The organism is Acinetobacter sp. UBA2581 (genome assembly GCF_002339435.1).
GTDB lineage: Bacteria > Pseudomonadota > Gammaproteobacteria > Pseudomonadales > Moraxellaceae > Acinetobacter > Acinetobacter variabilis.
Window position 1 is genome coordinate 1 of sequence record NZ_DDLD01000082.1, and the last position, 56362, is coordinate 56362.

Below are 56362 nucleotides of genomic sequence, written 5' to 3' on the forward strand. Positions count from 1 at the left end.
TATTTCAGGACGGGACAATTGTATCAATTAAAGAAGGTAAATCATTCTTATCTTTTTTTATAATTTCCATTTTTACTGCTTTGGATCCCTCACCGAGCGCATCAGTTACTCTCTTAATAAATGATGCCAGCGCCTTCTCTTCCAAGTTAGTAAATTCATGGCTTTGGGTGGGAGGGACGGGATTTCCCTCTTTATCTTTTTGGTGGATTTGATGAATGATAATTCTATCAACCGATAAATTTAATAATTGCATTACAATATACCCCTCTATAAACCACTATTTAAAACCCAAACAAGCAAGGTTATTTATCTTAATCGCCAAAACGGGCGACCCAAGCCGCATAAGCGGCTTTTAGTTTTTTACGGCTTAACTAAAGCGGACTCTAGGCGACCAATAAAATCAATCTCATTGAGTTGCTCATTAGTAATAAATTCATCTGGATAGCGAATCTTGTCAGGATTATCACTTGCGAGTCGCACAGTTGTTCCACCTGCATAACTTATAAAGATTCTTTTCATTCTTAACTCGTAGTTATGCTTAAAGACATACACTGACCCACTTTTAAGCATGCCTGGATCTTTATCAGCTACATCAATGAAAAGAGGGCTGTCAGGTGCTACGGTTGGCCACATACTATATTCGTCAGAATAAATTACACGTAGATTTTCTGGCTTAGCCTGTATACCCAAAATCCTTAACAGCGACGGATCAATATCTAAATATTCACTTGGATCTTCTAGAAAATTTTCTACACCACTTCCACAAGAGGCTTTTACATCCCTGTACACCGGTATTCTCACATTATTTCTTTTGCTTCCTTCAGCACCACGGAATTCAATGGGCGCAATTTGGATTCCGCTTTTATTTGAAATATCACTTAAAGGCATGGTGATAGCATTTGCCTGATCCAAAAAACCCTTAGGCTTACCAAAAGCCTCTTCTATTTTGGTTGCAGTCTCATCGCCAATATTTTTAGTCGGGTTTTTCCCGATGTATTGGCTAACCAAATTATAAGAAAGCCCCACCTTTTCAGCAAAATCAGTACGACTCAACCCAGACTCCTTCATTAAGTCTCGAGCGTTCTTAAGCCGTATTTCATGAATTTGCATCAAACCAGACATACCAAACCCCATTATTTAATCCATTACTAAATTTACCTGTTAGGTAGAAAAAATAAATACCCTGACAGGTTGAATAAGTTTTACCTAAAAGGTATATTTAATATTAATTTACCTATAAGGTGTATTTTTATGCAAAACCTATATGATTACTGGAAATCCTTAAGCGAGGATGAGAAGCATATTTTTTGTTCTCGTGTAGGGGTGTCTTACGGCTATATGGAATCACATTTGATTCATGGTCGTAAAAAACCCCGCATGGAAACTATCCAAGCAATTGTTGATGCTAGCAATAACAAGCTATCCCACAAAAATCTTTTTGACTTCTTCCTAAAGAAGACCCCAATAGCTGCTTAAACCAATTATCAATCAGTAATCGTTTTAAAGAAACGTGAACAAAAACAGGGATTCACATGATTCTAAAGAAAGAAACAAGAATAGCGATTCATCAGATGATTAATCAGTCCGAAGGATTTGATCCAAAGGATATTGCTCAAGTCACTGGTGATGCTCACAAGACGATTTGCAACTATGGCAATCCAAATATGGAGAACCATGATCCAAGTCTAAAGAAGTTTGAGGCGATCATGCTTTTGACCCAAAACCCGGTAGTTCTGAAAGTTTGGGCGCACATGCTAGGTTTTGTTCTTATGCCAGCAGGTGGCGAAGGCACACATCGTCAGATGACTATCGTAGAGGCATTGCTTCAAATGAATTCTGAAACTGGAAAAGCCAATCAAAAGGTTTATGAGGTTTTGGAAGATGGCATGGTGACTCCGCAAGAGTATGCGGAAGCGAGTGAAATTCTTAATCGCATTATTGAAAACGCTAAAGCAGCGGATATGGCTTTAAGCAAGCAAATGCATAAATTCACACAAAAAGAAAAAGCCTGATTTCTGAGATCAGGCTTATTCAATTCATTAATGATTGGAACCAATGAATATGAAATCAAATCTAGCACATGAACCACCAATACCTCAAGGGCAAGTAGTTCATTTCCCAAAAAATGAGCGCAAAGCTATGTCGAATAAAGAAGAGCGCTACACCAAAATGCCTAACACGTTAATTGACGGCCAGATCATGGCCCAGTTAAACGACAAGGCATTCAAGTGTTTAATGTTTGTCATGCGCCAGACTATAGGATTTGACCGCGCATCACACCCAATTGCTATTACTCAATTTCAAAAATATTGCGGTATCAAAAAACGCGATACAGTTATGGCATGTATTCGTGATCTGGAAGAGCTGGGTTTAATCAAAGTTGAGAGAACAACAGGTTGCCTAAACGAATATCAATTTACTCCTGACCAGTACCGCGAAAGGGGACTAGTACCGAATGATGGTAGTACCCTTAAAGGTGATGGGACTAGTATCACCAAACGGGACGGGACTAGTACCGCGAAAGGTGATGGGACCAGTACCGTTGAACGGGGCACTATTAAAGAAACACTTAAAGAAACATTTAAAGAAAACTTTAAAGAGAAAAACGCGCAAGAAAATTCAGTTGATCAGGTATTGAATCTCTGGACACCAGATTTACATTCTCTGAATTCCTGGTTACAACGATCAGGTGAAACTCCGATGACTCAAGAGCTGGTGAATCAGATTTTGCTTGAAGTGAATGCTCACTACGAACCACGTTTGAACGCAGGCTTGATTACAGACACCCAGATGTATTCAAACTTTGTGAAGTGGATCAAACGTAAATACACTCAAAAAACATATCAATCCTCTGAAAAACAAAATTCTAATCTGGATGTGAACACTGCCTGGAACAATCAACCGGTAAAGCAACATGCACCAGTGAATTCACCAGTACATATCCCGGAGGACTTCGTATGAACGCAATGTCGATGCTGAATCAGGGATTGAAACAAACACAAGAGATCTGCTCGAAACACAAAACCCCTATGGTACAAGCTGGGCCATTCCAGAAGTGCCCACAATGCGCCGTAGAGTTCCTGGAAGAACAAAAGCGAAATGCACAGGCCGAAATTGATCGTACCGTACGTGAAAAACACTTTGCTGGTGCAATGCTTCCAGAACGTCATGCTGAGTCAGGTTTTAAGAATTATATCGTTCAGCATGCTGGTCAACAGAATGCATTGAATCTGGTTGTTTCCTTTGCCAAAAACATGATCAGTGGCCACAAAAATAACTTTGTGATGGTAGGACCTACTGGTACAGGAAAAACTCATCTCAGCTGCGCAACAGCTCGGACATTGCTCAACAAGGGCAAATATGCACGTTACATCACCAGTGAGGACATGGCACAGAGAATCATGAATGCCTGGGAGCAGCCGGACGCTACAGAGAAGTCTGTGATTTATGACTTCACTCAGTATGACCTGTTAATCCTGGATGAGTATGGGCTGCATGACCGTGATAAGCGTAGAGAGCTGGTGCACAAGGTTTTGTATGCACGCTATGACCGCATGAAGCCGACCATGCTGATTTCGAACCTGACATTGGCTGAGCTTCAAAAGGATTTAGGTGATCGTCTTTGGTCTCGATTTCAGCAAGGTGGTTTAACCGTAATAGAGTGCAATTGGGCGGATCAGCGTGTAGGAGGTGGGGTATGAACATACCAAGCATCCAGCGTTTCGAAGAAATTAAAGACATCCTAGTGTATGTGGCCTTTTCTAAACATGAGGTCACGTCAGCTGAGCTTGAAGAGCATGTATGTGACAAAACTAGATCTTCTTTAAATCAAAAATTGCGCGGTCTGGTTCAGGCGGGCTACTTGGCCTTTAGATGTAATCACTGCACCAGGTTGTATGTGGCTACAGAAAAGACCAAACAGCTATTTGGAGTGCGTGCTGTGGAGGATGCATGACCAGCTACTCAATCGCTGAGTACAAAAAAATGGTGAAAGCTATTAAATCGAAAGGGCGCTCCACACGCACCAAGGTCAAAGGCGAAAAAGTACCGAATGAGTTTGAAGCGAAGCTGGCCAGAGAATTAAAGACATTAAAAATTAAGTTTGAGCAGGAATTTTATTTTCATCCTGAACGTAAGTGGAGAGCAGATTTTCACTTAATTGATAAAAAAATTTTGGTTGAAGTCGAAGGCGGGATCTGGAGCGGAGGGAGGCACACAAGGGGTAAAGGTTACCTTGGGGACATGGAAAAATATAACGCCGCAACAATGATGGGTTTTCAAGTAATACGGTTTAGTACAGATCAAGTGAAGTCAGGTCACGCGATCCAGCAGATAGAGAAGATGGTAGGGGAAATACGATGAATGCAGCAATTAAAGCGGAAATAATGGATTGGGGTAAGTTCACTATTGAGGAATGGCTTAAACAATACGGCGCTTATGTACAGGTCAGCCGAATGAAGTCAGGTCATGAACCGGATGGATTGCATGTGAATCAGATCTACTGGTTAATCTGTGAAAATAACAAAGGGGTGCAGTCTCGTAAGGATCAGGTGATTTGCTATATTAGTGACTACGAGGCTGATCAGGTACGTAAACTGATCGTTGATTTCAATAAGACTTCGACTGTTTGTGAGTCTGGTAAGCGTGCGGTTAAATTATTTATTGAGCGCAATGTACGCGGTTTATCAGATCGTAAGATGGAAGAAGAATTCAAATTGGGTCGAAATGTTCTGCGAAATATGATCTATGCAGGTAAGTTTTATCTAGCTGGGCACGATAAACGATTGAGAATCGAATAGTATTTGACTGGCATGCCAAGATATGGCATATTTCTGTTATAGTGACCGAAGTGTACGTTGATGCACTAAGTTGATTTAAAAGCTCGCCAAATGGTGGGCTTTATTTATATGGGGTTCCGATGAATGAGTTAGTTTCGGCTGCAGCAACGATCCAAGGGGCGCAAATACAAGCAAATTATGCTTTGTGGGCTGCAGTTATTAGTGCATTTATTGGGGCGATAGGAATTGTATTTGCTGCTTGGTATGCCTGGCAGACTGGAATTAAATTAAATCAGCATAATAATATTCTTGAAGCTAAGCGCGAGGTTTATTTGGATGCAATTGCCAAGTACCAGCATTTAGTAAATGATCTTCAGCTTGTAAATATTGTGCCAGAACAATTTTTTGAAATTTTATTAAATAATAATAGAGATTTTTTTATTGCCATCAATAAAGTCAAATTAATTTGTGATCATATAAACAAAGGCATGGTAGAAGCATTTGCTCTGAAGGTCGGGAAGGGAATTCATTCTTTGATGCCTCTTATTAATGAATTTCTTGTTAAGAAAAATGAGCTAAACAATTTTATTAAAAGCAATTCAGAATTCGCTCAAAAAGTGATTGATTCTGATAATCTTGAAAGGGATGAGCTAGAGAAGTTTGATGCAAAATCCAGTGCTTACAGAGAGTTAAAAGCGGAGTTTTTGGTTAAAAAAGATAGCTTGGAACAAGCTGTTCTGGAATTAACAGTCAATCTTGGAGAGGAAAGTGAGAACTTTTCTGCCGCACTTAGGTGTGAATTAAAGATCTCTGATAATCCAGTTTAATAAAATACTGAAAATTCATAATAAAAAGTAAAACACCAAGGTATGACATTTAGATACTGCTCTTATTTAATCGTGAAGATACCGCCACCAAATGGCGGGCTCTTTTAATGCTTAGAATTTATTACCTGAAAAGAAAATTAACTTAAGTTAAACATTTGAAAACAGTTTCTTAATATTCTCTATACTTTCTGATCGAAGCCTTGGTGTTATATTTTCTTTGCGATAAGAAGAAGACGTAATACGAAGAAAGTGACTACAGCACTGGCCCACTTATTTTGACGAGTAAGTGGGCTTTTTATTGTCTGTAAAAAGGCGACCTAAGCCTACTGGAGTGCTGACCAGTGGAACATGCCATCGAGTAAACTTCCTTCGGGAATCTAGACTAGGGAGTAGCGCCCCGACCTAAAGAGGATTGAAAGCAAGTAAAGCAGACCGTGCATGTTAGGTGCGTGTGATTATGAGTAGCGGTAGATCAGTTGCCGAGCTGGTTAATATTGAAATCTAAGGCAGGGTGTGGCAAATCGCCACATCCTTTTAATGCCCTGAGAAATATTAGTGTAATCATACCAAATTAAAATGCTTGATTAACCAGGAAGGAATCTTGCTTAGTTCGACAAAGTTAATGACATTATTTCAGCAATGAATGTTATAAATTTATGTTTTATAAGTGAAAATAACTGACATTTCTTGCGACATGATTGCTTGATTGTCCAGGAGTAAAATTATGCTTAGATTACTGATGTGTTTATTCGGCTTCCACGGTGCGACTAAGATTGACTACACAATTGATGATGAAGAAATCAAGGTGTGTCGGAATTGTTTGAAAGAAGTTGAACAATAAAAACCCCATTAAGAAATGGGGTTTGGATAAGAATATATTGCCTATGTTTTATTAAAAATTAAAAGGATCATATTTAGTATCCTTGATTGCTAGGATCACTAAAACCGCTGACAAAGCTAGAAGCCCTAAAATTTCTAAAAAGAACATGTCATGTGAAGTTGTAGCCAACGCTAAACAAGCCAAAGACATACATATAAAAGCGCCTAGTACGGAATATAGAAAAGGGAGTTTCATGATTAGATATATATTCAAAAAATAAAGCGTGATCAAATTAACATAAAATTTAAGTTGTTATTAACGTAAATTATACACAAACAATACGCTTTAATCGAAACCTTAAATAGCCGAACGTATTACGGCAAACAAAGCCCCTCGCATTCTAGATGTTGAGGGGTTTTTCTTTTCTTATTGGTGGTACCTATGACAGACAAAGTACAAGCTAAACAAGACTTAGAATTTTGCAGTGCTGAGCTGTCTAAGTATCAGAACCTCAGTCGATCTGGTCTGACACGTAATGAGCTGCTGGTAATTGATGGCATCATGATTAAGCTGAAAGAACGGATTAAGAATTTACGTGTGACGCTATATGCATGATTGAGAAAAACTTATTAAACATAACTCTGGGGTTATTGTTTTAAATAAAACTCTAGGGTTATAATTGCTCCATAACGTTAATATGGGGGTTGAATGAAAAGTCTGGATTTAATCAAGATGATTGAAGCAGACGGTTGGTATCAAGTTAGATGTAAGGGTGATCATCATCATTTTAAACATCCTACTAAGAAGAGGTTGGTTACGATTCCTCATCCTAAAAAGGATTTACCACCTGGCACTGTGAATAGCATTCTGAAGCAAGCGGGTCTCAAGTGACCCGCAGCAATTCCAGATAAATTTAACCTTTTTTTGGGAGTGGGCAAATGTTATATCCAATCGCAGTAGAGAGAGGCTCGGATACAGAAGCCTTCGGTGTGATTGTCCCTGATATTCAAGGGTGTTTCTCTGCAGGAGATACTTTTGAAGAAGCACTTGAAAATGTTAAAGAGGCAATCGCTGAACATTTAGAGATTTTAGCTGAAGATGGTGATGATATTCCTTTAGCATCAGAAGCAGCTAAGTTCTTTGATAATGAAGAATATCAAGGTATGGTTTGGGCAGTCGTTGATATCGATGTAAGTCGTTATCTAGGTAAAGCTGAAAAAGTAAATGTCACTTTACCAAGTCGCTTGATTCATTTAATTGACGATCGCGTGAAGAAAGATGCACGTTTTAAATCACGCTCAGCATTTTTGGCTGCGAGTGCAGAAAGAATGCTTCATGCATAATCAAGTAACACATAAAAAACTCGCCAAATGGCGGGTTTTTTATTGCCTAGTGATTTTGATACACAAATAGATTTATCTCAAAATAACCCAAATCGGAGAATCAAAATGCCAGCTTTTGCCTAAAACAGCTTTTTAGCTACGCTTAGACCCCGCGAAAGAGGGTACAACCCATGCAGTTCATCGAGCATGAATAGGATATGCAGGAAAGTGACAATCAGATTTGGGCGTGATGCCCCACCGACAAGTGATGACGAAACCGAAAATTGATTAGTAGTGTGCCTATTCACTGGCAATCAAAGTAGGGAGTAGCTATGGACCACAGCATAGGATTTCTGTGGTGGTAACTAGATCATATAAATATTTCAATATTGTGAGTCCTGTTTAACAAGTAACCAATATCAACACAAAGCCAACCAATACACACCATTCAGCAATGCTTCTTATACTTTCGCCGCACCATAAAAGTGCTACTTTAAACGTTCTCCAGAAGTGTTAAAGAGCTAAATAAAACTATAGTGAAGTACGAGAGCTTACCCGCTTAACTACCCCAGGTTAAGCGGGATATTTTTTATTTAATATTTATTGTATTTTTATTAGACCCAATATATATTTAGCGCCTTAGAAATATGCATTTATCGCTGTAGGTTCTTAATTTCTGCCTCCTGTCCTAGGGAGGTATTTTTTTGTCTGGAGAAAAACATGCTCCGATTATTACTCTGCTTATTTGGTCTTCATGGTGCGACTGAAATTAACGATGGTAAGAAAGAATGCCAGGATTGTGAAAGAAGTTAAATAATTAGCCATGTTGGCGCTAAAGCTCTGCTACATACTAGATATTGGCGGGGTTTTTATTTTTCAAAAATATAAAAAATAGAATCCCGTATATCTTCCCCAAAAGACATACGGGATTGAAAAAAAACCTATGAAACCACCAAGTAGAGTCATAGGCTTGCTGTAAAATTTTTATCAAGAGTTTTTTGTTGTGAAACAATCATAACTGTTAATAAAAACTAGTCAAATAAGCTATTGTTTATTAAAAATAAATCATACCTTTTTAGTGCGAATTTAAGTTGCTAAAATGTAAAAGAATATTAAAAAATATATCAATTAAGCTTATTCATTAATTTGTCTAGTATTAGATAATCCCATAATAAAAGTAGGGAATTATGGAAATTAATACATATAAAGCTCTTGTCTGTAAAAAGCCGATTAAAACAAAACCTCGCAACAGACCATTACCTAAGCCTAGTGAGAAATACTTAGAAGCATTCGATCGACTGAAAGAGATTCTTGATCGGATGGAAATCAAATATGAAGAATATTTTCATTTTAAAACCACTAAACATTGGCGTTTCGATTTGCACCTGGTTGGTTATCTCACATTGATTGAAATAGCGGGTGGTCCGTGGTCTGGTGGCCGTAAGGGTAAGCTGGCTACTAAAGCATGGAGCATTGATCGTTATGACCATGCTGAAGAAATGGGGTATCGGTACATTCGCTTTAAAGTATCTGATATCTCATCATCCAATAGGGCTATACAGTGGCTTAGAAATTTAAAGGCATCTTATGGAACAGTTCAGACCATTCCCACCCACGGATCTGATTGACCAGGCTGAGGAAGAGGAAGCTATTCGCTTGGCACCTGCACCAGAGCTTAAAGAATGGGTTGTGAAGAATTGGCTTACTTTAGGTGGTGAATTGCACAACCCAGATCATGATCATATTGCTGAACTACTTCACGACAATGATGAGTTCCTTGCATTTGCCTGGGCTTCATCTGCCGCTCTAGCGAAAAAACGTATGGTATTAGGCCAGTGTGAAAAGGTCATGTTTAACGTGGGTGGCTGGAAGAAAGCGCGCCAGGAACAACAGATGCGGGACTGGTTTGGCTTCGTACCTCAATATCTGATTACCGTTGACGCTACTTATTGTGAACAAGCTACAGATCGAGACTTCTGCCGGTTGATTGAGCATGAGCTTTATCACATCGGTGTAGAGCGTGATGAAGATGGCGAAATCATTTATAGCGATGTAACTGGGCTGCCTAAGCACTACTTAGCTGGCCATGACGTGGAAGTGTTCTTTGGTGAGACTAAACGATGGGGAGCTGATGATTCAGTGAAACGTCTCGTTGAAATTGCCAAGAATGCGCCGTTTGTATCTGAAACAAGTATTGCTGCGTGTTGTGGGAACTGTGTCATCGGTTAATTTTTTTTGCCTACTTTGCATGACGTAGCATGACAAAAGGGGGATTTATGGCAGCACTTAAAGAGCCTGTAAAAATATTTATTGTTCAAGCTCTTGCATGCCGTGATACCCCTCAAGAAGTTGCGGAGTTGGTCAAGCAAGAGTTCAACATCGAAATCGATCGTCGTCAGTGTGAAAACTATGACCCGACTAAATATGCGGGTCGCAATCTCGGGAAAAAACTTGCAGATCTATTCAACCAGACTCGTAAGAAATTTGATGAAGGTTTGATAGATATTCCAATTGCTAGTAAGTATTACCGGCTTAAGCAATATCAGAAGCAACTTGAAAAAACCAAGAATGCAAAATTAGCACTTAAGATTCTTGAACAGGCTGCTAAGGATGTAGGTGGTCAATTCACTAACAGACAAGAAATTACGGGTAAGGACGGTGAAGCATTACAGACTACAGTTGTCCATGCTACTCAAGAACAGGTTGAAGCTGCAGTGAAGAAGGCCCAAGAGGAATATTAAATGGATCTGCAAACACAGGTTGAAAAAAAGCTGTGTGAAGATGAGCATTTATATTTCACCCGGCGATTCTTTAAGCCCCGTATGGGTTTTAAATTCACGGTGAATTGGCACCATGTTTATATCTCATGGATTATTGATCAGGTAATTGCGGGTGAGATAGCAAACGTCGTCATTAATGTTCCACCAGGTGCTGGTAAGACTGAATTGACAACCAATCTAATACCACGTGGACTGGCTTTAAATGCACGTTCTCGATTTCTGTATTTATCTTTTTCTCAATCACTGGTTGAGGGCGTATCAGATACGGCACGCGACATTGTGAAGTCGAAAGACTATCGACTGATGTGGGATTTAACGGTTTCCAATAGTACTGACTCCAAAAAGGAATGGAAGATTACAGTTGAGGACTACGATGTAGGTCATGTCTATGTGGCCTCTATGGGTGGACAGGTAACAGGTCGACGTGCAGGGACACTGGCTGATGATGGCTTTACAGGTTGTATCATCATTGATGACCCATTAAAGCCAGAAGATGCTTTCAGTAAGATCAAACGAGATGCCGCCAATCGCAAGTTACTTAATACGGTGAACTCACGTAAGGCCAAGTCTGATACACCCATCATCATGATCATGCAGCGCCTGCATACTGAGGATCCAACCAATTTCGTCATGACAGGCAATCTACCTGGTGAATGGACTCAAATATCTATTCCGGCATTAATTGATGATAAGTACATTGCAACCTTGCCAAAGCATATTCAAAAGCTGGTACCGCGAGATGCAGAGCGTGATGAGCAGGGTCGCCAAAGTTACTGGCCAAAGAAAGAATCGCTTCAATCCTTATTACAACTTGAAAAGGGTGGCAAGGATAAAGAAGGTGCCACGGTATCCCGTTATACATTCTCTAGTCAGTACATGCAGCAGCCTAAGAAACTTGGTGGTGACTTAATCAAGTCTGAATGGTTTGGATTCTATAAAGATATTCCAGAACTTCAGTGGCGTGCTGTCCTTGTCGATACTGCTCAAAAGACCAAAGAGCACAATGACTATTCCGTATTCCTGCTTGTAGGCATGGGCATAGATGGAAAGTTGTACTTGCTAGATCTCTTGCGCGGTAAATGGGAAGCACCAGAACTGAATCGTCAGGCTAAAGCCTTTCTGGATAAGCACAAGGAATACACCTGGCATACCAAACCTATCCGCTACATGAAAGTAGAAGATAAGGCATCTGGTACTCAGTTGATCCAAACACTCGGCACTTACTCCGGTGTCGCTGTGATTCCAGTCCAGCGTAATACAGACAAGCTATCCCGTTTCATGGATGTGCAGGTCCATCTCGAAGCAAACTATAAGGATAAACCGGAAGATCGTTTTGTGATGGTACCTAAAGATGCACATTGGGTCGGTGAATTCTTTGAAGAGTGTGAAGCATTCAATGCGGCATTTACCCATGATCATGATGACCAAGTAGATACGCTGATTGATGCGATTGAAGATGCAGTAATTGCGATTAATTACAGCCCTCCGGCTGCATAAGGTTGAGTTATGTCTAAGAAAAGGAAAAAACCTGAGAATGCAAAACCTGAAGCTGGTGCACTGTATTCTCATGAAGCTGAACAGGCTTTAATCAGTTATCTGACCAAAATGCCAGACGGCGATGAAGTGCTGCGAAAAGCTGGCGTCACCCGTCCACGTTTAAAAGTCATGATGTATGACGATGAGATTTATCAGGCCATTGAAAAACGCCAGGATAAACTTGAGAGCGCATCATGGCGTGTAGAGCCGATGGATCGACCAGAGTCAAAAATCATTATGGAGCATTTGCGGGAGTGGTGGTCTGAGATTCTACTGGGTGCACAGAATGCTCGTTGGTACGGATATTCTGTATTAGAGGCAATCTATACCAAGCCTGAGGAACCGAGCCTACATATTGATGGCAATACCATTACACCGTTTATTGGTTTTAAGTGGATTGGTGAAAAGCCAATGCAATGGTATGAGCCTAAGAATGATGGTCGTCTGATGCTGCTGGCCAACTACAACACGACTCGACAGGATCAGGAAGTAGACCAGCGCTTCAAACACTTTTTGACACGTTGTAAATCTACTTATGAGAATCCATTAGGTGAGGCTCTTTTAAGTCGACTGTACTGGGTCTGGTTCTTCAAAACGTCTGGCTTTAAGTTCTGGGCCAAGTTTGTTGAAAAGTTTGGCTTACCAATGCTGGTTGGTAAAACTGCCGGCAAGACGACAGATATGCGTGATGCACTACTTAGAGCGCATGCCAGTTCGGTGATTGCTTTAAGTGGTACAGATTCGGTAGAAATCCAAACAGCCAATACCAATGGCAACGCATCACAGACATTCGAAACTTTTGACAAGAACCTTGAGCGCCGTATTCAAAAGGTGATTCTGGGTCAGACTTTAACCAGTGGTACCGATGGCGCAGGTTCGCGAGCTTTAGGTGATGTGCATCTTGAAGTGCAAAACTCAAAGTATAAAGCCGATGTCCGGATGATCATGCCAACGATACAAGCCATTATTAACGCGCTATGTGATATCAATGGCTGGGAACGCCACCGGGTCATCATTGGTGAAGAGAAATCACTGGAAGAGCCTAAAGCGGATCGTGATGTGAAGTTAAAGAATGCCGGTGCAGTCTTAACGCCACAATACTTTAAGCGTGAGTACGGGCTTGAAGATGGTGATGTGATTGAACAGCCTCAAACTAGCTTCAATCAATTTACTGCATTGCCTAAGACGGCGTTTAACTTCAAGGCACAAGCAAACAAGTTATCACCAGAACAACAGGAAGTTGAAGAACTAACTGATGGCCAAGATGAATTGCAGCTATTAAAACCGGATCAGGTCAAGGAATTGATATTCAAGTCTGATAGTCCAGAAAGCTTGGCTTATAACTTGATGCAATTGATACCTGATGCAACTCAGACGCAGTTCACGGCCAATCTGGACCAAGCTTTGTATGCTGCGGATGTGTTGGGATATGTGGCTGCAAGTGAGGGCAAGTGATGGAAGATATTCAGGCGTTATATGATGAGTTTGAAGAGTTTTGCACCAAATATTGTGGACTCACTTTCGATGAATTCTCAATATATCAGCGTAAGAAATTAGGCCATTACTTTGATGTTCGTGATGAGTATTTCAAGCTTTGGCTGAATGCAAAGCGTGTTTACGGCAAGGATACCACCAATGCAACCAGTTACCTTCCTTGAGGCGCTTCGGTATGCTCACAGTAAAAAGATTGTGCTACCTGATGAGTTTTACTCAATGGATCTAAAGACCCGGCAGTTGGCAACCACGGTTAGCTTCCTATCAAGTCTTGAGCAGATTGAAACAGTCATTAAGGCGGTGAATAAATCGATTGCCGACGGCGGTACTTTTAAAGATTTTCAGAAGCTCATTGAAGAATCTGAAATCATTCTGCCAAAGCATTACCTGGACAATGTATTCCGTACCAATATCCAGAGCGCTTATGGTCATGGCCGGTGGCAACAACAGCAACGGAATAAGGCTAAACAACCATATCTAATGTACTCAGCGATCAATGATAGCCGGGTGCGTCCGAGTCATTTGGCTTTGAACCGGATTGTTCGTCCGATTGATGATCCGTTCTGGCTGACGCATTATCCACCATTGGGATTTCGTTGCCGGTGCACCGTGATTGCCTTAACCGAGAAGCAGGCACTGAAATACGGCATTACACCTGATGATCAGTTGCCTGAAATTGCCGAGGCTTTGGACTGGAGTTCTCACCCATTGCAGTTTGGTGAGCTTGAGTCGCTGGTAGATAAAAAGATCAGCACTTCAAGTCTGGATAAAGAATATCTCCTCGAGCAGAAAGAGGTCATTAAGGCTGAATGGACGGCGAGTAAAAAGCTCACCAGCCTATTTACTCCGATGGATGATAAGACTCGGGACTTATTCGATACTGTGGCCAATACAGTAATACCACTTGATCCAAGCATTCGACCAAGTGCGATTCGCACCTTCTTGGACTATGTGCAGGGAAATGATGCCGCACTGACTGGCTATTTAAACTCTGCTACAGGCTCACTAGCTGATGATGTACTTAAGCGCTGGCTGAGTACTGATCTGGCAGCTATTCAAGCTGTGGCGAGCAATGCGGCTTCAACCGTGGTGGGTGCTGCGACACTTAATCAAGTAGCGGCTTATCAGGTTGGGCAGACAGCTCAGCTTAATGCGCCGTTGCTGATGGCTGATACAGCTTCAGATATCGTGATTAAGATTGAGAATGCTAAAGGCTTGGGTGTTGATCTGGATATGTTGAATGCTGGTAACGGCGTTTTAATACCGATGGGATTGTCATTTGAGGTTGTTTCGATTGAAGCGGTTGAAGGGCAGATGGTTTATACGATCAGACCACTAGTTAATTAATCTTTTAATTAACTAATCTGCTATAGGACAATGTTTAAGCTACATTTTTTATACAACGAATGGAATATTTAAATATTGGATTAGGGGCAAAGTAGACTTATAAAATCTGTACAGCTTAGTCACTTGGTTGGGATATGGTTTGTTTTGCAATTGAGATCGAAATACCTGCAGATAAGTGCCCTAAAATAAGAGGCCGAAAGCGTTTAATAAGAGAAGGAAAGGCAAGGGTTCTTTTGTCAAATAATACTTCTACAAGGAGAGCGCTTACGGGATTTACAAGGTATGGGGTATCTAGCGGAAGGAATGCAATAGTCTTAACTCCATATGAGTTCAAAGATCGTGAGAACCAGATAACAAACTTTCTAAATAAGAGGTTTGATAGTGAATGGAAACTTAAGCTGATACCTATAAAGAATACTTGAACTATTTACCCACCTCGGTGGGTTTATTTGTAGCTATTTTACGCCGTCCGAAAGGGCGGTTTTTTTATGGAGCATGAAAAATGCCAAAAGAAGAGGAACATAAGCCGAATCAGTATTGCTTCCAGGTCGGTAACTTAAATGTCGATCAAGCTGAAGAAGGCAAGAAGAAGCGTACTTTCTCCGGTGTTGCATACAGTGGTGAAGTTATTACCGACCATTGGTATTGGGATCGAATCATCTTTGATCTGGATTCTATGCAAATTAAAGGTCGAATTCCTGCGTTACTGGATCACTCAACTCGGCAACGTGCTGGAGCCATTAATAGCCATAGCATTGATCACCAGAACGGTCTAACAGTTTCAGGTGACCTAATGAGTAATGAGTTCGGTACTCAGGTTGCCCAGGACTCTGACGATGGCTTTCCATGGCAGATGTCAGTGCGCATTGAACCCTCTGCAGTCGAAGAAATCCAAGCAGGTGCATCAGTCACTGTAAATGGAAAAGTGCATCAAGGGCCTATCACGGTTTTCCGTGGTGGTCGTATTCGTGAAGTGTCTTTCTGTGCTTTGGGTGCGGATGACAACACAAACGCCGTGGCAGCGAGTCACTCTCCAAAACAATTTAATCAACCAGAGGACACAGACGTGACCGAATTAGAAAAAGCACAACAGGCCAAAGAGCAGGCAGAGCGTGAGCGTGATGAAGCACTGGCTGAACTTAAGCAATTCAAAGCGCAAAAACGTGCTGATGAAATTGCAGCTTTAGAAACTGAGCTGAAAACACAGTTCAGTGCTGAAGATAAAACAGCTTATACCAATATGGATGATTCAGTTTTTGCCTTTACTGCCAAACAGCTTCGCCAATTTTCTGCAGGTAGCCAACAGCCGCCAGCTACACCACAGACCCAACAAACACCAAGTGTAAATCCGGCATTTGCTCACCTGTTCACTCATCAAGCCAATCCGGGGCAGGGTAACCAGTCTACTAACACTGACACTCACAAATTCACTTCTGGTGCACAAGCATTCGCAGAACAAAACAAGGGGAAATAATTCATGAGCCAGGTTATTCCAAAAATTACGGTTCAGTCTAAAAAGCTGGTCCTAGACAATGAAAAGTTACGACGTGCCAATGCCAAAGTAACTACCGCTACAGCCTATAAAAAAGGCGACTTACTTACACTTTCAGATGCGAATGTACTCACACACGCTACTGATGAAAAAACATGGGATGTGATTTGTGGCCAAGACGTTACGGCTGCAGAAGCCACAATCAAGGCCGCTGATGGAATCGAAATTCCGGTCTACTACGGCGGGGTTTTCAGTATTGAAGCTGTATCGCTTAATGGGACTTTGCTTGCTGCTGAAGAATATGATGCAGCGCGTGCACAGGCAACTAAAAACAAAATCGAACTTTCTAAGGTGTAAACAACATGCCACAGTCTTTTAATATTGAAGGTGCTCCACTTGAACTTCTTGATGTGGGTGAGCTGGCACTGATCCACTCGAATTACCGTCCAATGGACACATGGCTTTTAGATAAGCTTTTCCCTAATCGCCCGTTATTCACGCGTGATGATGTGCCACTGGCTGAATTATCAGCTGAACATGATCTGGCACCACTGGTATCACCGCAACAGCCTGGTAAGCCATTTGATACTACTCAATCTGGTGAAGTACGCCACGTTAAACCGGCTTACTACAAGCCAAAGAATCAGGTCACTCCGGCAGAAACTTTTGAAATTGCCTTGCTTGAGCGTTTACGTACTGCAGGTATCATCTCAACTGGTAACCAGCGACTATCTGAGCAAGAGCAAATGATCATTGCTCAAATCTCAGTGATGAAGCGCAACCATGATGCGATTGATAACTCAGTCATGATGATGGCTATCGATTTACTGAAAAATGGTAAATACACGCTTCACTCAGATGATTATGAGCTCAACCTGGTGGATTACCGTCGTGATGCGTCTTTGACATATACGCCGTTGGTCAAATGGAATGAAGCGGGTGCCAAGCCAGTAACGGATATTCGCACCATGCTTGAACGTCAATTGGCTGCTGATGGTGGTGAAGCTAAGCTGTCTGTTATGTCTGGCTTGGTTTGGGCGGCTCTCTGGAACAATGAAGAATTCAAAAAAGAATTCATCACGCCATATGCGGGTATTTCTGTTCCAGTGAATCCAAGCTTTGGTGTAAAAGAATCAGCAACCTTCAAAGGAACCTTTGATGGAATCGAATTCTGGGTATATGACGCAACTTACCGTAACAAAGGTCAAGTGAAGCGCTTTATTCCTAAAGATTACTTCTCACTAATCTCTGATACCAATGGTTCGGTAGCTCACTGTAAGATCAAGAACATGCTGGCCAACGGCGTTGCTCAGCAGTACTTTGACCGTCAATGGTACTGTGAAGATCCAAGCGGCATCATGCTGATGACCGAATCTGCTCCACTGGTTGTGCCGTCTAATAAGAACGGTGTCGTTGGTGGTACTGGCTTTATCACTCTATAAGGAGCAAGACATGCCGAAGTACACAGCAAAACAATCCATCGGGCATTTTATGCCAGGTGATGAAATCAAAGGGCTTGAAGCTAAACAACTTCAGGCCCTTTTAGCATCTGGGGCTATTGAAGAATATCAAGAGCCGGAAGAGCCAGAAGCAGACAATACCGCTGCTCGTCTGGCTGAACTGGAAAAGGCCAATGCTGAGCTAACAGCAGCCAATGAAGCCTTAACCAAAGCCAATCAGACGGCAACTGCCGACAAGACTAAAGCCGAGCAAGAAATTGCTGAGCTTAAAGCCAAGGTGGCTGAACTTGAAAAGGCGAAGCCTGCTGCAAAACCTAAAGCAGACTCAAAACCTGCTGACGAAACCAAGTAGGTGATCTATGTATGCGACTGAAGCAGATTTGGTCGCACGATTTGGTGATGAGATTGAAAATCTGAAAGCGATGCTTCCTTCTCAGTCTTCAATAACTGATGCAATTCAGGATGCAACAGAGGAGATTAACGGTCATATCGGTGGTCGTTATCCTTTGCCACTTCCCAATGTGCCTAGTAACTTAAAGCGTATGGCGTGTGACATCGCACGCTATCGTCTTTACTTCCAGCAACCCATCGAAGAGGCCCGGAAGCGTTATGAGGATGCAATTGCATTCTTAAAACGTGTGGCTGATAACAAAGCACATTTGCAGATTCAGTTACCAGAAACAAACCAGATCGTGGATGACCAACCTAAAGGACGACCTTCAACAGCACCAGTCGGTACTTCATATACCGGTGGTGTATTTGGAGATTCTATCCTGGACCAGATGCCCAGTATGAAGTGAGGTGTTTATGGCTTTTGCAATAACCATTCAGGCAGATAGTTCACCGATTGAAGCAATACTTAATCAATTAGGTAACTTTGAATCATTAAAGAACCAGCTGTTTGATGAGATTGGTGCTGGACTTGTGGATAGTGTGCAGCATCGATTCTTAACGGGTACTGATGTTGATGGTAATCCATGGAAGATTTCATGGCGTGCCAGCATGCAAGGCAGGGATGGTGTCGGGGTCGGTGAAACGCTTCGAAACACTGGCCGCCTGATGAATTCCTACACACACAATGTTCTTTCAAATGGTGTTGAGGTGGGTACAGATGTTGCCTATGCCCCTCATCTGCATTACGGCGCAACAATCCTACCTAAGAATGGCCAATACATTACTTTTGCAGTGGGTGGTCAATATCGGAAAGTTAAGCAATCCATTATTCCACCTCGGACTCAGCTTGGTATTGATGCTGAAGATGAAGTCATGGTTTTAGACATTGTCGGGAGTTTTATCGATGAGCACCTTCTTCGCGGTACGTGATGAGATCGCAAACAAGCTGAAGGAAATTCCAGAACTTCTAAAGATCTATACGCCGTTGAATTCAGTTATGGTCACCGAGATGTCACAAGTCACGCCATCTGCGCATGTCAATTTTGTCCGTATTGACAAGAAAGCCAGCGCAGGTCGTGGAAGTATCAATCAGATCGGTCAGCAATGGGCGGTTACGGTTGCATGTCGTAATGCTCAATCTCAAATGACTGATGGCCGAGTGGTGAGTGATGAAGCTGGGTTGTTAACCGAGAAGGTCATTCAATTACTTTCCGGCTGGCAGCCTCAGGCATCACGAACGGCACTAGAAATGATTTCGGTTCGGGATGGGTATAGTCCAGGCTTTGCATACATCACGATTATTTTTGAATCACAAAAATTCATTTAGGAGCCAGTCATGGCAAAACAATACAAAGCATTGCAGCCTGTAGGTCGCTTTCAAAAGGGTGATGTGGTCGGTGGGCTGAGTGATGCACAAATCAAAAAATTACTAGCAGATGGTGCAATTCAGGAACTACCTGAACCTAAAGCTGCTCCAGCCAAGAAAACTACAGGGGATGAAAAGTAATGGCTAAAGAATATATTTCGCTGCAAGGTAAGTTTTACCTGTCAGAACTTGTGAATGGTGTTGCTAGTGCAATGCGCCATTTGGGCAACGTGCCAGACTTTGAGTTAGAAATTGGTGCTGATGTTGTTGAGCATAAAGAATCAACATCTGGTCAGCGTACTACTGACTTCACCATGATCAACGCAACATCAGTGAATTTTACGGGAACGCTGGAAGAAACTGATCCAGAAAACCTTCAATACATCCTGTCTGGTATGAATCACGCCGTAGCGACCACTACAGCGACAGATGTATCACTGGGTACTGTGGTGGCTGGTAAAGAAATCAAACTGGATGGTTATAACCTGAAAACGGTTTCATTCAAGGATTCAACCACTGGCACAGCTAAGACTGTTGATCCAGAGAATTACACACTGGATGCTGTATTTGGTACTGTGGTTTTCCATGATGTATCAGATCTGACTATGCCGATCTTAGCCACTTACACCACTGGAGCAGTGACTAACACCACTCTGGCATCCGACTTTGAAAAAGAGTATGAGCTTTTCTTCAAGGGCATCAATACAGCGAATGGTAAACATATGGCTGTACGTTTATGGCGTACCAAGAAGTCACCAGAAACCACTTTCCCACTGATTCATGAAGAACTTGGTCAGTATGAAATCTCTGGTCAGGCTTTATCTGATGTAACGAAGCAAGCAGATCCAGCATTAGGCTTATATGGCCATATCGTAACGATTCCGGCAGCGACAACACCGTAACCTCATGCAGGCACAAAGAACTCCACGGCGTATTAGCGTCTTTTTTGTGCCTGTTTAACTTTAAATGAAAATATCGTCTCATAAGATTTTTAAGGTCATATTGCTTATCTTTAGACGACGCAAGAAACAATAAAACGATAAAAAATGATTATCGACGATGACAAATCATGATTGACGATGATGTCATTATTATATTATAGTTTAGTCATACCCCTTGGTTGTACGCAGTCTGCCATTTAGACCCCGCTGAACCCGAGGGGTTTTGTGTATCTAGGGGATAAGAATGTCAACGACTGCAATTTTAGTAGATGGGGCTTTTTTTCTAAAGCGCTATAAAAGTATTTATACCAAACCAGAAGACCAAACGCCTGAGGCAGCCGCAAGAAATTTATACACTATGTGTCTTTCTCATCTTACTGAAGGCAGAAGAGATGCAAGAAAATCTGGTCGAGATGGTGAGCAAAAGGGTTTCACTAGAGAGCATCAGCTTTATAGAATTTTTTATTATGATTGTGAACCTTTAACCAAAAAACATCATTATCCAATATCTAAGAAGCCAGTCGATTTTGCAAAGTCTGAAACAGCTACCTTTAGATATGCATTTTTTGAGTGCTTAAAAGAACAAAGAAAGGTAGCACTACGCATGGGACATCTGTCTGACATTAGTGGATGGATTATTAAACCTAGAGTCATGAAAGAACTTTTAGCCGGAAGAAAGGAATACGCTAGCCTAATAGATGAAGACTTTATGCTTGAGGTTACTCAGAAAACTGTAGATATGAAAATAGGTCTCGATGTAGCAAGCTTAACCTATAAAAAATTTGTAGATCAGATTATTTTAGTGTCTGGGGATTCAGATTTTTTGCCAGCTGCTAAGCTGGCTAGAAGAGAGGGAGTGGATTTTATTCTAGATCCAATGCATAAACCAATCCCTCCGGATCTTTCAGAGCATATTGATGGCAAACGATCAACCTGTCCTAGGCCTAAACACCCTAACAGACAACCTAAATTAGCTATTGCTGAATGATCAGAACCGCTCTCCAGAGTGGTTTTTTTAATGCTTCATCGTTTTGTAATATTTTGTTAGTTTAATTAGCGCTCAATAGGGCTATAAAAGATATTCAGTTCACGTTGAGAATAAAACTGCTATGACTAAAATAGAAATATTTGTCTCCATCCTAGCCGTAATAATTATTTCTACTTTTATTTATCTTGTATGTCAGTAAGTTAGTAAGCTAAGAACCGCCTTTAGGGCGGTTTTTTGATAAGTGGAAGTTCCACTTGGCTATATAGGGTCAATTTTAAAAAGACTTAAAATAGTAAAACATAACTTTACAAATCCACTCTCCCTAGGCTTTAGATAAGATTGAAAATTAATGTAAAGTGCTGCCCTTAATACATGGGGATATTATGAAAAATTTAAGCTTATTCTTTTTTATTGTGATTTTAGTTGGGTGTGGACACAAGGAATCTAACGGTCAGCATCTTGATTTAGAAACAAGCAAAAAGGAACAGCTTGAATTTGCAAAAGAAGCTACAAAAAAATTCATTCCCAACCCTGATTCGGCAAAGTTCCGCAATCAAATAGGAGAGTGTGGAGAGGTAAGCTATAAAGAAGCAGATAGTGATTATGTTCCCTTCCAGCGTTTTATTGTGCTTTCAAAGGATATAGTACTTGTAGAAAATCAGACGGATCAAAAGCAATTTGAGTTGTCATGGAAGAATGGTTGTACGCCAAGCTGGAAGTAATTAAAAAGCCCTTTAATTAAGGGCTTTCTTTTATTCACCAGATGATTCAGATTTTTGATCTTTTTCATTTCCATACTCTAAAGCAACCTGTTGTGCTTCAGCTGCGGCAGTGGCTTCTATTGGAATCGAGTCAGCTGCGATAGCCACGGTACCAGTAAATCCCATTAAAGCTAAGATTAGAATTTTCGAATACTTTTTCAATTGAATTTCCTCTACGTTTCTAAGACTTAATTTCAGTGTAGAGAATGATTTAAATCACGGATGTATCAGCTATGTCGGGATATGTAAGATATTCAGGTCTAAAGTTATAGGTTTCTAGGTTTGCGTAAGAATGCTTTTCGGTTGAAACTTTTTGTTGAGTTGCTTAACGAAATGTTTGAATGCTTCAGTAGGTAGCTACACTCTAAAGAAACTTCCCTAACTTCTAAATCTTTGTAACATCCAATAATTTTTTTGTAATCTTTATGTTATTAATTGTATGCTTTGCTTATCATATGAATGATGAAAAGTGGAGCTCCGAAAATGCTGACCAAAGCCGAAATCGTTGTTGTCGTTCTAATGATAGTAGCCTTAATTCTCATCGTTTATGAGATGGGGCAAGGTCGTAATTGGGCTTTATAGAATTCAGCCTTTATTAAAGTTAAAAGAAAAGCACCTCCGGGTGCTTTTTTAATGCCTAAAATTATCTCGAGACCCCATCATGAATGATTTTTTCTTAGCAACAAATCGCAGCATCCGGATTAATGATATCGAAGTCCGCCAGATCCAGATAAAAGACTTTGACACCTGGGCAATGCATGCTGAAGTATTGAAGAATTTCATCAAAGACCAAAATCATTCAGATGAAACTTTGACGGCGCTATTTAAAGCTCACGGTGTGCAAGTCGTTGCAACCATGGCATGCGTCACCGATCTGGACAATGAATCACTGGTAGAACTGGCTGCTGATGAGAAGAGTTTTAAGGAGTTGCTAAAAGCGGTACTTCTGATCAACCAGGCTTACTTCAAATATGAAAGACCTAAACGCGGCATCAAAAAGAAAGATGACTCTACCTGGTTTGATTCATTCCAGTTTCTGGTATCAATGGGCCATCAGCATAGTGAAATCATGGAAATGACCTACGGTGCATTCCAGGGCTATGTTAAGGCAGCAAACAAGATGTACAAACAGGGAATCTTTAACTCTGCTATTGCTGCACGTGTAGCCCAATCTGACAAAAAAGGCTTTGAATCATTCAAGAAAGAAATGGTTTCTGATTGATCATGTATCACCCTAAAGTTATGATGTGGAAATAATAATTTAGGGGGTGAAATGTGAAATATTTATTATTAGCTTTGTGTTTAGTGTCGGGGTTTACTTTTGCTGAAAAGACAACTACCAGTATTCGTACTCCATCTGGTGATCTGGTAAAAATTGGTGATAGTCATCAATCTCTAAAAGACAAATTAGAAGTCAGAGGTCCAAGACACTATGTGCTTGATGATGGCAAACTATATTGTGCAGCTACTGAGTATGTAAAAGAAGTGGATTTGCAGGAATACACCATCATTTTATGTCGAGATAGAATTGTGAAAATTCTTTGGCGTAATCTATGATAATTAGTGAAAATATTAAAATAAGAAGCATGGTGGGAGTATGAAGTATTTAATATGTGTTCTTCTGTTTTCTTTAACTCAAGGACTATTAGCCGGTGAAATCTACACTTGCACAGTAAATGGAAAAACAGTTTATCAAGGAAAGCCGTGTACTGGTAAAGATATAGATAATAAGGTTAAACAATCTCAGAACAAGATCAAAGCAAGACAAGAGGCTAATGCTAAAGATAAAGCTGAGCAAGCCGCTAAAAAAGAGCCGCGTGTAGGGATGACTAAAGCTGAAGCTGAGAAGTCCACATGGGGTTATCCAGATAAAATTAATACAACCACCACTGCAAATAATGTATTTGAGCAGTGGGTGTATAGAACACCATATTCGGGTTCTAAGTATCTGCATTTTACAAACGGAAGAATATCTTCAATTTCTAACTAAACCACCTTCGGGTGGTTTTTTAATATCTAAATTTTCCCGCTGATGCGGGTTTTTTATTGCCTGAAATTCAGAGGTCGACATGTCTGGTAAGAATTTAACTTTCAAATTGGTAATGGATGCCGACACCAAGGGATTTGTAAGCAATGTAAAGCTTTCTGAAGACACGGCAAAATCTGTTTTTAATGCGATCAAACAAGAGTCAGAGAAGTTAAAACAAGCGACAAATGATGCTTCCAAGGAAATGGGAAATATCATCCCAAAAGGAACGAGTGAGTTAGCAGATAAGCTATCACAGTCTTTAAATGCTGCCACAGGCATGATCAAGGATGCTGGAGACAATGCAAAATCTACAGCAGGTAATTTTACTGATTTTGGTAATAAAGCAGAGAAAGCATTAAGTCAACTTAAGAGCGATCTAACTCAGGCTAAGCAGAACCTTGAGGCATTTTCAAAAACTAGTGCTTCACCAGCTGAAATTGAGAAAGCCCAAGCAGAAGTTGATCAGCTAGAAAAAGAAGTTCTACAGGCAGATCAGGCTTTTAATGGCTTTCAGGCAGAAGTAAATAAAGCTAACTCAAGCTTAAAGGATACAGATAGTGCAGCCCAAACAGCACAGAAAGGTATCGATGGCGCAAAGTTTGCTGTAAATACACTTGCTGGAGCTATGGCTGCACTCGGTATTGGTTTAGGTATTCGTGAATTGGCCGAGGCTGCTGACTCCTATACCAACCTATCAGTACGAATTCAGATTGCTACCAGAGAAGGTGGTAACTTCCAACAAGCAATGGCTGGCGTTCACCAGGTAGCACTTGCCACAAACTCCAGCTTACAAGCTACAGGGGATTTATTTACCCGACTGAACGCAGTCGGCAAAGAAATGGGAATGACCCAGCAACAAGCGTTGGATCTGACCAAAACTGTAACTCAAGCCATTCAGATCGGTGGAGGTAGTGCACAAGCAAGTGAAGCCGCTGTTACTCAGTTTATCCAGGCGATGCAGGGGGGTGTTCTTCGAGGTGAAGAATTCAACTCTATCATGGAGAACGGTTATGGCTTGGCTGAAGCTTTAGCTAAGGGTTTAGGTGTCACTACTGGTGAACTCCGCAAAATGGCTGAGAATGGTGAACTCTCAGCAGAGCGTGTAGTTAAAGCCATTGGTAGCCAAGCCAAATCAGTTCAAGAAACTTATGATCAGTTTCCGCTCACCATTGGGAATGCGCTACAGAGAATTTCAACATCTTGGGAAATATTAATTGGCAAGATGGACCAGTCCAATGGTGCATCTGCAACTGTAGCAGACTGGCTGGTAACGATTGCTGATAATCTAAATATTATTGAGGTCTTACTCAATGATATGGGTGATGGTGTCGTATGGGTGGGCGATCAACTCAATAGAATCGATCCACAAACAATTGAGGCGCTTAAACAAGCATTATTGTCTGCCTACGAATCACTTAAAGAATTAGGCTCCACTGTTGGTGATGCCTTTGAAATCACTCTTGATGTACTTAATGGCACACTTGATGCAATTTTTAGATTCAATAACGGTGTAAGTGAAACAGAAAGCAAAACCAATGGACTAACTAAAGCGCTACAGGGAGTAAATGTTGCCATTGGTTTTATAGGCGATGGTTTTAATGCTATTGGTATTGTAGCTAACCTTCTAACAGGTGTTTTCTTTGATGTTTCAGCAGCCTTCTATAACCTGAAAGCTGCATTTACATGGGGCGATGCTAAGACTAAAGCTATTGCCGATATGGAGGCCATGGCGGCTAAAGCACAGGAGTATTACAACAAGGCTTCAGATGGTGCTATAGAGTTTAAATCCCGCGGCGTTGAGGCGATCCAAGCGATTAGACAAACCCAAGAAGAAAAGAATACACAATCTCTGGCAGATGCAAAGGCCACAATGGATCAACTGCTGGCAGAGCAGCAGCGTGAAGTTGAGGGAAAAAAGGCAACAGAAGAAGAGAAGCTGAAAGCGGTTCGGACCTATGCGGAAGCTGCTGTTGCTGCCAATAAAGGCGTAATAGATGGCACGATGCAAGCCGATCTAATGGCAAAAGGATATATCGTCACTGTAGATCAGGCTGGCAAAATATCAGTTGAGGCATGGAGTAAGGCCAAAGAAGGTGCAGAGGGTGCAGCAAATGCATCTGATAAAGCTCGAAAGGCTGCAACAGCCTTAGGCATGGATCTGGATGTTTCCTTAAATCGTGTCTCTGAAAAGTTCGCCGAAAATGGCAAAAATGTTACTACCTTTGCAGCCGGTCTTGAGGAACTTGGGGTTAAGGGCAAGCAAGCTGGTAATGTTACCTATGAAGCTTGGTTGACGTGGCTGCAAACGGCCAAAAGCCAGGCTGAGATTGATTATGCAAAAGCGAAACTTGAGGAGTTTGGGGGTCAAGGACAGATTTCAACATCTCAGGTAGAGCAAGGCTTAATTGCTATCAAAATTCAGGCGCAAGGATTACCTGATGATATCGACCCTGTAACCGAAGCTTTCAAACGTCTTGGGATTGAGACAAAGGAAAATTTAAAGCTGGCCGCCCAGCAAGCCTTGATGGACTACATCACAATTCGGGATAGTGGACAAGCAACTGCAGAAGGTGTTCAAAAGGCTTATCAAAAAGCAGCTCAGGCTGCAGCTGCATCTGGTGATGCTGGTGTTATTGCCGCTGCAAATGCAATGAATGCTGGCCGTAATCTGGAAATTCAAATTGATGACACCGGCATAGCTGCTGTCAAATCAATGGATGACTGGGAAAAAGGCAATCACCGTGTCAGAGACTCTGCTTATGGAATCGGTGATGGGTTCCGTCATGCAGGTCAGGTGGCACGTGAAGAAGCCAAATCTTCTACTGAAGCCTGGGCTGATGCGGTTTCTAAAGCTAAGAGTGATTTCAATAAGGAAATGAAGCGTCAGGGCGAGGCATTGAGTAAAGGGATCTACGACTATGACTCTTACACCAAGTCTGATGTGATCTCTCAGCTGAAAAGCAAAGGTTATGACGATAAAGAGGCTGAAAAATTGGCTTCTACCATCTGGTCCAAGGCTATGGCGGCTGATCGTGATGCTAAAGCTGAAGGTCTTGGAAAAGAAAGCAGCGTGGCAATGAAAGCATTAATTAATGCTGAATTTGATCGAGCTGCAGCCAATGGAATAACCACTCAGCATGGTACCAATAAGATTAATGAATTGCTCCGCAGTATCAATGTCGCTTCAACTGGTTCCAGTAGTTTGAGTGACTATGCGCCGTCAATTCCTTCTGTGTCATCAAATGCTGCTACACAAAGCATTAAGGAAAGTGTGAATTATAACATTCAATTCGGAGGTCAAACCCTATCCCTTACAGGTGATGCAAGCCAAAAGGATGTAATGACCAATCTGGTAAATCAATTAAAAGGTATAGCGAAATCAACATGAAACTTATTCGCTTAGCAACATCAGAAACCGTCCCATTAGAGGACGGTTTTTTATGGTCTGATGAATTCTCATGGAAGGCCATTGAGCAGAATCAAGCCTATACGATGGATGGCTCTCTGATCATTCAGGAAGGCAAAAAGAAGTCTGGTCGACCAATCACTTTACAGCCGGCGGATCCGCAAATGGGATGGATCAAGCTACGTGAACTGCGGACTGTTTTGGAATGGTCCAAGCTGCAAGGTGAAAATTTTAAACTGCAGTTTGAACAGCCACATGATAGCCGGCAATTCACCGTCAAATTTAACCACCAGGATGGGGCTTTAGAGGCTGCACCGGTAAAAGGGATTCCAGCGGTATCACTGGATGATTATTACAACGTGACCTTACGCTTTACGGAGTTAGACGATGGCGATTGAAACTAAGGATTTAGTAATTTACAAGTCTGAACGCTTGACTGATAACTCGGATGGCGGTGGTAAATACTCTGGCGTAGTAGTTCAGGATGGTATCAGCAATAACCTGTTCAATGACGTATCGGAAATGGATCGAACCATGGGTGATGTGTCCATGCGCAAGGTTTTTCCAGCAGTTACGACTGAAGACACTGATTTACTCATGGGTGCAACGGTATTTGTATCTGAGCTACCAGAAGATCCGAACGTATCCGCATTGCTGTTCAGCACCAAGAACTGGACGGATGAACGTCAGTCGGCTCAGAACCGGGTAGAAAACTATTTAGCCAAAGGCGGGCAGATTGCCGGCACACCACTCGATATCCATTGGAAAGGTATGTCATCACTGCAGGTGGCTATGTTTCCTCAGGAAGTGGAATCTTCAGTAGGTGACACCATTGTTCTGATCAGTGATGAAGGTAAAGCTTTAGAGCGTGAGCAGTATGTACGCATTACCAAAGTTGAAACACGAACTGCTGTAATGGTGGTAGATAATAAGAGTGTCGAGTACAAAGTTGCTACTTACTCGCTAAATGATGCACTTGAAGTTGATTTTGTTGGCCTTTCAGCACGCCAGTGGTACAACGGTGAGAAATCCAAGACCATCATCCGCGATACCATTGTTGCTGATACCGGTCTGTATTACTCATCTACAGCACTGGCTTCTGATGCCAATGTTGGTGAATTTACAGTCAATGCCAAAAGTATCTTTGCCCAGCTGATTCCCTCCGCTCAGACAGAAACTCCAATTATTGATGTCAACGCTGCAGGTGAGAGTGTAGTGCTGGTTGCAGGTAATGAAGGCACCATTACAGCCAGTTATCCAAACATGGTAATTGGTGTCAGTCAGAACCTATATATCGGCTCAGCTGTGATTCCTTCCAGTATTTCTTTCACGATGCAAGGTCAGCAGATTACCGATCAGGGTGGGTTGCTTAAGAATACGCAAGGCACACAAGTTGGCACGATTGATTATCAACGTGGATTAATTCAGTGGACTGCGGCAGCACCGGCTGGAACTGCAAGTCTGAATATTACATTTAAACCAGCAGCTGCACCGAATCAGTATTACCAAAGCCATGCCATTCCGGTAACTCAAAATAATCAAAGTACTAACTGGACTGGAGTGTTAATTCCTATTCCGGCACCTGGTGCACTGTCCATTTCCTACATGTCGCAAGGCAAGTTCTATGAACTTAAAGATGATGGCTCGGGGCAATTAAAAGCTGCCAGTCCGTCTTTTGGTTCGGGCATGATCAATTATGAGACCGGTTCGTGGTTATTGACCACTGGCGCACTGCCGGATGTAGATACGCCGATCCTGCTGAACTGGGGTACACCGATTGTCACCTTCGTAAGATCAAATTTAACCGTGGAAAAAGCTGCATTTGATTTTGATTTAGGTCGACCAGGTGTTTTGCCGGGTATCACGATTAACTGGATGCTTGAAGGTAAAGAGAAAACAGCAACCTCCAATGCCCAGGGCAAATTTACTGGTGATGCCACGGGTGAAATTAACTATGCCACGGGTACAGGCAAGATCATTCCGAATAAGTTGCCACAGAAAGGTACAGTCTTTTCAGTGATCTATAACTACGGCACTTCACTTGAGCAGACCAAGATGGATGTTACTCCTATAAATCAAAAGCTGACCTTTACCATTGGTACGGGATCAGCAATTCAGCCAAATAGTGTGGAATTAAGAATTCCGGTTAAAAGTAGTGATGGTATGGTAGCTGGCTTTGTGACGCTGATTGACACACCTGTAAATGCAACGATTGGCAATCTTGTTAATGAGCGTGGTCAAGTACAAGGTTCAATTACATACGCTACCGGTGCGGTTGAAGTTACACCTCAGGGCGTGGGTCATCGTTTCAAATCCACGTTTACACCTATGGCCACTTATGCCGCAGCATAGAGAGGAAATATGTCTTTTTATTCTCCACAAACATCCAGTATTTCTGGTGAACAGGTTGAACTGAAAGCTTTTGGTGCTGTAGATGTTCAGATTAAATATCGTGATACATCAGGATCGAACTCGGCAACCCATATGGTGACGGCCAATAAGCTCAAACTGGATTTATCTTCTGGCTTTGATGAGCAGATTTTGACAGGTTCAGCTCGCTTCAAAGTAGGTGCTGATACCTTCCTGGATCGCACTGGCTTGCTGTATCGCAATGTGAATCCAGCCAATAACAGCGGGATTCAGTCTGGTGTCATTCAATATGGCACCGGTATTATTGAAATCGATTCATGGACACCGAGTGCAGATAACACGATTACTCTGGAATCTTTAACCACCACCACCGATTTATTGCCGGTCAATAAAATCAGCTTTAGAACACCAATCATGCCGATCCGACCGCAATCATTAACTGTGGTTTTAGCATCAATTGAATTTGGCCAGATTACACTGACTGCAGATGAAAATGGGGTGATTGAAACCAGCCGGGCACATGGCCAAGTGAATTGGGATAATGGTTTTGTCACGATTTATTTTTATACCAAAACCAAAATCACCGAAGCCAACCGTGCGGATATTGAGGCAAACAACTGGTATGACCCACTATTAGAATATCAGGAAGGGGCAGATACCTTTATCAATGCTCCAGTCTGGGTAGATGCTTCATCGGTGCGTTATAACGCTGTAGCCTATACCTATATTCCTCTGGATTCTGAAATCTTGGGTCTGTCAGCTACACGCTTACCGATTGATGGCCGGGTGCCAATTTTCCGCGTTGGTGGTATAGGCATTGTCAGCTCAAGCAAAGCGCAAGAGCTGCCAAGTGCGATTGCTGGAACCACATACGATCTGAATGATCAGCGCATTTCATGGGTAGAACTTGAGGATGCCAACGGAACGAAAGTCGCCTTCGATTTGTACATGGTTGATTATGATTATGGCCGTGTGACATTGGGTGGTGACTTCGCACTGGGTAATCTGGTGGAGCCACTGGTAGTGAAATATCGCTATCAGGATATGGGTCTGATCCGTGATGTGCAGATTAATGGTCAGCTGACTTTCACTAAGCCTTTAACCCATAACTACGATGCGGTGGATACCATTGTTGGTTCTGCTTTAGTCATTGGAGATATGCAGGCACGTTATACACGGAAGTTTGTACAGCAAGCCTGGAATAGTATCTGGAATGATGAGCCAACCGTGGGGGCAATTTCAGCTAATTATAATGATTCCCTTTATCCAATCTTGATCACCAATAAAGGCGCAATTCAGGAGCGCTGGGCGATTGTTTTCACTGGTGCAGAAACTTTTTACTGTATTGGTGAATATACAGGGCGCTTAGCCTTAACCGGCTCAACCAGTGTTGATTATTCTCCGTCTAACCCAATCACTGGTGCACCATATTTCATAATCAAAAAAGAAGGATGGGGCGCTGGTTGGGCAAATGGCAACGTCTTGCGATTCAATACAATAGCAGCCAACTTTCCTGTCTGGGTGATTCGTACCGTGAAACAGTCAGAGCCAGCAGTACTGTCAGATCAATTCCAGATCATGCTGCGTGGCGATATCGATCGAGTTGTCTGAATATAAATCAAAATATGGCCGCTTCATGCGGTCTTTTTTATGAGTAAAACAAATGACAATGAAGCAGACACAAACAAAAATGTTTGATTTTTCTGACGTGGGTTTAGATTTTTGTGCAGGGTCTAAAAACCTATTTCCAGATCGTTTTAAGAAAATGCTATCGCTTGGCTATAACGAGCAAACCGTTTCAAGCGTGGCAGTAGCAGGTAATCAGGTCACACTTACTTATGGCGGTACACATGGCTATGTTGCGGATCGTGTTTTAAAAGTCAATGCACCTGAGCTTTTAAGCATTAATGGTGGTGAATTTGTCATTGATAGTGTGACAGAAAATACTGTCACAATAACGATTGATGGAGCACCAGCATCAATTGCTGGCAATTTCACAACTAAGGTTGCTTCTCTTGGTTATGATTTGGTATATGAGCAAGCCAATATCCATATTTATAAATTTAAATCAATTGATGAATCTGATCTATATTTAAGATTATGTTTTCAATCGATTGCGGCGCAAAGAAACTCGATTAGCCCATGCATCGGAAAGTCCTACGATAATAATGCAGGGGTTATTACTGACGTAAATGCTATTGCGGATAACGGCACTAAAACCTTACCACAAACGGGGTTTAAGTGGGATTTTGCGTGGACAAATAATGCGACAGCGGATAATTACAATTACAGCACTGGCTATGCTACATATGGCAAGGGCTTGGTTGTTGGTAGCTTGTATCATCTTCTAGTGCTAAGTAACTATCATTCAAACGCAGGCTACTGCACAACAGTTGGCTTCTTTCCTGTTAGTACATTTAATTATGACGTTTTGTCGTCAAAAGTTTGCTTAATTGGTCTGTGGTCGGAAGATACCACTGCCCCCCTAGGTAAAGCCTTCACTGACTTGCGTGGGTATATCGGAAATACAGAGGTGTCTTTTGACTTTAGATCACCTAATGCTGAAACTATACTCTACCCACAAGCTATTAATTCTTTTTTACCGCTAGATGAGTTTAATACCACAACCTGCAAGCCGATTGATATATATCACAAAGAATCACGACAGTATTTAGGGCATGCTGCTGGTGGCATCTATATTGCAAAATATGCGAATGCCAATACACCAGCAATCTCCAAGGATACATTGCCGCTACTAACTTATGATATAGATTTAAGCAATAAATGTTTTGTCCATGCTATTACAAATAGGTCTTCAAATCCTAGTTTATCGGTATTTTTTGCAGTACCCGTGGAGGAGATAAAAATTGCTTAAAATATTTAGGAGGTTTAGCGGTGGATATATTCCAAATTATGCAAAACTCGCAATGATGAAATATGTGGTCTTGCCAATACATGCAAAGCAAATCGTTACTGTTTTGAATGAAAATCAAGGTTTTGGGCAAATCAAGGGCACAACCAAAAAAGTAGGTGCAAATTACTCACCAGTCCCTGTCTGTGTATTTCGTCGTGACAATCGCCAATTACTCTGGGAAACCACATCAAAAGCCGATGGTTCTTATGTCTTTCGTAATATCGCTGTTGGGCTTGAGTGCTTTGTCGTGGCCTTCGATCCAGATGAAGAATATAACGCAGTGATTTCAGATAAGGTGGTAGCCAAATGATCCAAACCTCTTTAGCTGCCGGACTGGCTCAACTCCAGGCACTGGCAAACTTTTTAGATCAAGGTAGCGCAAATGCTACCTTTGTTTTTTATGATGATGAAAAGCCCATTGATGTAACTGTAGCAGCGGATAATAATGCCAGATTAGTTACATTAACGTTGCCAAAATCTTCAATTAAGCAAGTGCATGTTGATAGCATCGAGCTTAATCAGACGGACGCAGCTACGGTTATAAAGTCAGGTACCGCAGTTTGGGCACGTTTATTTAACGGTGAAGGGAAAGCAGTTGCTGACTTTGCAGTTGGATCCGATATCACATTGGCCAATCCTGATCTGGTGCTGGGCAGCACACTCATGATGAATTCACTGATCCTACGACCATCAACATAAATGAGGTGGACATGTGTCGAACTATATTCCACCCGATGGACACCAGGCAAACCTTAACTTTAAAGATCCCGTCACAGGCTCTACCGATTTAAACTTTGGTGGTGATGGTCAAAATCTCGCTTCTTTAGATGTTGTAGTTAATACACGGATTATTGCCGAGCTTAATGCAGTAAGTGATAGTAACGACGTATTGGATGTCCGGATTAATACGGGCTTTAATGCTGAGTTTAATGCTGTTACAGGGCAGTTTGCTCAGCTAGATGTACAACTGCAAACCGGCTTTATCGCTGAATTATCTGCCGTCCGGATTGATCAGTATTGTGCAGTGGATGCTGTGATTCAAACTGGATTAAATGCCCAATTTGAAGGGTTATTCGATATTAATCATCTGGTAGGCGTGTCTTATGGTTTTGACATCCGCTACCAAAAAGCCATAGCAGCCTTAGGTACCACAGAAATACCATGGGCCAAGCCAATATTAAGAGTCTCGAATGAGGCTCTTTTTTATAATCAGGGCTTGGTAATTTCTAATCAGGCTGATATCTGGCATGAGCAAACAGGATCATTAACCCGGGCGATTAGATCCATTCATGAGCAAGCAACCGGTTTAGGTTCTGATGCCTATATGATCTGGGAAGAAGGCGATAAACGCTTTATTCATCAGCGTTACTTGTATGAAGAAACGATCAAGCTACGTCATAACCGGGAAACGGTCTGGCAGGAAATGATCCGACGTCGTAAGACTTTCACTTATTCTCATGAAGTGGCTCAGGTCTTTGAACATCGGTTTTCATTTGAATGGGATAAAGGCCTTGAGATTATTACCAAGTCAGATTTGCCATGGGATAAAGCCAAAGCGATCCATTACCGCAAGCATCCGGTTCAACCTTGGCCAAAGCCTGAATTACCTAAATATGAAGGCAGCACAGATCTAAATTTTATCTGCTTATGTCATGACGTTGATTCACATAATATTGTTTTAAATTTTGGTGCAGATGACTGTATTCCAGCACTGCCGAAACGGAACTGGTGGTATATCGTGAACACATTAACAGCCGAGAGACTCGATACCGGCGAGAAGATCAAGGTCATGGATGGCACCTACAGCACCAGCCGGTCGCAGTGGTGCTGGACCTATTCCATTACTGTGGCTCATACGGAAAAAGACAAGCTGCAACCAATCAATGGTCAGCCTGTGATCCTTAAAGTTATGATCAATGGATTTGAGCATCATATTTTGCTGGAAGATCCAGAGGAAACCCGACGATTTGCCAGTGTTTTATATACATACCCGGGTCGAAGTGTGACAGCTTTAAACTCTGCTAAATATGGGCCAACACGCTCATTCATTCAGGACAATGAGCGCACTTCAGTTCAGTTGGTGCAAGCTGAAATTGATCGAGCAAATAGCGGTACCAGTTTGGATTGGAAACTGATTGATGAATTGGGCTGGATCGTACCAGTGGAGAGCCTGAGTTATGCAGAACTGGCACCAATCGATGCAATAAAGCAGGTCGTTGATGCAGGCGGCGGTTTTATCTATAGCCAGAAAGCAGGCAACACACTGACTATCTTGCCACGGTACCAGAAAGGCTATTGGGATACGATGGCCGTTGATGATTACGATATTCTATTGTCTGAAAGCTTGGTCATGCAGCAGAACATCAAAAAGAATGACGAATATATTGCAGACTTTAATGCCATCACCGTAGTGAATAGTCGAAGTGGTGAAAGCCTGAAAGTACAACAGCGGGGTACTTCTGGTAATGTGCCTTTAGAGGCGGCCACAGGGCCATTATTTAATGTGGTGTCGGGTGCGAGTTATGGCAAAAATGAACTGGTCAAAGCCAATATTCAGGAACAGCACACATTCTCTGATATTCCGGTCAGTCAGGAAATTGGTGAGATGCTACCAGGTAAATCCATTGCTTTTAATGGTCAGTGGTGGGGTGTGATCGATTCAGTTTCAGGCAGCTTCTCACATGAAAAGGTAAATGAAACCATTACCGTGGAGCGTATCAGCCGTGAGTAATCCTCTATTTGAACTGCGAAAGCTTTTAAATCCAACTCATGCAGAATACATTGGCACCATTACATCAGTGAAACATCCAGAATACCGGGTTCAGATTGATGGAGGATCGGGTCCGGTGCTGTGCACATCAGGCACAACCTACAATTTAGGTGCCAGAGTATTTATCTCAAACCAGGTAATTTTAAGGCCAGCACCCACTGGCCAGCATTCAGAAATAGAAGTTTAAACTTAACCAAATAACTGCACCTTTTTAGGTGCTTTTTTATTGCTAAAAAAATAGGGGGGCGTATGCCTGACAGTGAAACGTATGGGGTGCGAGTTGAGAAAAAATTAGATCAACTGCGCTTGGAAATGGGTGAATTAAACAACAACGTCATTCGCTTAACTGAACGGAATGAATATTACCAGTCACAAGCTGTGGCAAACCGACGGGATATTGATCTGCTTCAGGCGGATATGAACCAGGCTAAAGGAGGGCTCACCTTTGCGAAAGCCCTAGGTGGAACTGCTATTGGGCTACTCATTGCCTTTGGTTCATGGATAGTTCAAGGGAGCACAGCACTTGCTAAAGAAAATGCAGGACTAAATCAAAAATTAGCCATTATCGAATCAAAGCAGATCCGCATGGATACAGACCTGGCAGCAATGCGGAACCAGATTGATCAACAAAAAAACAAACAGTGAAGAGAGATAAGATGAAATTAATTAATGAAAGTGTTTGGAAGTTTGACTCAGTAAAATACGGCGCCTATATGGCGCTTTTTTTATCCTGCGTACATTTAGTTTTACAGGAAGTGTATAACGCCAATGTCTTGCCTGAACCGTATCAAACGATTGCTTCATTGGGCTTGATGTTCTTGGCGGTGCTGATTGGCCGTAAAAAGGCTCAGCCAAATCTATCGCAATCTTTAGGTTTTGCCACTATCACGGCAGGACATAGCAATTCTGATCCTGGTGCAGTGAATGGCAAAATTAAAGAAGCTGATTTGGTGACTAATTTCAGGAATGCGGTTTCTTTTTATTTACGTGAGGCAGGCATTCAGGTCAAAAATGATGGTACCGGATCACAGAATGATCCGCTTTCATCGGCCATCAAGTTGATCAAAGGATCTAGTGTTGCGGTTGAATTCCATATGAATGCTGCGACTTCGAGACAAGCGAATGGAGTAGAGACAATTGCCTTGCCAAAAGATAAGAAATTGGCACAGGATCTATCTGCAGCTGTAGCAACAGCACTAGGAAGCCGATTACGTGGTAACAATGGCTGGATTGATCAAAGTCAATCTGCTCGTGGAAGTTTAGGTTATATCAATGCTGGTGGCTTGATTGTAGAGCTTGGTTTTATTTCGAATGAAGCTGAGCTTGCAGCATACCAGGCACGCTATTGGATTGCAGCAAAAGCTGTGGCCAAAGTGCTGATTGATTATGAAAAGTGCAATTAAGATTTTACTGCTGTGCAACCCTGGGGTTCACAGCTTTTTTAAAACTTTAATATAATGCTTGGCTTGAAAAATTAATCTTTATTGCATTTAGTGTCTTGGCCTAAAGCACGTAGTCTATCTCGCTCCAAACGCTTTTGAAGTAAATTTTGATTGGCTTTTTCTGTTAATAGCTGAGCTTTCATCAAATGAAGAGTAAGCTTAGAATTGTTAGCATCAGATGGCGTGATGGTTGTTTTAAACAAATAGGTGTCATAAGGTGCTTTACCAAAAAAAATGGCAAGATTTTTTTCCCGATCTAAATTTGCATCAACTAATACATATGAATTCGCAGTTTTTACCTGCTCACATCTTAAATACGCTTGCTTTAAATTCGCATAAGCATCTACATATCCCAATGGAACATCTATTGACCCACCTTTGCCAATTGACTTAGAGATTAATTCACTTTCAGAAGTCGGCAAGATCATTTTTACGCAGCCCTGTAATAGGACTAAGGATGCCAATAATCCGAAAGTAGCTGTTTCTTTAATATACTTTGATACTTTTGAGATTTGCATGCTCAACATCTTCAACAATTCGTTTTTTAATTACAATAGAGTCTGGATCGTTTGATTTAAATCTTGAATCCACTTCATATTCGGCAATAAATACTCTTGGCTTGCTGCCTGGAATACGATCAACACCAATCACATAATCTTTATTTTCTTCCAAGGTTATATTTTTAATTTCAGTGAAATAACTATGGTTACCTATTCCGCTAACAAAAACAATGTCATGTTGACCAACCGGTAGTTTTAATTTTGCTTGCGAGTAATCAAATCGAGTCATTGTAGTAGAAGGGCTGATGATTGAATTCTCAACAAATCTTACGCGTTTTCCATCAAAAGTATAAACGGTATATGGGTACGCACTAAGGGAGCCAGAACCCTGAAAAAATGTATAAGGAATAGTTTTTATCGTTGCATATTTTTGCTCTTGGCTAACGAGTTGATTTGTATATGCCGTCAACTTTTCAGAGGTGGGTGCATTCGGAGGAGTATTTAAATAACGCGCTTCTTTAGGAATATACAGTGGTAGCATAGAAACAGATTTTTTATCATCTGCAGTTTCTACAACCTGACATCCAGTTAAAAATCCCAATATCCCTAATAGTAAAAAATTTTTTATATTCATTGCCGTATATTCAAATCTGATGATAATTTCGTAAATGCAATATACTCATAAAATATTAATATTCAAATAAATTTACTGTATATTCCATATTTTTTTAAACTAACTGGCTGTAATTTAAGTAAAAGTAGCTTTATTTAAGTTTTTTAACACTGTGCCTCCTGCTATCAGGCTGCACAGCTCATTCAATTACAACGAATGTGAATGTGGGGATTTGTGTAAAGGCTCTTTGAGAGGGGGGTTGATTAAAAACTTTTAATCTTGTCTTTTATTTGAGTGTAAAGCAACCAATAGTGGCTAATGCTTGCCGAGGTTGGTCCTTTGCCTTTATCCCTCCTAATCAGCAGGTTGTTTAAGGGATATTCTTGACGATCGCAAACTATCACTTTGTCGTATTCACCAAAAACAGAGTTAAATTGATCTGCTGTTAAATCAATACAAGTGTTATTCAGCATCACCCAAGCATGTGAGCGATTATCTTTAAAGCATCCTATCCAATATTCCAAGTTAATATTATATTCCTGTCGAATATAAATAATAAAAAGATCAGAAACACCCCCGCAAGCACCTGTAGGAAAATTCCTAAATCCATAAAAATTATCCAGCACCCCATCAATCTTAAGAGAATCTAGCGCATTTCTAAAATTAAGAGCAATCTCTTTTATTTCCATAACCAACCCTTCCACCCATCCACAATATCAACCCAATCCTGCATCATCTTGCTACCTTTCAGTTTTATAACTGAAGATTATAATTTAATAAAAGATCTCAAGATGAGGCTTAATTCATTGTCATGAATTCCATACATTACATAACAATCAACTTTTGTTCGACCTGTAAAATAAAATATACTTATTGAGCAGATTAGCCGGCTCAGAAGAAATTTGGGTCGGTTTTTGCGTTTTTGATCCTGTGGATAAGTTGGAGAAAGCACCAAATAAACACCATATCAATGTAAGATACTGATTCTAAAGCGGAGTTAATAAACAATGATTTTAGTGACGGGTGGTTTAGGCTTTTTAGGCTCACATATTGCTTTAAGTCTGATGGCACAAGGACTAGAGGTCATTGTGGTCGATAATCTGGCCAATGCCAGTCTACAGACCTTAGAACGCCTTGAATTTATTTCCGGCCGCTATGTGCCTTTTGTCAAAATTGATATCCGTAACACTCCAGCATTAAATAAAGTTTTTGAACAGAATTCGGTACAGGCTGTCATTCATACGGCAAGCTTTAAATCATTGGAAGAATCAGTTTTAAAACCACTTGAATACTATAATGATAATGTCAGTTGCATCATGAGCCTGATGCGTGCCATGCAGCGTACCGGAGTGCGAAATCTGGTGCATTTATCTTCATTGGCTGTATATGGCCATTCCGGAACGGATTTAAAAGAAGATCAGGCTTTCAATTACACTTATCCAAACCCTTATATTAAATCACAGCAGATGGTGGAAGAAATCATCCGGGATACTGCCAAGACAGATAATGAATGGCGTATTGCGATGTTACGTCTTTCCAATGTCGCGGGTGCTTTTGAAAATGGCATTTTAGGTGAATGGGTGCCACCTTTACCAAAGAATATTGTGCCTCTGGCTATGCAGGTGGGTGCGAAGCAGCGTGAATATCTGGAATTGCGCCGTCAGGCCAAGACCGAAGACTATACGGTAGAACGCAGCTTTTTACATGTAATGGATGTCTGTGATGCGGTATTCAAGTCGCTACATTGGCTCTCTCAACAGCAACAATGGACTTGCGAAGCCTTTAATATTGCTGGAGAGTTAATCTCAATGCAGACTTTACTGGATCAGGTTGCAGAAGTCACCCAATCTGCTGTTCCTACAGTAGATGCTTTGCCATATCCACATGCTGAAATGGATCAGCTGGGTGCTAATACGGATAAGGCCCAACAGTTATTACATTGGCAACCACGCTATACCTTGAGGAAAATGTTAGAGGATGAATGGTTGTTCTATCAGAATACGTTAAGAGGGCAGTGATTTAAAATCCTATAAGCTAATTATTGATAATAATTATCATTTGCAAAATTAATCAAACTCATTAAGATGAATGAATGGAGTACAGCATTGAAGCTGCTGTCTAAATGAGTAAAACATGGAATAACAATTGAGGTTGAGCATGCAAACACGTATTGAACATGACACGATGGGAGAAGTCGCTGTACCGAGTGAAGCACTTTGGGGCGCACAGACTCAGCGTAGTCTACAGAACTTCAAGATTGGCAATGAGCATCTGCCGCGCGCCATGATTCGTGCCATGGGCTTGGTCAAGAAAGCAGCTGCGATCACCAATGCCGAGTTAAACCAGATTCCTCATGAGTTATCGACCTATATCATCGGTGCTGCGGATGAAGTGATTAGCGGTCAATGGGATAATCAGTTCCCGCTAGTTGTATGGCAAACCGGTTCGGGCACGCAAAGTAACATGAACTGCAATGAGGTTATTGCCAATATTGCTAACCAGAAACTGGGCAATCCTTTAGGCGCACAAAAGCCTGTGCATCCAAATGATCATGTCAACCGCGCTCAATCGACCAATGACTCTTTTCCGACCGCGATTCATGTGGCAGCCAGCTTACAGATCAATGAACTGTTAATACCGGCAGTGACACGTTTACGTGATACCTTGCATGCTAAATCTCAGGAATTTGCTGAGATTGTAAAAATTGGTCGTACCCATCTTCAGGATGCCACACCTTTAACTTTAGGTCAGGAATTCAGTGGATATGTTTCTCAACTGGATCATGCCTTGATTCGTCTGTATCAGGCTTTGCAAGGGTTATATGAATTGCCACTGGGTGGAACCGCCGTCGGTACAGGCTTGAATGCCCATCCAGATTACGCCGTTAAAGCCGCGGATACTCTAGCGGAATTAACAGGTTTACCTTTTGTCACCGCTCCTAATAAATTTGAAGCTTTGGCCGGCCGTGATGCAGCAGTATTTGCTTCTGGTGCTTTAAAGACCTTAGCCGTTAGCCTGAATAAAATCGCCAACGATATTCGCTGGTTGGCAAGTGGACCACGTTGTGGTTTTGGTGAATTACGTATTCCTGAAAATGAACCGGGTTCAAGTATTATGCCGGGTAAGGTGAATCCGACTCAAAGTGAAGCCATGACCATGGTCGTTGCCCAAGTTCTAGGAAATGACACGACGATTAATGTGGCCGGTGCATCAGGGAATTTTGAGTTGAATGTCTTTATGCCAGTGATTGCTTATAACCTGTTGCAGTCTATCCAACTGCTTGGCGATGCATGTAACAGCTTTAACGATAACTGTGCAGTCGGAATCGAACCTAACCGTGACAAGATTGAGCACTTCCTGCATGATTCATTAATGCTTGTCACTGCACTCAATCCAGTCATTGGTTATGAGAATGCAGCTAAAGTGGCCAAGGCTGCCTATAAAGAAGGTAAAACCTTAAAACAGGTCGCAGTAGAACTTGGATTGGTGACTGCAGAACAGTTTGATCAGGTGGTTCGTCCTGAAAATATGGTGGCTCCAAACGTAAAATAAGTCTTCTAATTATGGTTAAATAATAAAGCCCTCTAAATGAGGGCTTTATAATATCTAAGGATTATTCATACAAATTTTAATAAAATACAAGCACATGTTTTTGCTGGAAAATTCTCATTCAATTGAGCTTGTTTATTAAATACTATGAACCATCTATCGTTCAGGTTTTGACAGATATGCAATGAAGGATTACTAATAGAAATTCCCTGATAACTAGAAAAATGAGGTAAGGGTGATGACTGACTTTGATGATGATTTTGATCTGGAAGAACCCTATCCAGATGAGGATCTATATCCAGATTATACAAAAAAGAAGTGTAGCAGCTGTAGTGGCACCGGCTATAACGCTATGGAAGCCAAACAGTGTATCGAATGTATGGGAACCGGCAAAACTGGTGAGATAGATTAACTCAACTCATAATTGTTTATTAAGCCTGCTCTATGAGTGGGCTTTTTTATTCTCTTCATCTGGAGTTCTTAATTTTATAGATTCATGAGCAAATAAAAGAAAGAATCTAAAATTACGGGTGAAATCGTATTAGAAGGAGGTTTAGAGATAACTATTGAAGTTTTTTTAGTGCTAAAGCTTATCCTCATGGCTTCTCATACCGAATTAACATTGAATAAGCGTATATAGCTGCTAAAATGCAGTTCGTTTTTACTGCTGTTTTGTCGTTTATTCCGCATGAGTTTCTATAGCATATGAATAAACATCCATAAAGTGGCAGGTTGTTTAAGGAAAATTTAATGCTTGATATTTATTTAACAGATGTTCAAAAAAAGATTCAATTCAAGGATTATCCAGGTGAGCATCCTGTTAAATTTATTCTGAATTTTAAAAAGATTTTTCCAAGTGTAATGGAACTTCTTTTACCTGTTCTCCCGGAAAATGAAAATCTTGATGAAATGACCTGGGAATCAACCACTCAGGACTTTGAGACATTTCAGATGTTATTAACAGGGTGGGGCATTATTGAATTGCGTTTAAATGCGATCACCCAGTATAAAGATAAGACATTTGCAGATCAGTTGGTGAAAGAGGCGCAGCAAAAACGCAGAGAATATCAGAAGAAACATCTTAAGCTTTCTAGTGTGGATCTGGATTATCTATTTATGCATGATGTGCATGGCTTGATTGATGCTGAACTGGTAGAACTAGGTGAAAAATTCTATTTACCAACCTTACGTGATCTTTGGAAAAATAAAGTCTCTGCTCAAGTGCTTAATGCTAAATTCTAAGAAAATTTAAGCTGATTCATTCAATTTCATCCTCCAAATTGGGGGATGATTTTTTATAGCGATTTCTAAGAATTGACATTTCCCTTATGACAATAAATAGCCTAAGCAAATTTCTATATTTATCATCAAAACAACTTTCTGCTACATCATTGAACATGGTGACTTATTTTAAAACAGAAATTGGCTCAGAAAAGGGCATTTATTTTATCGTTTGATAAAAAATAAATTAAAAAAATATTCTTTATCAAAAGAATATATAAAGATATTACTTTAATAATATAGCTATTCCAGTCATATTTTTTTAAGCTATCAGTACTAATGAGTAAATGAATCACAGAATTCTTATTCATTAGATTTCCTTCATAAAAATAAGTGAAGGTTCCAGTTTTCCCGAAGATATATCCAAGGATTTAACCGAATGTCGAATCAGTTTTTAGATTTAATTACAAAACGCCGTACTATTTATGCCATTGGTAAAAATGTAGAACAGTCTCCTGAATATTTAACTGATTTGATTCAAAATGCGATTAAGCAAAGTCCGTCATCTTTTAACTCGCAATCATCTCGCGCCGTTATTTTATTCAATAGCGAACATGAAAAATTCTGGGGCTTTGTCGCTGATAAATTAAAAAGCTATGCCAAAGATGAAGAAAGTGCTGCAAAAACGACTGCAAAAATGGCAACCTTTGCTGCAGGTACGGGTACAGTTTTATTCTTTGAAGATCAAAATGTAGTAAAAGGCTTGCAAGAGCAATTCCCATCTTATGCCGAGAATTTCCCAATCTGGGCAGAACATTCAACTGCTATTGCTCAGTTCTCTACCTGGACAGCATTGCATACTGAAGGCTTGGGTGCATCTTTACAACACTATAATCCGATAGTAGATGAGCAGGTTCATGCAGAGTGGGATATTCCAGAAAACTGGAAACTTCGTGCTCAACTGGTATTTGGTTCAGTTGAAGGTGAAGCACGTGCGAAAGATTATCTGGAAGATGATCAACGCTTCAAAGTTTTCCAATAAGCTTAATTTCCGATCTGTCTTTAATCATTTTTAAGGACAGATCTCCAGGTTGTTTATAAAAATACGCATTAGATTTTTTAAAACTAGGCTAAACTAAAGCGGTATTTAAAGAATTTAATGAGTCAAACCGAATGTCGAAAAACACGCAGAAGTTATCACCATTACAGGAACTGATTGCAGAGCAGAAATTACTGTGTGAAGAGGTCGGTTCTGCCTATATAGAAGTCAGTGGGGATGATGTTGTTGCAGTGGCTGTACATACTTTGAAGCAGGATCCAATTGTCGGAATCCGTAGAAAGCCTGAGACAGAAGAAAATATTAGTTGGTATATTTATGGTGGTGAACTGGCTTCAAATGAAGATGCTTTTGAAACCATGACTGTGCGTGAGTTACAGGATATCGCCCCTGAAGTTTTACCTTATCTGGCTTTAGAGCAGGGCTACCGCTTCATGATTGATGCAGATGATTATGAAGATGTCTGGAAAGAAGAAAACTAAAAGAAGACCTTCGAAATGATCAAATCCTCATCTTTAATATGTACTTTCTTTATTTGCATGCAATTGAACAATATGGCTTTTGCCGAAAAGCTTTCACAAGCGGATTATGATCAGTTTATTGCTGCGCAAACAAAAATAGTCAATGAAACCAAACATATTTTAGATGAGCCAGATCAGAATGCAGATGCACAAAGTCAACGTCAGGCATTCTGCCAGCGTTTAACGGCTTATGAAGAGATTCAAAAAGTCTCTGAAGAAAATCAAGAGCTCAATATGGCGCCCACAATGGCTATGATTGCTAAAAACTTTTTGGATCGACAAGCACAGAGTATGAATAATTCAGGTATGACCACCGCAATATTTTGTAAGAGTAGGGAAGTGTAATTAATCCATAAAAGCAAGAGCATTATCTTGAGTTTTAATAGCCACCATCATCATTTAAAAATGCATCCTTCTGTTCTGGAATGGAAACTTTGACAGTTGGAATAGAGTAACTCGCTGCTGTTAATCGAGCTATATTGAAATCCTTAGTTCCTACTTGAGGGATAATAGGTATTTGACCTGTTCGAACAATTTCACCATAAACTATCGTGATCAATTCTGCTGGAGTTAAACCCGCTTCTGCTATTACACATTCTGCTGATTCAACAATGTCTTGTTCCACTAAGAATTCAATGCTTTTTTTAACTAAATTGTTCATAAGATAGCCTTAGAATACATTTTATACACTACTTTAAACTATCAGATATGAAGCATATAGAAGCTAATGAAATTAAATATTCATATCTTATTTAGGAATGTTGATCTTGATAAAGGTATAGACGGATAAAAAAGGGTAGGGCCAAAAAATTAGCCCCTTTTTTCGACTTTCAGCTTGTTTATAAAATGCATAAATACTCTGATACGTAGCATATGGATTTCAGTGCTTTTTAAATTATTCATTAAATAAACTTTATAAAAATCTATTTATATACAAATTTTACCGGGTAAATATCAGCTACTTTTGAAATTTATTAAGAAATATTTATATGTTTCTTTTTTACTCAAACGAAGGGCGGTAAAATCATTGCACGCTAAAATAGCCTAAGCAAAATTTTAAATTATGTCATTAGCAATTGATTAACTTCCAATATAACTCCACTATTAACACCTAACATAGGAAATCACGGAATTCTCAAATGATCCTGAATTATCAAATACAAACCCATGAAACATCAACTTTAGCCCCAATGGTATTTATTCACGGTTTATTTGGTAGTTTAAGTAATTTAGGTATGTTAGCCAGACATTTTTCAGAGCAGGCAACTACGATTCAAATTGATGTCAGAAATCATGGTTTATCTGGCCATTCTGATGAAGTGAATTATCAAATCATGGCCAAAGATATTTTAGAAACTTTAGCCAGTTTAAATATTAAAAAATTTATTGCAGTCGGGCATTCAATGGGCGGAAAAATTGCCATGAAGCTGGCAGACCTAGCGTCTGATTTGATTGAAAAACTGGTTGTATTAGATATCACGCCAATTCAATATCAAGAAAATCATCATTCTGAAATATTTAAAGCCTTGTTTGCAGTCCAGCAGGCGCAAGTCGCTTCACGAAATGAAGCAGCAAAAATTATGCGTGAATATATTCAAGAGGAAATGGTCATCCAGTTTCTTTTAAAATCATTCAATAAAGGGCAGTGGTTATTTAATGTGCAAGCACTGTTTGATCATTATGAAGATATTACTGCTTGGGAGAAGATAGAAAAAAATGAAATTCCAGCGTTATTCTTAAGAGGTGGAAATTCATCATATATCTCTAAACCTGAACATTTTGAAGCCATCAATCAGCAGTTTATTCATGCACAGATTGCAGTGATTGAAAATGCAGGGCACTGGCTACATGGTGAAAAGACGGCGGAAGTTTTGCAGTATATGCAAAATTTTATTGATGAAAAATAAATTATATTGATGAGCAGATTTACCTTCTGCTCATTCTTTATGGCTGAGATATTATTGCATGAGTTTGCAACTGACTTTCATTTATTAATTGATAAGCCATTTCAGGAGTTTTCTTCAGACCAGGCATACGATATTCCGTATGTCCGTAATCCTGAATGGATTTCCAACGTCCCCCCCAAGTGAGTCCTACTGATTCTGCGATCTGTCCATATAACTGGTAACCACGCATAGCCCATGGATCACGCTCACTAATTACTACTTTGCCATGACGCTTAAAAGCAATATCTGCAGCCAAACCAAACTGATGATAACTCTGAAAGCTTTTGGCTCGGGTAATATTACTATTCGCTGCCAGCGAGTTCTGTCTTTCAGGACTCCGATAGCCTTCAAGCAATACCAGTTCATAACCATGCTGTTCCTGCATGATTTTAAATACCATCAATAAACGCTGCTTAAAACGCGGATTCATCTTGTGCCATTTGCGATCAGCTTGATTCAGATCTTGATAGTGGTTTAAATGTATATCCTGAATATTAGAATTAAACCGTTGCGCTGAAATTACCGGTTGATGGGCATACTGATCTTCCTGTAAAGCTTCCAGAATGAGAGCTTCATCGACTTCTTCAGGTGGAGTCAAAATTTGACCTTCCAAAAGCGCATATATTTGCGGGTCGACTTTTTGTAAATAACGTGCCTCAGACATACTGGCAGAAACAGGCCGAGTCAAAGAAAAAATCAGGATACTGATAAATAATATAGACCCGGCAATCAAGATCCACCATTGTTGTAAATACCAATGTGATTGTAGATAGTCTGGAGATCCAGCCAGTTTAAATTGATGTATAAATTGCTTAATTGCGATGAACTGTTTTTTAGTTTGTGGCACCCATGCAACTAAAGAGTTCTGTATATACTGCCTAAGCTCATAGAATTGCATCAGAACCAAAATACAGCTGAGAAGAATAAAGCTGCTAATAATGATAAAAATCATCTAGCAGTCAGCCCATTCGAGCAGTTTAATATCAGCCTGATATTAAAATATTCATAAATTAAAGCATTTTTTACCAGTAAGAAACGGCACATTATTTGATATAAGTTGCTTTGTTTTATCTTCATTTTGATTTTAAGTTATTATTTTTTATTAGTTTTTGTGGATCATTTATTATAGGTTTCATTAAGGTAAATGAATCGTGATGTAGGCCTGTTCTGCTGGTGCACTAATCACATTCTGATATTGAGTAAAAATTTCTGTAGTTTCACTCGATAATATATATTTCAGACCGACAAAACTCATTAAAGTGAACAAAAGCAAAAATACCAAAATCCATAAAAATGGTAATTCATGATGAATAATATGTTTGATCTTGTCAGGTAGTGCTGCAAAAGGGGAAAACGGCGTTTTCTTACCTTTTAGGTAATCAATCTGTTCACCAACCTGGGTAATCAGCTGATTCAAACTATGCACAGACTCAAGCCGATATTTTCCATGAAAACCTAATAACAGGCAGTAGTGATAGACTTCCAGTACCGCTAAACGTTCATTATCTTTATAACGAATTTCCTCTAGATGCTCAAAGAAACGATAACCTGCAAGTTGAGAACCAAATAAACTTAACTGTAATGGATCCATCACCCAGTAATTTTGCAGATCAAAGAAACAGGCATCCTGCTGCGTGACAATGGTTTCATCTAATAAGGCACAATAAGCATATTTAGCATCCTGAATGTCTTCGGAAGAAAATTGCTGTTTACGTGCCTGATGTTCAAAATAGTTTAGCATTTCTAGGATCTTTTCACGAAACGATGCTGGATGCGAAGGGATATAATGATTTTTTAGCAAAAAGACGATATAAAACCCGTCATAGAGAAGATCAATCAGATTGGTCGTCACATGAGATTTCTGATCAGTCATTTGAGTAAAAATCTGTGCAGATCCGATTTGGCCATCATCAAATAGCGATGGTGCAGAATTTGTAATTGTATTCATAATGATACTTATCCTTTCATGACTGCAATAAGTTCAATCCTGATATCCTGAAATCCATTCGGGATATAGATACAAATCGATTCTGAATCGAACATGCGTTGATACAAATCGTTATTCGGTTCAATTTCGAAATAGCTGACTCCAGAACGAACCGGGATCGCTGTTGGTACCTGAATTAAATGTTGAATTGGAGTAGCTGGGAGGGCTGCAATGACTCGCTGTTCAACATCAACTGTACTGCCAACTTTAAAACGGATCGGCACATAAGCAATTAAATCTTGGACAGGCATTACACTGCTTGAAACAGCCAGATATAGACGTGTATCTCGGGTAATCTTGTCGGTTTCCAGACTGCCAAGCCAATAGGATGGTCGGGTTTCTTTTAAGGAGATGCTGATATAACGATTCGAGATAATGGTATCCAGTAGATTTCTTAAAATGATATCTAACTGATTGAAGCTTTCGTATAGATGATAGTGCTGATATTTAGGCAGTTGATCGACATCATAAGTAGTCGAAAAAGTTAGCAATGAGCCAGTTAGGCGTAATAGTTCACTATAGAGACGTTCAGGATGAATAATCGGATACTGCAAAATATGGTTTAGGCTCGCATATGCAGTATTTAAGGCATTGACCAGCCAGAAAGACACAATATCCCCAGAACGGAATTCAATCAGTTTCTGTTCATTTTCCCGATTATTACTCTGAATGGTCTTGATCTTTGCTTGGATAATATTCAAGGTGCTTTGTAAATTAACCAAAAGATTTTCATTGGCCTGTATATGTAAAATTGGTGGGATAAATTTATGATCAAAAATAAAATTCCCTGAACTTTGTCGTTTAATTCGACCTACTGGAAGATACAGGTAGCCATCCATGTGATGCTGAGGTTCTTGGCTACCTTCAAATATTTTTAATTCAGCACGACGGCGCAATAATGTAATCTCAGCAGTACTTGCATCGGTAAACAAGTCATGAGTTGAACTTAAATGGGAATGATAACGGCTAGGTCGGGCTTGATCAGCATGACTGACATTCTGTTTATTTGGCTGCACCATCGGTAAGGCCAAATAAATTTGCATTTCACCTTGTAAATTCAGTGTATCTAGCTGAACCGGTTCAGGTAATAAATCCTTTGCAGGTGCCTGATAAATTTCCCCATCTTGCCAGATCATTTCAACTTTATTTAATGCCAGAATTTGCATTCCAAGTTGAGCTTCATCAAACTCAATCGACTGAATGCCATGAGCAAAAGGGAGAGTCGCACGAATGGTGTGATTCAGTCGCTGTTCGTGATAGGCATCCTGTAATTGAAAATGTTGAGGTCTTAAAAACAGACCTTCACCCCAAAGTATTTTTTCTGCTTTAAACATTGAGATTTCACCACTCGCAGCTTGATTCATTTTGGGCAGGGACGCCTAATAATTCATGTAGATGTTCTAAAGGATTTTCATTTTTAATCACTTTGGCCAGCCACTCATGTAAAGGCATTTGGCTCCATGTAATAGTCTTTTGCAGCATATAGCTCACCGGACTATGTGGCTCATTCATCTGAAAATAATCGGCAATTTCTTTCAGAATCTGTATAGCCTGTTCACGATTAACAATATGATTTTGATTATGGAATTGAACAGATTGCTGGAAAGTTGGCAGCACCTGACCTGAAGAAAGGTTTATTTCATTTTGTGCAAGTATCTGAGCCATTTGATAATCGGCTGGAGCCGGAGATGCAGATTTCGTTGAACTTATGTCTTTTTTATATATCCGCTGAATATTGGCAAAAATAGACTCTAATTGAGCATCAGCTGCAGCAAAACTTGGCCCATCTATTCCAAGAAGTTCATCAAGCGCAGACTTGAACTGTTGCCATTGATGTTGAATCTCTAATAAATACTGATAATTTTGCTGTTGAACTTCTTTAGGAGTATTAAGCAATAACTGCTCAAAGTGCTCTAACTTTTGCTCTGTGCCTTCTTGTGCTTCTAAATCATCTACTTGTTGTTTACGTTTTTGATTCTGTAAATATAGAAAATTGTCATAGTCTTTCAGGCTATAAAAAGGAGATTGCTGAATAAGAGAAACCTGCTTGATTAATCTCGGAAGTTGAGTAATAAAACCTTCCAATAATCCCAAGCGTTGATCCAGATCATCCTCTTCAATTTTTGGATGCAATTGCAACCAGTATTGCTCCAGGCTACGATGGTAAAGTTCCAGGCCTCGGGCAATACCTTCAAAACCATATAGATGACTCCAAGCTTCAATCAGCCAAGCATATAAACGGATATCTTTGGTTTTTTCAGTCAGTAGTTCTATCGACTTTATTTCTACTTAAGCCCAATCTGCTTGCTTGGGTTCGGCAACCCATTCTCCCTGATCCAGTAAAGGATCATCCTGTATTCTGGCACTTTTAATACTTAGAAATTCGTTCGAAAATGAGCAATCTATACCGCAAGGATGCTCTACAGAAATTTCTTCAAATAAATATTCAAATTCCAATGTCATTATGAATCCTAATTATTCTTATTTTAATCTTTGCTGTTTAAGCAGCATTTGCCTTATTTTTCTTGGAATGCCTTTTTTTGAGTACTGATAATTCTGTATCCAGATGATAATAGAAAGTATCTTCCTGAACATCGATATGAATCAGTTTTGGCAGCTGATTTTCACTCATAGCCACCAGTAATTTTGTCGCCAGATCTGGCAATATGGATGCATTTAAAATGTGATCAATATTTCGTGCACCACTATCTATTTCTGTACATCGACTGAGTAATAATTCCAGTACCTCATCGCTATAGCTTACCTGAGTCACATACTGCTGCTGAATCCTCTTGGTAATTTTCCCTAATTTATGCTGAATTATCTGGATTAACAGTTCATCTGAAAGCGGATAATAAGGAACAATTCGCATGCGTCCTAAAAATGCTGGTTTAAACTGCTTATAAAGGCTTGGTTTGAGATGTTCAATTAAGGTATCTGCATCTGGCCATTGATCAACTTCCTGATTTATACAGGATTGCATAATGACATGTGAGCCGACATTCGAGGTCAGCAAAATGGTGGTATTTTTAAAGTCAATCAGGCGACCTTCGCTGTCTTCGAGCACACCTTTATCGAAGACCTGATAAAATAATTCTTGTACATCTGGGTGGGCTTTTTCGATTTCATCCAGAAGTACCACACTATAAGGATTGCGGCGAACGGCTTCTGTTAATACACCACCTTGACCATACCCAACATAGCCCGGGGGTGCACCTTTCAAAGAAGAAACCGTATGCGCCTCTTGATACTCGGACATATTAATCGTGATTAGATGCGATTCACCACCATAGAGTTCTTGAGCAAGACTCAGTGCAGTTTCGGTTTTTCCAACTCCACTTGGGCCGGTGAGTAAAAATACTCCTTGAGGTTTATTTGGATCTTCCAGTCCAGCTTTGGACGTTTTAATGCCTTGAACCAGTTGTTCTAAAGCATAATCCTGGCCCATGACTCGCTGTGAGAGTTTATTTTTCAGATTAAGAATCTGCGAAATATCATTATTCATCATTTTACCGACTGGAATTCCAGTCCAGTGCGAGATAATTTCATTAATGATGTTGGCATCTACACGCTCATAAACCAACGAACTTTGCGCCTGAATCTTAGCTAATGTTTGACGTAGTTGATGAATCTGGTGTTGATCAACCGATGCTTCCGATTTAGTTAAGCCATGAATCTCATGAATAAGCTGCAGCTCTTGTTGCCATTGATTATGAGTCTGATTAATCTCTTGTTGAATGGAATGAATCATATCTAACAGCTCTTGTAATCGATCAGTTCGATATGAAGTTGTCTGTTCTTGATCAAGAAGTCGATATTCTAGTTTGAGATTATGCAGCTTAGCCTGTAACTGATCCAATTTGGCAGGTTGAGCATTTTGGCTCAAGGCCACCCGTGCAGCCGCAGTATCTAATACACTAATTGCTTTGTCCGGTAACTGACGGCCACTGATATAACGATGTGATGCATGCACAGCAGTACGAATGGCTTCATCATCAATCTGGATTTGAAAATGCTGGCTCATCACAGGAACCATAGCACGAAGCATATCGATGGCGACCTGCTCAGTTGGTTCTTCAACTTTGATTACCTGAAAGCGGCGGCTCAATGCAGCATCTTTTTCAAAATAATGTTTATATTCAGCCCAAGTCGTCGCTGCAATAGTTCTTAATTCACCACGTGCTAGCGCCGGTTTTAACAAATTCGCTGCATCATTCTGACCAGCTTGGCTACCCGCTCCAATCAATGTATGTGCTTCATCAATGAAAAGAATAATAGGGTGGGTAGAGGATTGTACTTCTGCAATGACTTGCTTGAGGCGATTTTCAAATTCACCTTTGACACTGGCACCTGCCTGTAATAAACCCATATCCAATACGTGTAACTCAACTGTTTTAAGAGCATTCGGAACTTGGCCATTGACAATTTTCAATGCTAAACCTTCAACTACAGCAGTTTTTCCCACGCCTGGTTCACCAGTGAGAATAGGGTTGTTCTGACGACGGCGCAACAGAATATCCAGCATTAACCCGATTTCGAATTCACGCCCAATCACTGGATCAATATCACCACGACGAGCCTTTTCAGTCAGATTAATCGTATACTGGTCAAGCGCTGGTGTCTTTTTTGAAACACTAGATAAATCAGGGGAAGGAATAGAGGGTTGAGGCACTTTAAGTTGTTCAATACTTTTCTGGCAATGTTCCAGAAATTGATGTTTCATGCTATCCACAGGGAATTGTGCAAAAAGAGAAGATGCCTGAAGAGCCATTTGATAAAGCTCTGGCGAAATCAGTAAAGCGACTAACAAGTGGCCACTACGAATCACTGGGTTTTGATCTGCGGATGCCAGCAACCAGGCTTGTTCCAAGAGCTGAATAATCGATTTGGCAAAAATAGGGGTACGGGAATTTCCCTTGCTAAGCTGCTGGATACTTTGTTCAAGCTGATTAATCAGATGGTCTTTATCAATACAATGTTTTGCTAATAATATTTTTAAATCATTCAATTCTGGATGCTGGAGTAATTCTAGAAAAAAATGCTCGATCTCAATTTCATAATTTTTTTGCTGGATACAGGTATTGGCAGATTTCTCAAGACATAGGCGTGCATGTTCAGAAAGTTTCAAAATCAAAATTTTTAGATTATTCATGAGTTTCTCATTATTGTTAGCATACAAAACTTTATAATTTTTAAATGGATAGCTGTGTTTTTTATATTTATTAAAATGAATATTTCTCTATTTTTATCCGGCCCATATTTATACTTTTTATGAAAATTGACCGAACAATTTTGGCTCATTTTACTCAAATAAAAATAAAAGTCTGTATCTTTCATCAGAATTTTGTCAATTCTTAAAATTTTTAGTCACTAAGTCCGTTAATCTTTTTTAGCTTGACTTCTCCTTAATGTTTTATGTTAAATCCGCCAAACGATTGTCAAATAAAAATAATATTTAGACATTAAAAAATATAACAACAAACAAAAATAACTGAGGCTCATTTTGAAAAAGTATATAAGTTTCATATCATTATTTATATTTGGTACAGCCTGTCTTTACCTTCCACAAGTACATGCTGCTGAATTAAAAAAATCATGTATTAAGGTCAATCCTTATGCCGCGGGTGAAACAGACCCAACATTAATTGGCTTATATCAACAGCTTTGTGATAAATCAGCGAAAAAAAATATTCCTTTACAACATGAACTCAATACACAAATTGTGAAACGTTATGTGGAGTTAGGTTCTCATCTCAAAGCACTCAATTTGATTGATCAATTACACCGCCAGCAACAGTATAACCAGACTTTAACGGACTTGAGTTTTATGGCAGGGATTGCTATTTCATCAAATGCTTTACAGCAAATGCGTAGTACAGAAGTTCGTGCCTTAAATGAAACGACCTATCCTCAAGCTAAACTATTGGCTGAGAATATTCAGTTTGCAAAACCTGCACTAGCGCCAGTTGAGTTTAAATCACATACTGTTTCAAATACCAAAAATAGCAAGAAACAGACTGCTGCAAGTACGAAGCGATCTACTACAACCAGCACTAAAACAAAAAATGTAGTCAAATCTGCTCCTATTAAAAAGACTGAAAATATCAGTACTCGCACCAATACAGCCAGTTCTAATCCATTTGGTTCATTAAAGAATAATTAATAAGGAAACAAACAATGGCCAAACGTGAAAGCGTACAGAAAAAATTACAGCGAATCCGACCACCACGCGTACAACTGACCTATGATATTGAAGTCGGTGATGGAAAGGAAATTAAGGAACTACCATTTGTTGTGGGTGTTTTAGGCGATTTTTCTGCTTCCTCTGAGCTGGAAAAAACCAAATTAAAAGATAAAAAATTTATCAATATCGATTTAGAAAATATTGATGAAGTGATGAAATCACTTGCTCCGCGAGCAAATTTTCAGGTTGAAAATACTTTAACCGAAGCCGGCGGCACTATGGCGATTGACCTGGTATTCAATGGGATGAATGATTTTTGCCCAGAGCAAATTGTGCAACAGGTGGAACCTTTACGTAAGCTGGTTGAAGCACGTGAACGTTTGACTGATCTGCGTAATAAAATTTCCAATAGTGAACGTCTGGAAGATTTATTGGATGAAGTGCTGAAAAACACGGATCAAGTACAAAAGATCAGTGTGGAGGCTGGTGATGAATAATTATAATGCTGCAACTGCCATGGATACTGCACTTGAAGAACATTCACTTTTGGATTCAATTGTCGAGCGTAGCCGTATTGCTCGTACTGAAAAAGAACATGATCGTGCTAAAAGTTTGATTGGTGAACTTGCTAAAGAGGTTATGGCAGGGACCATTACTGTTTCTGAGAATATGACGCTGGCACTTGATAAGCGTATTGCTGAAATTGATGCCATGATTTCAAGTCAGCTTAGCAAGATTATGCATCATGAAGATTTTCAAAAAGTTGAGTCGACTTGGCGTGGTTTATATTATTTCTGCCAAGAAACACCAGCACATTCTTTAATCAAGATCCGGATGCTGAATACTACAAAAAGGGAGCTAATTAAAGATTTCCAAAGTGCGACCGATTTTGATCAAAGTACCTTATTCAAGAAAATCTATGAAGAAGAATATGGTTCATTCGGTGGCGCACCTTATGCAACCTTGATTGGTGACTTTGAATTTGATCGCACACCTGAAGATATGTACCTTCTGGAACAGATTTCTCATGTCGCTGCGGCAGCACATGCACCATTTATTTCTGCTGCAAGCCCATCAATGTTTGGACTAGAGTCATTTACTGATATTGATCGTCCGCGTGATGTTTCTAAAATTTTTGAAACAGCAGAGTATGTACAGTGGCGTTCTTTCCGTGAAAGCGAAGATGCTCGCTATGTGGCACTGACCATTCCTCGAGTACTGGGACGCTTACCTTATCATCCACGTGAAGGTACAGTGACTGAGGGCTTCAATTATATCGAGGAAGTTTCTGGTGAACATCATAATGAATACCTCTGGATGAATGCATCTTATGCATTTGGCACCCGTTTGACCAATGCCTTTGATCTGCATGGCTGGTGTGCAGCCATTCGTGGTGTGGAAGGTGGTGGTCTGGTTGAGGGCCTTCCAGTACATAGCTTCAAGACCAATGATGGTGAAGTGATTTTTAAATGTCCAACAGAAATTGCCATTACCGATCGGCGTGAAAAAGAACTGAGTGATCTTGGTTTTATTCCTTTAGTCCATTGC

General features: G+C 40.4%; 66 protein-coding genes and 1 pseudogene (1 of these 67 cut by a window edge). 54 read left to right on the plus strand and 13 right to left on the minus strand.

The features are described from left to right. Window positions 1-4 precede the first annotated feature (4 nt). Together B3Q46_RS10110 and B3Q46_RS10115 are read right to left on the minus strand one after the other, a co-directional pair. Window positions 5-253, minus strand: coding sequence for a hypothetical protein (locus B3Q46_RS10110; RefSeq protein ID WP_286715160.1), 249 nt, complete (start codon window positions 251-253; stop codon window positions 5-7). Between the two features lie 107 nt (window positions 254-360). Then, window positions 361-1134 carry a LexA family transcriptional regulator gene (locus tag B3Q46_RS10115; protein ID WP_286715163.1) on the minus strand — a complete coding sequence of 258 codons (774 nt, stop codon included), beginning with the start codon at window positions 1132-1134 and terminating at the stop codon, window positions 361-363. Between the two features lie 117 nt (window positions 1135-1251). Between B3Q46_RS10115 and B3Q46_RS10120 the strand changes: the two genes are divergently transcribed. The 29 genes from B3Q46_RS10120 to B3Q46_RS10260 all read left to right on the plus strand — a co-directional run bounded on the left by B3Q46_RS10120 (window position 1252) and on the right by B3Q46_RS10260 (window position 22266). Then, complete coding sequence (locus B3Q46_RS10120; protein ID WP_286715166.1) at window positions 1252-1476, plus strand: XRE family transcriptional regulator; 225 nt, start codon at window positions 1252-1254, stop codon at window positions 1474-1476. A 56-nt stretch (window positions 1477-1532) separates the two neighbouring features. Further along, complete coding sequence (locus tag B3Q46_RS10125) at window positions 1533-2012, plus strand: phage regulatory CII family protein (protein ID WP_005171431.1); 480 nt, start codon at window positions 1533-1535, stop codon at window positions 2010-2012. A gap of 49 nt (window positions 2013-2061) precedes the next feature. Continuing rightward, complete coding sequence (locus tag B3Q46_RS10130) at window positions 2062-2961, plus strand: replication protein (protein WP_286715170.1); 900 nt, start codon at window positions 2062-2064, stop codon at window positions 2959-2961. Further along, window positions 2958-3701, plus strand: coding sequence for an ATP-binding protein (locus tag B3Q46_RS10135; protein WP_286715173.1), 744 nt, complete (start codon window positions 2958-2960; stop codon window positions 3699-3701). Before B3Q46_RS10130 ends, B3Q46_RS10135 begins: the two co-directional genes overlap by 4 nt. Continuing rightward, window positions 3698-3955 carry a hypothetical protein gene (locus tag B3Q46_RS10140; RefSeq protein ID WP_286715176.1) on the plus strand — a complete coding sequence of 86 codons (258 nt, stop codon included), beginning with the start codon at window positions 3698-3700 and terminating at the stop codon, window positions 3953-3955. The genes B3Q46_RS10135 and B3Q46_RS10140 overlap by 4 nt, the downstream gene beginning before the upstream one ends. Next, entirely contained in the window at window positions 3952-4362 is a 411-nt protein-coding gene (locus B3Q46_RS10145; RefSeq protein ID WP_286715179.1) for a DUF559 domain-containing protein, read from the plus strand. Before B3Q46_RS10140 ends, B3Q46_RS10145 begins: the two co-directional genes overlap by 4 nt. Continuing rightward, window positions 4359-4799, plus strand: coding sequence for a hypothetical protein (locus B3Q46_RS10150; protein WP_286715182.1), 441 nt, complete (start codon window positions 4359-4361; stop codon window positions 4797-4799). The genes B3Q46_RS10145 and B3Q46_RS10150 overlap by 4 nt, the downstream gene beginning before the upstream one ends. 119 nt (window positions 4800-4918) lie before the next feature. Continuing rightward, window positions 4919-5605 carry a hypothetical protein gene (locus tag B3Q46_RS10155; RefSeq protein WP_191112100.1) on the plus strand — a complete coding sequence of 229 codons (687 nt, stop codon included), beginning with the start codon at window positions 4919-4921 and terminating at the stop codon, window positions 5603-5605. A gap of 1261 nt (window positions 5606-6866) precedes the next feature. Then, window positions 6867-7040, plus strand: coding sequence for a hypothetical protein (locus tag B3Q46_RS10160; protein ID WP_286715186.1), 174 nt, complete (start codon window positions 6867-6869; stop codon window positions 7038-7040). A gap of 93 nt (window positions 7041-7133) precedes the next feature. Continuing rightward, window positions 7134-7316 (plus strand): type II toxin-antitoxin system HicA family toxin, encoded by a 183-nt coding sequence (locus B3Q46_RS10165; protein ID WP_286715189.1) that lies wholly within the window; start codon window positions 7134-7136, stop codon window positions 7314-7316. A 47-nt stretch (window positions 7317-7363) separates the two neighbouring features. Next, a complete protein-coding gene (locus B3Q46_RS10170; RefSeq protein ID WP_286715192.1) occupies window positions 7364-7768 on the plus strand; it encodes a type II toxin-antitoxin system HicB family antitoxin in 405 nt (134 codons plus the stop codon). Window positions 7769-8934: 1166 nt separating this feature from the next. Beyond that, entirely contained in the window at window positions 8935-9375 is a 441-nt protein-coding gene (locus B3Q46_RS10175) for a hypothetical protein (RefSeq protein WP_180003551.1), read from the plus strand. Continuing rightward, window positions 9335-9976, plus strand: coding sequence for a putative metallopeptidase (locus B3Q46_RS10180; protein WP_180003549.1), 642 nt, complete (start codon window positions 9335-9337; stop codon window positions 9974-9976). The genes B3Q46_RS10175 and B3Q46_RS10180 overlap by 41 nt, the downstream gene beginning before the upstream one ends. Window positions 9977-10023: 47 nt before the next feature. After that, a complete protein-coding gene (locus tag B3Q46_RS10185) occupies window positions 10024-10488 on the plus strand; it encodes a DUF2280 domain-containing protein (RefSeq protein ID WP_005236588.1) in 465 nt (154 codons plus the stop codon). Beyond that, on the plus strand, window positions 10489-12024 hold the full coding sequence (terL, locus tag B3Q46_RS10190) for a phage terminase large subunit (RefSeq protein WP_179992503.1): 1536 nt from the start codon (window positions 10489-10491) through the stop codon (window positions 12022-12024). A 9-nt stretch (window positions 12025-12033) separates the two neighbouring features. After that, on the plus strand, window positions 12034-13518 hold the full coding sequence (locus B3Q46_RS10195; RefSeq protein ID WP_286715202.1) for a phage portal protein family protein: 1485 nt from the start codon (window positions 12034-12036) through the stop codon (window positions 13516-13518). Next, window positions 13518-13721, plus strand: coding sequence for a hypothetical protein (locus B3Q46_RS10200; protein WP_286715203.1), 204 nt, complete (start codon window positions 13518-13520; stop codon window positions 13719-13721). Before B3Q46_RS10195 ends, B3Q46_RS10200 begins: the two co-directional genes overlap by 1 nt. Beyond that, window positions 13699-14904 (plus strand): phage minor head protein, encoded by a 1206-nt coding sequence (locus B3Q46_RS10205; protein WP_286715206.1) that lies wholly within the window; start codon window positions 13699-13701, stop codon window positions 14902-14904. Before B3Q46_RS10200 ends, B3Q46_RS10205 begins: the two co-directional genes overlap by 23 nt. A gap of 502 nt (window positions 14905-15406) precedes the next feature. Then, window positions 15407-16378 carry a hypothetical protein gene (locus tag B3Q46_RS10210; protein WP_286715209.1) on the plus strand — a complete coding sequence of 324 codons (972 nt, stop codon included), beginning with the start codon at window positions 15407-15409 and terminating at the stop codon, window positions 16376-16378. Between the two features lie 3 nt (window positions 16379-16381). Continuing rightward, complete coding sequence (locus B3Q46_RS10215; protein WP_034171155.1) at window positions 16382-16753, plus strand: hypothetical protein; 372 nt, start codon at window positions 16382-16384, stop codon at window positions 16751-16753. A 5-nt stretch (window positions 16754-16758) separates the two neighbouring features. After that, window positions 16759-17838: a major capsid protein gene (locus tag B3Q46_RS10220; RefSeq protein WP_010117674.1), complete on the plus strand. Its 1080-nt coding sequence runs from the start codon at window positions 16759-16761 to the stop codon at window positions 17836-17838. 10 nt (window positions 17839-17848) lie between these two features. Continuing rightward, complete coding sequence (locus B3Q46_RS10225; protein ID WP_180033884.1) at window positions 17849-18208, plus strand: hypothetical protein; 360 nt, start codon at window positions 17849-17851, stop codon at window positions 18206-18208. Between the two features lie 7 nt (window positions 18209-18215). After that, window positions 18216-18656, plus strand: coding sequence for a gp436 family protein (locus B3Q46_RS10230; RefSeq protein ID WP_286715213.1), 441 nt, complete (start codon window positions 18216-18218; stop codon window positions 18654-18656). A 7-nt stretch (window positions 18657-18663) separates the two neighbouring features. After that, window positions 18664-19179 (plus strand): phage virion morphogenesis protein, encoded by a 516-nt coding sequence (locus B3Q46_RS10235; RefSeq protein WP_286715216.1) that lies wholly within the window; start codon window positions 18664-18666, stop codon window positions 19177-19179. Then, a complete protein-coding gene (locus B3Q46_RS10240; protein WP_286715218.1) occupies window positions 19154-19576 on the plus strand; it encodes a phage tail terminator protein in 423 nt (140 codons plus the stop codon). The genes B3Q46_RS10235 and B3Q46_RS10240 overlap by 26 nt, the downstream gene beginning before the upstream one ends. A gap of 9 nt (window positions 19577-19585) precedes the next feature. Next, window positions 19586-19756 (plus strand): hypothetical protein, encoded by a 171-nt coding sequence (locus B3Q46_RS10245; RefSeq protein ID WP_179992510.1) that lies wholly within the window; start codon window positions 19586-19588, stop codon window positions 19754-19756. Next, window positions 19756-20517 carry a hypothetical protein gene (locus B3Q46_RS10250; protein ID WP_286715221.1) on the plus strand — a complete coding sequence of 254 codons (762 nt, stop codon included), beginning with the start codon at window positions 19756-19758 and terminating at the stop codon, window positions 20515-20517. The genes B3Q46_RS10245 and B3Q46_RS10250 overlap by 1 nt, the downstream gene beginning before the upstream one ends. A gap of 283 nt (window positions 20518-20800) precedes the next feature. Then, window positions 20801-21544, plus strand: a complete 744-nt coding sequence (locus B3Q46_RS10255; protein ID WP_159516780.1) for an NYN domain-containing protein — start codon at window positions 20801-20803, stop codon at window positions 21542-21544. Between the two features lie 383 nt (window positions 21545-21927). Continuing rightward, window positions 21928-22266, plus strand: a complete 339-nt coding sequence (locus tag B3Q46_RS10260; RefSeq protein ID WP_286715227.1) for a hypothetical protein — start codon at window positions 21928-21930, stop codon at window positions 22264-22266. Between the two features lie 30 nt (window positions 22267-22296). Here B3Q46_RS10260 and B3Q46_RS10265 read toward each other — a convergent pair whose 3' ends face one another. Beyond that, a complete protein-coding gene (locus B3Q46_RS10265) occupies window positions 22297-22467 on the minus strand; it encodes a hypothetical protein (protein WP_005262212.1) in 171 nt (56 codons plus the stop codon). Between the two features lie 499 nt (window positions 22468-22966). Here B3Q46_RS10265 and B3Q46_RS10270 point away from each other — a divergent pair, with 499 nt between their 5' ends. The 3 genes from B3Q46_RS10270 to B3Q46_RS10280 are packed head-to-tail and all read left to right on the plus strand — an operon-like array spanning window position 22967 to window position 24295. Then, window positions 22967-23527: a hypothetical protein gene (locus B3Q46_RS10270; RefSeq protein ID WP_286715230.1), complete on the plus strand. Its 561-nt coding sequence runs from the start codon at window positions 22967-22969 to the stop codon at window positions 23525-23527. 53 nt (window positions 23528-23580) lie between these two features. Beyond that, the gene (locus tag B3Q46_RS10275) at window positions 23581-23862 is read left to right on the plus strand and encodes a hypothetical protein (protein WP_286715232.1); all 282 of its coding nucleotides are present in this window, start codon (window positions 23581-23583) and stop codon (window positions 23860-23862) included. Window positions 23863-23902: 40 nt separating this feature from the next. Beyond that, on the plus strand, window positions 23903-24295 hold the full coding sequence (locus tag B3Q46_RS10280; protein ID WP_286715235.1) for a hypothetical protein: 393 nt from the start codon (window positions 23903-23905) through the stop codon (window positions 24293-24295). On the opposite strand, the gene B3Q46_RS10285 is transcribed toward B3Q46_RS10280, so the two are convergent. Beyond that, a complete protein-coding gene (locus tag B3Q46_RS10285; RefSeq protein ID WP_257229787.1) occupies window positions 24281-24613 on the minus strand; it encodes a hypothetical protein in 333 nt (110 codons plus the stop codon). The genes B3Q46_RS10280 and B3Q46_RS10285 overlap by 15 nt on opposite strands. Between B3Q46_RS10285 and B3Q46_RS10290 the strand changes: the two genes are divergently transcribed. The 11 genes from B3Q46_RS10290 to B3Q46_RS10340 all read left to right on the plus strand — a co-directional run bounded on the left by B3Q46_RS10290 (window position 24612) and on the right by B3Q46_RS10340 (window position 37197). Beyond that, the gene (locus tag B3Q46_RS10290) at window positions 24612-27722 is read left to right on the plus strand and encodes a tape measure protein (protein ID WP_286715240.1); all 3111 of its coding nucleotides are present in this window, start codon (window positions 24612-24614) and stop codon (window positions 27720-27722) included. The genes B3Q46_RS10285 and B3Q46_RS10290 overlap by 2 nt on opposite strands. Then, complete coding sequence (locus B3Q46_RS10295) at window positions 27719-28138, plus strand: hypothetical protein (RefSeq protein WP_034171144.1); 420 nt, start codon at window positions 27719-27721, stop codon at window positions 28136-28138. Before B3Q46_RS10290 ends, B3Q46_RS10295 begins: the two co-directional genes overlap by 4 nt. Continuing rightward, window positions 28128-30092 (plus strand): hypothetical protein, encoded by a 1965-nt coding sequence (locus tag B3Q46_RS10300; RefSeq protein WP_286715243.1) that lies wholly within the window; start codon window positions 28128-28130, stop codon window positions 30090-30092. The genes B3Q46_RS10295 and B3Q46_RS10300 overlap by 11 nt, the downstream gene beginning before the upstream one ends. Before the next feature lie 9 nt (window positions 30093-30101). Next, window positions 30102-31721 carry a hypothetical protein gene (locus tag B3Q46_RS10305; protein ID WP_286715245.1) on the plus strand — a complete coding sequence of 540 codons (1620 nt, stop codon included), beginning with the start codon at window positions 30102-30104 and terminating at the stop codon, window positions 31719-31721. A 52-nt stretch (window positions 31722-31773) separates the two neighbouring features. Further along, entirely contained in the window at window positions 31774-32985 is a 1212-nt protein-coding gene (locus B3Q46_RS10310) for a hypothetical protein (RefSeq protein WP_286715248.1), read from the plus strand. Between the two features lie 52 nt (window positions 32986-33037). Continuing rightward, window positions 33038-33334 (plus strand): carboxypeptidase regulatory-like domain-containing protein, encoded by a 297-nt coding sequence (locus B3Q46_RS10315; protein ID WP_286715310.1) that lies wholly within the window; start codon window positions 33038-33040, stop codon window positions 33332-33334. After that, the gene (locus tag B3Q46_RS10320) at window positions 33331-33723 is read left to right on the plus strand and encodes a hypothetical protein (RefSeq protein WP_286715251.1); all 393 of its coding nucleotides are present in this window, start codon (window positions 33331-33333) and stop codon (window positions 33721-33723) included. The genes B3Q46_RS10315 and B3Q46_RS10320 overlap by 4 nt, the downstream gene beginning before the upstream one ends. Before the next feature lie 13 nt (window positions 33724-33736). After that, window positions 33737-35755, plus strand: a complete 2019-nt coding sequence (locus tag B3Q46_RS10325) for a hypothetical protein (protein WP_286715254.1) — start codon at window positions 33737-33739, stop codon at window positions 35753-35755. Beyond that, a complete protein-coding gene (locus B3Q46_RS10330; protein ID WP_286715257.1) occupies window positions 35748-35981 on the plus strand; it encodes a hypothetical protein in 234 nt (77 codons plus the stop codon). The genes B3Q46_RS10325 and B3Q46_RS10330 overlap by 8 nt, the downstream gene beginning before the upstream one ends. Before the next feature lie 62 nt (window positions 35982-36043). After that, window positions 36044-36439 carry a hypothetical protein gene (locus B3Q46_RS10335; RefSeq protein ID WP_034171137.1) on the plus strand — a complete coding sequence of 132 codons (396 nt, stop codon included), beginning with the start codon at window positions 36044-36046 and terminating at the stop codon, window positions 36437-36439. Between the two features lie 11 nt (window positions 36440-36450). Continuing rightward, a complete protein-coding gene (locus B3Q46_RS10340) occupies window positions 36451-37197 on the plus strand; it encodes an N-acetylmuramoyl-L-alanine amidase (protein ID WP_286715260.1) in 747 nt (248 codons plus the stop codon). Window positions 37198-37268: 71 nt separating this feature from the next. Here the strand turns inward: B3Q46_RS10340 and B3Q46_RS10345 are convergent, their stop codons facing one another. The 3 genes from B3Q46_RS10345 to B3Q46_RS10355 all read right to left on the minus strand — a co-directional run bounded on the left by B3Q46_RS10345 (window position 37269) and on the right by B3Q46_RS10355 (window position 39038). After that, window positions 37269-37754 carry a hypothetical protein gene (locus B3Q46_RS10345; RefSeq protein ID WP_286715262.1) on the minus strand — a complete coding sequence of 162 codons (486 nt, stop codon included), beginning with the start codon at window positions 37752-37754 and terminating at the stop codon, window positions 37269-37271. After that, entirely contained in the window at window positions 37723-38370 is a 648-nt protein-coding gene (locus tag B3Q46_RS10350) for a hypothetical protein (protein WP_286715263.1), read from the minus strand. Before B3Q46_RS10350 ends, B3Q46_RS10345 begins: the two co-directional genes overlap by 32 nt. 242 nt (window positions 38371-38612) lie before the next feature. Next, on the minus strand, window positions 38613-39038 hold the full coding sequence (locus tag B3Q46_RS10355) for a hypothetical protein (RefSeq protein ID WP_284888382.1): 426 nt from the start codon (window positions 39036-39038) through the stop codon (window positions 38613-38615). A 318-nt stretch (window positions 39039-39356) separates the two neighbouring features. Here B3Q46_RS10355 and B3Q46_RS10360 point away from each other — a divergent pair, with 318 nt between their 5' ends. From B3Q46_RS10360 to B3Q46_RS10390, 7 genes are all read left to right on the plus strand, one after another. Next, window positions 39357-40367 (plus strand): NAD-dependent epimerase/dehydratase family protein, encoded by a 1011-nt coding sequence (locus B3Q46_RS10360; RefSeq protein ID WP_034706304.1) that lies wholly within the window; start codon window positions 39357-39359, stop codon window positions 40365-40367. A gap of 139 nt (window positions 40368-40506) precedes the next feature. Then, the gene (gene fumC, locus B3Q46_RS10365) at window positions 40507-41901 is read left to right on the plus strand and encodes a class II fumarate hydratase (RefSeq protein WP_286715269.1); all 1395 of its coding nucleotides are present in this window, start codon (window positions 40507-40509) and stop codon (window positions 41899-41901) included. A gap of 235 nt (window positions 41902-42136) precedes the next feature. Then, window positions 42137-42310 (plus strand): hypothetical protein, encoded by a 174-nt coding sequence (locus B3Q46_RS10370; protein WP_286715270.1) that lies wholly within the window; start codon window positions 42137-42139, stop codon window positions 42308-42310. Window positions 42311-42648: 338 nt separating this feature from the next. Then, window positions 42649-43140, plus strand: a complete 492-nt coding sequence (locus B3Q46_RS10375) for a hypothetical protein (protein ID WP_034707227.1) — start codon at window positions 42649-42651, stop codon at window positions 43138-43140. A 418-nt stretch (window positions 43141-43558) separates the two neighbouring features. Further along, window positions 43559-44161 carry a nitroreductase family protein gene (locus B3Q46_RS10380; protein WP_180018270.1) on the plus strand — a complete coding sequence of 201 codons (603 nt, stop codon included), beginning with the start codon at window positions 43559-43561 and terminating at the stop codon, window positions 44159-44161. Window positions 44162-44292: 131 nt separating this feature from the next. After that, window positions 44293-44658: an immunity protein Imm33 domain-containing protein gene (locus B3Q46_RS10385; protein ID WP_175967551.1), complete on the plus strand. Its 366-nt coding sequence runs from the start codon at window positions 44293-44295 to the stop codon at window positions 44656-44658. A gap of 15 nt (window positions 44659-44673) precedes the next feature. Continuing rightward, on the plus strand, window positions 44674-45042 hold the full coding sequence (locus B3Q46_RS10390; protein ID WP_175967552.1) for a hypothetical protein: 369 nt from the start codon (window positions 44674-44676) through the stop codon (window positions 45040-45042). Between the two features lie 34 nt (window positions 45043-45076). On the opposite strand, the gene B3Q46_RS10395 is transcribed toward B3Q46_RS10390, so the two are convergent. Beyond that, entirely contained in the window at window positions 45077-45358 is a 282-nt protein-coding gene (locus B3Q46_RS10395) for a damage-inducible protein J (protein WP_286715280.1), read from the minus strand. 478 nt (window positions 45359-45836) lie between these two features. On the opposite strand from B3Q46_RS10395, the gene B3Q46_RS10400 reads away from it, so the two are divergent. Next, entirely contained in the window at window positions 45837-46604 is a 768-nt protein-coding gene (locus B3Q46_RS10400) for an alpha/beta fold hydrolase (RefSeq protein ID WP_286715282.1), read from the plus strand. 37 nt (window positions 46605-46641) lie between these two features. On the opposite strand, the gene B3Q46_RS10405 is transcribed toward B3Q46_RS10400, so the two are convergent. The 5 genes and pseudogenes from B3Q46_RS10405 to tssH form a co-directional block, all read right to left on the minus strand. Beyond that, window positions 46642-47595, minus strand: coding sequence for a M15 family metallopeptidase (locus B3Q46_RS10405; RefSeq protein ID WP_286715285.1), 954 nt, complete (start codon window positions 47593-47595; stop codon window positions 46642-46644). A 183-nt stretch (window positions 47596-47778) separates the two neighbouring features. Further along, window positions 47779-48591, minus strand: coding sequence for a type IVB secretion system protein IcmH/DotU (gene icmH / locus B3Q46_RS10410; RefSeq protein ID WP_286715288.1), 813 nt, complete (start codon window positions 48589-48591; stop codon window positions 47779-47781). Between the two features lie 8 nt (window positions 48592-48599). Continuing rightward, window positions 48600-49964 (minus strand): type VI secretion system baseplate subunit TssK, encoded by a 1365-nt coding sequence (gene tssK, locus B3Q46_RS10415; protein WP_286715312.1) that lies wholly within the window; start codon window positions 49962-49964, stop codon window positions 48600-48602. A 7-nt stretch (window positions 49965-49971) separates the two neighbouring features. Next, window positions 49972-51093: pseudogene (gene tssA / locus B3Q46_RS10420) on the minus strand (type VI secretion system protein TssA). A gap of 37 nt (window positions 51094-51130) precedes the next feature. Next, window positions 51131-53782 carry a type VI secretion system ATPase TssH gene (gene tssH / locus B3Q46_RS10425; RefSeq protein WP_286715289.1) on the minus strand — a complete coding sequence of 884 codons (2652 nt, stop codon included), beginning with the start codon at window positions 53780-53782 and terminating at the stop codon, window positions 51131-51133. Between the two features lie 351 nt (window positions 53783-54133). On the opposite strand from tssH, the gene B3Q46_RS10430 reads away from it, so the two are divergent. The 3 genes in view from B3Q46_RS10430 to tssC are tightly spaced (at most 14 nt apart) and all read left to right on the plus strand, a layout consistent with a single transcriptional unit that may run on beyond the window. Next, complete coding sequence (locus B3Q46_RS10430) at window positions 54134-54793, plus strand: hypothetical protein (RefSeq protein ID WP_286715291.1); 660 nt, start codon at window positions 54134-54136, stop codon at window positions 54791-54793. A 14-nt stretch (window positions 54794-54807) separates the two neighbouring features. Beyond that, on the plus strand, window positions 54808-55311 hold the full coding sequence (tssB, locus tag B3Q46_RS10435) for a type VI secretion system contractile sheath small subunit (protein ID WP_286715294.1): 504 nt from the start codon (window positions 54808-54810) through the stop codon (window positions 55309-55311). Next, a protein-coding gene (gene tssC / locus B3Q46_RS10440; RefSeq protein WP_286715297.1) for a type VI secretion system contractile sheath large subunit crosses the window boundary here: on the plus strand, window positions 55304-56362 show its 5' portion. Its footprint extends 423 nt past the window's final position; the window shows 1059 of its 1482 coding nt (coding positions 1-1059); the start codon lies at window positions 55304-55306; its stop codon lies off the right edge, out of view. The genes tssB and tssC overlap by 8 nt, the downstream gene beginning before the upstream one ends.

Excerpts from the sequence above, each read along its gene's own strand:
- B3Q46_RS10110 (WP_286715160.1), bottom strand. The coding sequence starts at position 253 with ATGCAATTATTAAATTTATCGGTTGATAGAATTATCATTCATCAAATC.
- B3Q46_RS10115 (WP_286715163.1), bottom strand. The coding sequence starts at position 1,134 with ATGGGGTTTGGTATGTCTGGTTTGATGCAAATTCATGAAATACGGCTT.
- B3Q46_RS10120 (WP_286715166.1), top strand. The coding sequence starts at position 1,252 with ATGCAAAACCTATATGATTACTGGAAATCCTTAAGCGAGGATGAGAAG.
- B3Q46_RS10125 (WP_005171431.1), top strand. The coding sequence starts at position 1,533 with ATGATTCTAAAGAAAGAAACAAGAATAGCGATTCATCAGATGATTAAT.
- B3Q46_RS10130 (WP_286715170.1), top strand. The coding sequence starts at position 2,062 with ATGAAATCAAATCTAGCACATGAACCACCAATACCTCAAGGGCAAGTA.
- B3Q46_RS10135 (WP_286715173.1), top strand. The coding sequence starts at position 2,958 with ATGAACGCAATGTCGATGCTGAATCAGGGATTGAAACAAACACAAGAG.
- B3Q46_RS10140 (WP_286715176.1), top strand. The coding sequence starts at position 3,698 with ATGAACATACCAAGCATCCAGCGTTTCGAAGAAATTAAAGACATCCTA.
- B3Q46_RS10145 (WP_286715179.1), top strand. The coding sequence starts at position 3,952 with ATGACCAGCTACTCAATCGCTGAGTACAAAAAAATGGTGAAAGCTATT.
- B3Q46_RS10150 (WP_286715182.1), top strand. The coding sequence starts at position 4,359 with ATGAATGCAGCAATTAAAGCGGAAATAATGGATTGGGGTAAGTTCACT.
- B3Q46_RS10155 (WP_191112100.1), top strand. The coding sequence starts at position 4,919 with ATGAATGAGTTAGTTTCGGCTGCAGCAACGATCCAAGGGGCGCAAATA.
- B3Q46_RS10160 (WP_286715186.1), top strand. The coding sequence starts at position 6,867 with ATGACAGACAAAGTACAAGCTAAACAAGACTTAGAATTTTGCAGTGCT.
- B3Q46_RS10165 (WP_286715189.1), top strand. The coding sequence starts at position 7,134 with ATGAAAAGTCTGGATTTAATCAAGATGATTGAAGCAGACGGTTGGTAT.
- B3Q46_RS10170 (WP_286715192.1), top strand. The coding sequence starts at position 7,364 with ATGTTATATCCAATCGCAGTAGAGAGAGGCTCGGATACAGAAGCCTTC.
- B3Q46_RS10175 (WP_180003551.1), top strand. The coding sequence starts at position 8,935 with ATGGAAATTAATACATATAAAGCTCTTGTCTGTAAAAAGCCGATTAAA.
- B3Q46_RS10180 (WP_180003549.1), top strand. The coding sequence starts at position 9,335 with ATGGAACAGTTCAGACCATTCCCACCCACGGATCTGATTGACCAGGCT.
- B3Q46_RS10185 (WP_005236588.1), top strand. The coding sequence starts at position 10,024 with ATGGCAGCACTTAAAGAGCCTGTAAAAATATTTATTGTTCAAGCTCTT.
- terL (WP_179992503.1), top strand. The coding sequence starts at position 10,489 with ATGGATCTGCAAACACAGGTTGAAAAAAAGCTGTGTGAAGATGAGCAT.
- B3Q46_RS10195 (WP_286715202.1), top strand. The coding sequence starts at position 12,034 with ATGTCTAAGAAAAGGAAAAAACCTGAGAATGCAAAACCTGAAGCTGGT.
- B3Q46_RS10200 (WP_286715203.1), top strand. The coding sequence starts at position 13,518 with ATGGAAGATATTCAGGCGTTATATGATGAGTTTGAAGAGTTTTGCACC.
- B3Q46_RS10205 (WP_286715206.1), top strand. The coding sequence starts at position 13,699 with ATGCAACCAGTTACCTTCCTTGAGGCGCTTCGGTATGCTCACAGTAAA.
- B3Q46_RS10210 (WP_286715209.1), top strand. The coding sequence starts at position 15,407 with ATGCCAAAAGAAGAGGAACATAAGCCGAATCAGTATTGCTTCCAGGTC.
- B3Q46_RS10215 (WP_034171155.1), top strand. The coding sequence starts at position 16,382 with ATGAGCCAGGTTATTCCAAAAATTACGGTTCAGTCTAAAAAGCTGGTC.
- B3Q46_RS10220 (WP_010117674.1), top strand. The coding sequence starts at position 16,759 with ATGCCACAGTCTTTTAATATTGAAGGTGCTCCACTTGAACTTCTTGAT.
- B3Q46_RS10225 (WP_180033884.1), top strand. The coding sequence starts at position 17,849 with ATGCCGAAGTACACAGCAAAACAATCCATCGGGCATTTTATGCCAGGT.
- B3Q46_RS10230 (WP_286715213.1), top strand. The coding sequence starts at position 18,216 with ATGTATGCGACTGAAGCAGATTTGGTCGCACGATTTGGTGATGAGATT.
- B3Q46_RS10235 (WP_286715216.1), top strand. The coding sequence starts at position 18,664 with ATGGCTTTTGCAATAACCATTCAGGCAGATAGTTCACCGATTGAAGCA.
- B3Q46_RS10240 (WP_286715218.1), top strand. The coding sequence starts at position 19,154 with ATGAGCACCTTCTTCGCGGTACGTGATGAGATCGCAAACAAGCTGAAG.
- B3Q46_RS10245 (WP_179992510.1), top strand. The coding sequence starts at position 19,586 with ATGGCAAAACAATACAAAGCATTGCAGCCTGTAGGTCGCTTTCAAAAG.
- B3Q46_RS10250 (WP_286715221.1), top strand. The coding sequence starts at position 19,756 with ATGGCTAAAGAATATATTTCGCTGCAAGGTAAGTTTTACCTGTCAGAA.
- B3Q46_RS10255 (WP_159516780.1), top strand. The coding sequence starts at position 20,801 with ATGTCAACGACTGCAATTTTAGTAGATGGGGCTTTTTTTCTAAAGCGC.
- B3Q46_RS10260 (WP_286715227.1), top strand. The coding sequence starts at position 21,928 with ATGAAAAATTTAAGCTTATTCTTTTTTATTGTGATTTTAGTTGGGTGT.
- B3Q46_RS10270 (WP_286715230.1), top strand. The coding sequence starts at position 22,967 with ATGAATGATTTTTTCTTAGCAACAAATCGCAGCATCCGGATTAATGAT.
- B3Q46_RS10280 (WP_286715235.1), top strand. The coding sequence starts at position 23,903 with ATGAAGTATTTAATATGTGTTCTTCTGTTTTCTTTAACTCAAGGACTA.
- B3Q46_RS10290 (WP_286715240.1), top strand. The coding sequence starts at position 24,612 with ATGATCAAGGATGCTGGAGACAATGCAAAATCTACAGCAGGTAATTTT.
- B3Q46_RS10285 (WP_257229787.1), bottom strand. The coding sequence starts at position 24,613 with ATGCCTGTGGCAGCATTTAAAGACTGTGATAGCTTATCTGCTAACTCA.
- B3Q46_RS10295 (WP_034171144.1), top strand. The coding sequence starts at position 27,719 with ATGAAACTTATTCGCTTAGCAACATCAGAAACCGTCCCATTAGAGGAC.
- B3Q46_RS10300 (WP_286715243.1), top strand. The coding sequence starts at position 28,128 with ATGGCGATTGAAACTAAGGATTTAGTAATTTACAAGTCTGAACGCTTG.
- B3Q46_RS10305 (WP_286715245.1), top strand. The coding sequence starts at position 30,102 with ATGTCTTTTTATTCTCCACAAACATCCAGTATTTCTGGTGAACAGGTT.
- B3Q46_RS10310 (WP_286715248.1), top strand. The coding sequence starts at position 31,774 with ATGACAATGAAGCAGACACAAACAAAAATGTTTGATTTTTCTGACGTG.
- B3Q46_RS10315 (WP_286715310.1), top strand. The coding sequence starts at position 33,038 with ATGATGAAATATGTGGTCTTGCCAATACATGCAAAGCAAATCGTTACT.
- B3Q46_RS10320 (WP_286715251.1), top strand. The coding sequence starts at position 33,331 with ATGATCCAAACCTCTTTAGCTGCCGGACTGGCTCAACTCCAGGCACTG.
- B3Q46_RS10335 (WP_034171137.1), top strand. The coding sequence starts at position 36,044 with ATGCCTGACAGTGAAACGTATGGGGTGCGAGTTGAGAAAAAATTAGAT.
- B3Q46_RS10340 (WP_286715260.1), top strand. The coding sequence starts at position 36,451 with ATGAAATTAATTAATGAAAGTGTTTGGAAGTTTGACTCAGTAAAATAC.
- B3Q46_RS10345 (WP_286715262.1), bottom strand. The coding sequence starts at position 37,754 with ATGCAAATCTCAAAAGTATCAAAGTATATTAAAGAAACAGCTACTTTC.
- B3Q46_RS10350 (WP_286715263.1), bottom strand. The coding sequence starts at position 38,370 with ATGAATATAAAAAATTTTTTACTATTAGGGATATTGGGATTTTTAACT.
- B3Q46_RS10355 (WP_284888382.1), bottom strand. The coding sequence starts at position 39,038 with ATGGAAATAAAAGAGATTGCTCTTAATTTTAGAAATGCGCTAGATTCT.
- B3Q46_RS10360 (WP_034706304.1), top strand. The coding sequence starts at position 39,357 with ATGATTTTAGTGACGGGTGGTTTAGGCTTTTTAGGCTCACATATTGCT.
- fumC (WP_286715269.1), top strand. The coding sequence starts at position 40,507 with ATGCAAACACGTATTGAACATGACACGATGGGAGAAGTCGCTGTACCG.
- B3Q46_RS10370 (WP_286715270.1), top strand. The coding sequence starts at position 42,137 with ATGACTGACTTTGATGATGATTTTGATCTGGAAGAACCCTATCCAGAT.
- B3Q46_RS10375 (WP_034707227.1), top strand. The coding sequence starts at position 42,649 with ATGCTTGATATTTATTTAACAGATGTTCAAAAAAAGATTCAATTCAAG.
- B3Q46_RS10380 (WP_180018270.1), top strand. The coding sequence starts at position 43,559 with ATGTCGAATCAGTTTTTAGATTTAATTACAAAACGCCGTACTATTTAT.
- B3Q46_RS10385 (WP_175967551.1), top strand. The coding sequence starts at position 44,293 with ATGTCGAAAAACACGCAGAAGTTATCACCATTACAGGAACTGATTGCA.
- B3Q46_RS10390 (WP_175967552.1), top strand. The coding sequence starts at position 44,674 with ATGATCAAATCCTCATCTTTAATATGTACTTTCTTTATTTGCATGCAA.
- B3Q46_RS10395 (WP_286715280.1), bottom strand. The coding sequence starts at position 45,358 with ATGAACAATTTAGTTAAAAAAAGCATTGAATTCTTAGTGGAACAAGAC.
- B3Q46_RS10400 (WP_286715282.1), top strand. The coding sequence starts at position 45,837 with ATGATCCTGAATTATCAAATACAAACCCATGAAACATCAACTTTAGCC.
- B3Q46_RS10405 (WP_286715285.1), bottom strand. The coding sequence starts at position 47,595 with ATGATTTTTATCATTATTAGCAGCTTTATTCTTCTCAGCTGTATTTTG.
- icmH (WP_286715288.1), bottom strand. The coding sequence starts at position 48,591 with ATGAATACAATTACAAATTCTGCACCATCGCTATTTGATGATGGCCAA.
- tssK (WP_286715312.1), bottom strand. The coding sequence starts at position 49,964 with ATGTTTAAAGCAGAAAAAATACTTTGGGGTGAAGGTCTGTTTTTAAGA.
- tssH (WP_286715289.1), bottom strand. The coding sequence starts at position 53,782 with ATGAATAATCTAAAAATTTTGATTTTGAAACTTTCTGAACATGCACGC.
- tssB (WP_286715294.1), top strand. The coding sequence starts at position 54,808 with ATGGCCAAACGTGAAAGCGTACAGAAAAAATTACAGCGAATCCGACCA.